At 45.9% G+C, this 57,671-nt stretch carries 51 protein-coding genes (1 of these 51 running past the window's edge); 33 read left to right on the top strand and 18 right to left on the bottom strand.

Going from position 1 to position 57,671, the window contains the following annotated elements; all coding sequences use genetic code 11:
• Together R7P80_RS10710 and R7P80_RS10705 are read left to right on the top strand one after the other, a co-directional pair.
• Positions 1 to 23, top strand: the 3' portion of a protein-coding gene (locus R7P80_RS10710; protein WP_054578600.1) for an IucA/IucC family protein. Its footprint begins 1,807 nt before the window's first position; only the last 23 of its 1,830 coding nucleotides appear in the window; the start codon falls outside the window, past its left edge; its stop codon occupies positions 21 to 23.
• Complete coding sequence (locus R7P80_RS10705) at positions 16 to 1,218, top strand: type III PLP-dependent enzyme (protein ID WP_054576551.1); 1,203 nt, start codon at positions 16 to 18, stop codon at positions 1,216 to 1,218. The genes R7P80_RS10710 and R7P80_RS10705 overlap by 8 nt, the downstream gene beginning before the upstream one ends.
• Before the next feature lie 82 nt (positions 1,219 to 1,300).
• Here the strand turns inward: R7P80_RS10705 and R7P80_RS10700 are convergent, their stop codons facing one another.
• The gene (locus R7P80_RS10700; RefSeq protein WP_225491602.1) at positions 1,301 to 1,747 is read right to left on the bottom strand and encodes a DUF302 domain-containing protein; all 447 of its coding nucleotides are present in this window, start codon (positions 1,745 to 1,747) and stop codon (positions 1,301 to 1,303) included.
• A 227-nt stretch (positions 1,748 to 1,974) separates the two neighbouring features.
• Here R7P80_RS10700 and R7P80_RS10695 point away from each other — a divergent pair, with 227 nt between their 5' ends.
• From R7P80_RS10695 to R7P80_RS10660, 8 genes are all read left to right on the top strand, one after another.
• Entirely contained in the window at positions 1,975 to 3,966 is a 1,992-nt protein-coding gene (locus R7P80_RS10695; RefSeq protein WP_005374691.1) for a U32 family peptidase, read from the top strand.
• Between the two features lie 105 nt (positions 3,967 to 4,071).
• Positions 4,072 to 4,317 carry a DUF3297 family protein gene (locus R7P80_RS10690; protein ID WP_005374689.1) on the top strand — a complete coding sequence of 82 codons (246 nt, stop codon included), beginning with the start codon at positions 4,072 to 4,074 and terminating at the stop codon, positions 4,315 to 4,317.
• Between the two features lie 225 nt (positions 4,318 to 4,542).
• On the top strand, positions 4,543 to 5,268 hold the full coding sequence (locus R7P80_RS10685; RefSeq protein WP_005374684.1) for an ABC transporter ATP-binding protein: 726 nt from the start codon (positions 4,543 to 4,545) through the stop codon (positions 5,266 to 5,268).
• On the top strand, positions 5,255 to 7,765 hold the full coding sequence (locus tag R7P80_RS10680; protein WP_225491601.1) for an ABC transporter permease: 2,511 nt from the start codon (positions 5,255 to 5,257) through the stop codon (positions 7,763 to 7,765). The genes R7P80_RS10685 and R7P80_RS10680 overlap by 14 nt, the downstream gene beginning before the upstream one ends.
• Positions 7,765 to 8,874, top strand: a complete 1,110-nt coding sequence (locus R7P80_RS10675; protein ID WP_005374680.1) for a lipocalin-like domain-containing protein — start codon at positions 7,765 to 7,767, stop codon at positions 8,872 to 8,874. The genes R7P80_RS10680 and R7P80_RS10675 overlap by 1 nt, the downstream gene beginning before the upstream one ends.
• 82 nt (positions 8,875 to 8,956) lie before the next feature.
• Positions 8,957 to 9,808, top strand: coding sequence for a helix-turn-helix domain-containing protein (locus R7P80_RS10670; protein ID WP_005374678.1), 852 nt, complete (start codon positions 8,957 to 8,959; stop codon positions 9,806 to 9,808).
• An 86-nt stretch (positions 9,809 to 9,894) separates the two neighbouring features.
• Positions 9,895 to 11,247 (top strand): MATE family efflux transporter, encoded by a 1,353-nt coding sequence (locus R7P80_RS10665; protein ID WP_031778866.1) that lies wholly within the window; start codon positions 9,895 to 9,897, stop codon positions 11,245 to 11,247.
• A gap of 66 nt (positions 11,248 to 11,313) precedes the next feature.
• Positions 11,314 to 11,580, top strand: a complete 267-nt coding sequence (locus R7P80_RS10660; protein ID WP_004746427.1) for a DUF2999 family protein — start codon at positions 11,314 to 11,316, stop codon at positions 11,578 to 11,580.
• Positions 11,581 to 11,691: 111 nt separating this feature from the next.
• Here R7P80_RS10660 and R7P80_RS10655 read toward each other — a convergent pair whose 3' ends face one another.
• Together R7P80_RS10655 and R7P80_RS10650 are read right to left on the bottom strand one after the other, a co-directional pair.
• Entirely contained in the window at positions 11,692 to 12,279 is a 588-nt protein-coding gene (locus R7P80_RS10655) for a GNAT family N-acetyltransferase (protein WP_017820080.1), read from the bottom strand.
• Positions 12,280 to 12,370: 91 nt separating this feature from the next.
• A complete protein-coding gene (locus tag R7P80_RS10650; protein WP_225491600.1) occupies positions 12,371 to 13,234 on the bottom strand; it encodes a helix-turn-helix domain-containing protein in 864 nt (287 codons plus the stop codon).
• A gap of 184 nt (positions 13,235 to 13,418) precedes the next feature.
• Here R7P80_RS10650 and R7P80_RS10645 point away from each other — a divergent pair, with 184 nt between their 5' ends.
• The gene (locus R7P80_RS10645; RefSeq protein WP_225491599.1) at positions 13,419 to 14,318 is read left to right on the top strand and encodes a GyrI-like domain-containing protein; all 900 of its coding nucleotides are present in this window, start codon (positions 13,419 to 13,421) and stop codon (positions 14,316 to 14,318) included.
• Between the two features lie 298 nt (positions 14,319 to 14,616).
• Complete coding sequence (locus R7P80_RS10640; RefSeq protein ID WP_005374642.1) at positions 14,617 to 15,714, top strand: YdcF family protein; 1,098 nt, start codon at positions 14,617 to 14,619, stop codon at positions 15,712 to 15,714.
• A 77-nt stretch (positions 15,715 to 15,791) separates the two neighbouring features.
• Here the strand turns inward: R7P80_RS10640 and R7P80_RS10635 are convergent, their stop codons facing one another.
• Entirely contained in the window at positions 15,792 to 16,214 is a 423-nt protein-coding gene (locus R7P80_RS10635; protein WP_005374640.1) for an organic hydroperoxide resistance protein, read from the bottom strand.
• Positions 16,215 to 16,351: 137 nt separating this feature from the next.
• Between R7P80_RS10635 and R7P80_RS10630 the strand changes: the two genes are divergently transcribed.
• The 4 genes from R7P80_RS10630 (at position 16,352) to R7P80_RS10615 (ending at position 21,242) form a co-directional block, all read left to right on the top strand.
• A complete protein-coding gene (locus R7P80_RS10630) occupies positions 16,352 to 16,810 on the top strand; it encodes a MarR family winged helix-turn-helix transcriptional regulator (protein ID WP_005374637.1) in 459 nt (152 codons plus the stop codon).
• Between the two features lie 305 nt (positions 16,811 to 17,115).
• Positions 17,116 to 17,673, top strand: coding sequence for an alkyl hydroperoxide reductase subunit C (gene ahpC / locus R7P80_RS10625; protein WP_005374632.1), 558 nt, complete (start codon positions 17,116 to 17,118; stop codon positions 17,671 to 17,673).
• A gap of 335 nt (positions 17,674 to 18,008) precedes the next feature.
• The gene (gene ahpF, locus R7P80_RS10620) at positions 18,009 to 19,577 is read left to right on the top strand and encodes an alkyl hydroperoxide reductase subunit F (RefSeq protein ID WP_225491598.1); all 1,569 of its coding nucleotides are present in this window, start codon (positions 18,009 to 18,011) and stop codon (positions 19,575 to 19,577) included.
• 1,245 nt (positions 19,578 to 20,822) lie between these two features.
• Positions 20,823 to 21,242 carry a VOC family protein gene (locus tag R7P80_RS10615; RefSeq protein ID WP_005374615.1) on the top strand — a complete coding sequence of 140 codons (420 nt, stop codon included), beginning with the start codon at positions 20,823 to 20,825 and terminating at the stop codon, positions 21,240 to 21,242.
• Between the two features lie 79 nt (positions 21,243 to 21,321).
• Here R7P80_RS10615 and R7P80_RS10610 read toward each other — a convergent pair whose 3' ends face one another.
• Together R7P80_RS10610 and R7P80_RS10605 are read right to left on the bottom strand one after the other, a co-directional pair.
• Complete coding sequence (locus tag R7P80_RS10610) at positions 21,322 to 21,861, bottom strand: CAP domain-containing protein (protein ID WP_031778865.1); 540 nt, start codon at positions 21,859 to 21,861, stop codon at positions 21,322 to 21,324.
• Between the two features lie 127 nt (positions 21,862 to 21,988).
• Positions 21,989 to 22,945, bottom strand: coding sequence for a LysR family transcriptional regulator (locus R7P80_RS10605; RefSeq protein ID WP_017820076.1), 957 nt, complete (start codon positions 22,943 to 22,945; stop codon positions 21,989 to 21,991).
• 125 nt (positions 22,946 to 23,070) lie between these two features.
• On the opposite strand from R7P80_RS10605, the gene R7P80_RS10600 reads away from it, so the two are divergent.
• The 3 genes from R7P80_RS10600 (at position 23,071) to R7P80_RS10590 (ending at position 25,270) form a co-directional block, all read left to right on the top strand.
• Positions 23,071 to 23,757 carry a DJ-1/PfpI family protein gene (locus R7P80_RS10600; RefSeq protein ID WP_005374612.1) on the top strand — a complete coding sequence of 229 codons (687 nt, stop codon included), beginning with the start codon at positions 23,071 to 23,073 and terminating at the stop codon, positions 23,755 to 23,757.
• Between the two features lie 120 nt (positions 23,758 to 23,877).
• Entirely contained in the window at positions 23,878 to 24,408 is a 531-nt protein-coding gene (locus tag R7P80_RS10595; protein WP_258616870.1) for a sigma-70 family RNA polymerase sigma factor, read from the top strand.
• Between the two features lie 166 nt (positions 24,409 to 24,574).
• Positions 24,575 to 25,270 carry a VC0807 family protein gene (locus R7P80_RS10590; RefSeq protein WP_005383527.1) on the top strand — a complete coding sequence of 232 codons (696 nt, stop codon included), beginning with the start codon at positions 24,575 to 24,577 and terminating at the stop codon, positions 25,268 to 25,270.
• Between the two features lie 73 nt (positions 25,271 to 25,343).
• Here R7P80_RS10590 and R7P80_RS10585 read toward each other — a convergent pair whose 3' ends face one another.
• A complete protein-coding gene (locus R7P80_RS10585) occupies positions 25,344 to 26,336 on the bottom strand; it encodes a zinc-dependent alcohol dehydrogenase family protein (RefSeq protein WP_054578591.1) in 993 nt (330 codons plus the stop codon).
• An 88-nt stretch (positions 26,337 to 26,424) separates the two neighbouring features.
• Positions 26,425 to 27,240, bottom strand: a complete 816-nt coding sequence (locus R7P80_RS10580; RefSeq protein WP_225491642.1) for an AraC family transcriptional regulator — start codon at positions 27,238 to 27,240, stop codon at positions 26,425 to 26,427.
• Positions 27,241 to 27,351: 111 nt separating this feature from the next.
• Here R7P80_RS10580 and R7P80_RS10575 point away from each other — a divergent pair, with 111 nt between their 5' ends.
• Entirely contained in the window at positions 27,352 to 28,044 is a 693-nt protein-coding gene (locus tag R7P80_RS10575) for an MOSC domain-containing protein (protein ID WP_005374601.1), read from the top strand.
• Between the two features lie 65 nt (positions 28,045 to 28,109).
• Here the strand turns inward: R7P80_RS10575 and R7P80_RS10570 are convergent, their stop codons facing one another.
• The gene (locus R7P80_RS10570; RefSeq protein WP_225491596.1) at positions 28,110 to 29,348 is read right to left on the bottom strand and encodes a DEAD/DEAH box helicase; all 1,239 of its coding nucleotides are present in this window, start codon (positions 29,346 to 29,348) and stop codon (positions 28,110 to 28,112) included.
• A gap of 273 nt (positions 29,349 to 29,621) precedes the next feature.
• Positions 29,622 to 30,623, bottom strand: coding sequence for an arginine deiminase-related protein (locus tag R7P80_RS10565; RefSeq protein ID WP_158173298.1), 1,002 nt, complete (start codon positions 30,621 to 30,623; stop codon positions 29,622 to 29,624).
• Positions 30,624 to 31,027: 404 nt separating this feature from the next.
• Here R7P80_RS10565 and R7P80_RS10560 point away from each other — a divergent pair, with 404 nt between their 5' ends.
• Positions 31,028 to 32,878, top strand: a complete 1,851-nt coding sequence (locus tag R7P80_RS10560) for an ABC transporter ATP-binding protein (RefSeq protein WP_005374597.1) — start codon at positions 31,028 to 31,030, stop codon at positions 32,876 to 32,878.
• A gap of 591 nt (positions 32,879 to 33,469) precedes the next feature.
• Complete coding sequence (locus R7P80_RS10555) at positions 33,470 to 34,177, top strand: DUF445 domain-containing protein (RefSeq protein WP_005383549.1); 708 nt, start codon at positions 33,470 to 33,472, stop codon at positions 34,175 to 34,177.
• Between the two features lie 102 nt (positions 34,178 to 34,279).
• On the opposite strand, the gene R7P80_RS10550 is transcribed toward R7P80_RS10555, so the two are convergent.
• The gene (locus R7P80_RS10550; RefSeq protein WP_005374595.1) at positions 34,280 to 34,756 is read right to left on the bottom strand and encodes an Lrp/AsnC family transcriptional regulator; all 477 of its coding nucleotides are present in this window, start codon (positions 34,754 to 34,756) and stop codon (positions 34,280 to 34,282) included.
• 292 nt (positions 34,757 to 35,048) lie between these two features.
• Entirely contained in the window at positions 35,049 to 35,297 is a 249-nt protein-coding gene (locus R7P80_RS10545; protein WP_005374593.1) for a hypothetical protein, read from the bottom strand.
• 358 nt (positions 35,298 to 35,655) lie between these two features.
• Here R7P80_RS10545 and R7P80_RS10540 point away from each other — a divergent pair, with 358 nt between their 5' ends.
• On the top strand, positions 35,656 to 36,189 hold the full coding sequence (locus tag R7P80_RS10540) for a GNAT family N-acetyltransferase (RefSeq protein ID WP_005383553.1): 534 nt from the start codon (positions 35,656 to 35,658) through the stop codon (positions 36,187 to 36,189).
• Positions 36,190 to 36,207: 18 nt separating this feature from the next.
• The gene (locus R7P80_RS10535) at positions 36,208 to 36,642 is read left to right on the top strand and encodes a hypothetical protein (protein ID WP_158155582.1); all 435 of its coding nucleotides are present in this window, start codon (positions 36,208 to 36,210) and stop codon (positions 36,640 to 36,642) included.
• Positions 36,643 to 36,733: 91 nt separating this feature from the next.
• Here the strand turns inward: R7P80_RS10535 and R7P80_RS10530 are convergent, their stop codons facing one another.
• Positions 36,734 to 36,973 (bottom strand): RNA recognition motif domain-containing protein, encoded by a 240-nt coding sequence (locus R7P80_RS10530; protein WP_005374587.1) that lies wholly within the window; start codon positions 36,971 to 36,973, stop codon positions 36,734 to 36,736.
• 148 nt (positions 36,974 to 37,121) lie between these two features.
• On the opposite strand from R7P80_RS10530, the gene R7P80_RS10525 reads away from it, so the two are divergent.
• Positions 37,122 to 37,655 (top strand): GNAT family N-acetyltransferase, encoded by a 534-nt coding sequence (locus tag R7P80_RS10525; RefSeq protein ID WP_017820066.1) that lies wholly within the window; start codon positions 37,122 to 37,124, stop codon positions 37,653 to 37,655.
• 124 nt (positions 37,656 to 37,779) lie between these two features.
• On the opposite strand, the gene putP is transcribed toward R7P80_RS10525, so the two are convergent.
• The 4 genes from putP to R7P80_RS10505 form a co-directional block, all read right to left on the bottom strand.
• The gene (gene putP / locus R7P80_RS10520) at positions 37,780 to 39,273 is read right to left on the bottom strand and encodes a sodium/proline symporter PutP (protein WP_005374582.1); all 1,494 of its coding nucleotides are present in this window, start codon (positions 39,271 to 39,273) and stop codon (positions 37,780 to 37,782) included.
• Between the two features lie 136 nt (positions 39,274 to 39,409).
• Positions 39,410 to 40,117: a delta-1-pyrroline-5-carboxylate dehydrogenase gene (locus R7P80_RS10515; RefSeq protein ID WP_005392153.1), complete on the bottom strand. Its 708-nt coding sequence runs from the start codon at positions 40,115 to 40,117 to the stop codon at positions 39,410 to 39,412.
• Positions 40,118 to 40,128: 11 nt separating this feature from the next.
• Positions 40,129 to 43,260 (bottom strand): bifunctional proline dehydrogenase/L-glutamate gamma-semialdehyde dehydrogenase PutA, encoded by a 3,132-nt coding sequence (gene putA, locus R7P80_RS10510; protein ID WP_170897392.1) that lies wholly within the window; start codon positions 43,258 to 43,260, stop codon positions 40,129 to 40,131.
• A gap of 415 nt (positions 43,261 to 43,675) precedes the next feature.
• Entirely contained in the window at positions 43,676 to 44,488 is an 813-nt protein-coding gene (locus tag R7P80_RS10505; protein WP_017634534.1) for an AraC family transcriptional regulator, read from the bottom strand.
• Between the two features lie 972 nt (positions 44,489 to 45,460).
• Between R7P80_RS10505 and R7P80_RS10500 the strand changes: the two genes are divergently transcribed.
• Positions 45,461 to 46,180, top strand: coding sequence for a PAS domain-containing protein (locus R7P80_RS10500; protein ID WP_017820063.1), 720 nt, complete (start codon positions 45,461 to 45,463; stop codon positions 46,178 to 46,180).
• A 73-nt stretch (positions 46,181 to 46,253) separates the two neighbouring features.
• On the opposite strand, the gene pdxH is transcribed toward R7P80_RS10500, so the two are convergent.
• Positions 46,254 to 46,889 (bottom strand): pyridoxamine 5'-phosphate oxidase, encoded by a 636-nt coding sequence (gene pdxH / locus R7P80_RS10495; protein WP_005374570.1) that lies wholly within the window; start codon positions 46,887 to 46,889, stop codon positions 46,254 to 46,256.
• A 115-nt stretch (positions 46,890 to 47,004) separates the two neighbouring features.
• Here pdxH and R7P80_RS10490 point away from each other — a divergent pair, with 115 nt between their 5' ends.
• The 7 genes from R7P80_RS10490 (at position 47,005) to R7P80_RS10460 (ending at position 57,594) form a co-directional block, all read left to right on the top strand.
• Positions 47,005 to 48,879, top strand: a complete 1,875-nt coding sequence (locus R7P80_RS10490; RefSeq protein ID WP_017634535.1) for a sensor histidine kinase — start codon at positions 47,005 to 47,007, stop codon at positions 48,877 to 48,879.
• Entirely contained in the window at positions 48,872 to 50,095 is a 1,224-nt protein-coding gene (locus R7P80_RS10485; RefSeq protein WP_005383565.1) for a sigma-54-dependent transcriptional regulator, read from the top strand. The genes R7P80_RS10490 and R7P80_RS10485 overlap by 8 nt, the downstream gene beginning before the upstream one ends.
• 173 nt (positions 50,096 to 50,268) lie before the next feature.
• Positions 50,269 to 51,660 carry an HlyD family type I secretion periplasmic adaptor subunit gene (locus tag R7P80_RS10480; protein ID WP_005374562.1) on the top strand — a complete coding sequence of 464 codons (1,392 nt, stop codon included), beginning with the start codon at positions 50,269 to 50,271 and terminating at the stop codon, positions 51,658 to 51,660.
• Between the two features lie 114 nt (positions 51,661 to 51,774).
• Positions 51,775 to 52,458: a transglutaminase-like cysteine peptidase gene (locus R7P80_RS10475; RefSeq protein WP_005374561.1), complete on the top strand. Its 684-nt coding sequence runs from the start codon at positions 51,775 to 51,777 to the stop codon at positions 52,456 to 52,458.
• A gap of 5 nt (positions 52,459 to 52,463) precedes the next feature.
• On the top strand, positions 52,464 to 54,377 hold the full coding sequence (locus R7P80_RS10470) for an EAL domain-containing protein (RefSeq protein ID WP_005383568.1): 1,914 nt from the start codon (positions 52,464 to 52,466) through the stop codon (positions 54,375 to 54,377).
• Between the two features lie 15 nt (positions 54,378 to 54,392).
• The gene (locus tag R7P80_RS10465; RefSeq protein ID WP_005374556.1) at positions 54,393 to 56,507 is read left to right on the top strand and encodes a type I secretion system permease/ATPase; all 2,115 of its coding nucleotides are present in this window, start codon (positions 54,393 to 54,395) and stop codon (positions 56,505 to 56,507) included.
• A 493-nt stretch (positions 56,508 to 57,000) separates the two neighbouring features.
• Positions 57,001 to 57,594: a mechanosensitive ion channel family protein gene (locus R7P80_RS10460; RefSeq protein ID WP_017820061.1), complete on the top strand. Its 594-nt coding sequence runs from the start codon at positions 57,001 to 57,003 to the stop codon at positions 57,592 to 57,594.
• Positions 57,595 to 57,671: the final 77 nt, after the last annotated feature.

Here is a 57,671-nt window from a genome sequence, read left to right as displayed (position 1 = left end):
AAAAAGGATCGCAACATGTCTAATTCACTCTCTCTACCGACACACGTTTGCCAACAAGTTCACACGCTCGCACGGCAGCAAAGTCAACCCTTGTGCGCGTACGTGTATGACCTAAGCGCCTTAGAAGAACACATCAAACAACTGCGTCACGTTTTGCCGAAAAATGTCGAGCTATTTTACGCAGCTAAAGCCAATCCATCGGGCCCGATTCTCAAAACGCTCGCGCCGTATGTCGATGGTTTTGAAGCGGCATCTGGCGGGGAGTTGGCACACCTCCACCAGCAACAACTCGATAAACCATTGATCTTCGGTGGCCCAGGAAAAATGCCAAGTGAATTGCAACAAGCGATTGAACTTGATGTCGATGCGATTCACGTCGAAAGCCTCACTGAGCTGCAACGCATTGGTGCGCTAACCGAGCGCCTCAACCGCCCTGCTTCGATCTTTTTGCGTATGAACATCGATATTGGCGACATCACGCTCAGCAAGTTGGCAATGGGCGGCAAGCCGACTCCGTTTGGCTTGGACGAGTCCGAACTGAGCAATGCTTTGATGTTGCTGCGCGATTTCCCGCAAGTGTCACTCAAAGGCTTCCATTTTCACTTGATGTCGCATCAGCTTGATGTTGAACGCCACTTAGCGTTAATGCAGCGCTATTTCCAAGTCGTGAAGGCGTGGCAGCAGGAGTTCGAACTCGGTGAGCTAATGATCAACTTGGGCGGCGGCATGGGCATTAACTACCAAAACCCTGAGCAACACTTTCCGTGGATGGAGTTTTGCGACAAGTTGGAATTCCTCATCGCCAAAGAGCAAGCGCAAGACTGGACACTGCGTTTTGAATGCGGACGTTTCATCACGGCGGCATGCGGTTATTACGTGATGGAAGTACTGGATATTAAGCAAAATCTTGGCGAAAACTTTGTCATCGCACGCGGGGGAACTCACCACTTCCGCACGCCAGCAGCGCAGAGTCATGACCATCCATTCGTCATCCTGAAAAGCGAGCAACACCATGAGATTTCTCACCCAATTCAGCATGCACAAGCGACCTTTGTCGGCCAGCTTTGTACGCCCAAAGATGTGCTGGCACGCAATCAACACGTCGCCCATGTCGATATTGGTGATTATGTTGTGTTTACCTTAGCAGGCGCCTATGCGTGGAACATCTCCCATCAAAACTTCTTGATGCATGAACCGCCGATCTTTCACTATTTTTAAACGGCATACTTCGCTTCATTCAAGCCCCAATCATTGGGGCTTTTTTATTCTTCAACATAACAAGCAGCCCTAATACTGCACCCTACTTCGCCGCCGCGTGGGTTAAATTGCCCAGCACGCCGCTGATTTTGTTCAATACCTCGTCACAGCCTTCAATATGATGGCGCTGCTTTAAATACATCGGATCGTTGTAAGCTAACCACGTTTTGCCTTCAGCATCTTCATACACCAACACTTTTTGGGGTAAATCGAGCGCCACCTCCTGCGCACAGATCATCAGTGGTGTGCCCACTTTAGGGTTTCCAAACACGATAACTTCAGTTGGTCGCAACGTCATATCGACTTTCGTGGCATTCTCTTGATGGTTAATGCGCGCAAAGACGTTCAACCCTTTTTCTTGCGCGATAGCGACAAATTTATCCGCCGTATCTTTTGCTGAATGTGCGCTCGCAACGGTTACCACGCCCTCACCAGCCAACGCACTCAATGACGTCAACGCCACGACCAACCCGATGATTACTTTTTTCATTTGTCGTCCCTTCCTCTCTCTGAGTCGAAAACTAGATATAGAAAAACCAAGTGTAGGAAAACTATAGAAGTCAGATTCCGCTATCGCGAATTGCACTCTACCCACTCAAGAGTCGACCGTGTAACACGGATAAATTGATTCAGATTAATAAAGCATTAACTAGCCGAGCATCAAAAGCGTGAAATACGTAACATTTGCAGCCTATTTTAGTGAGAAAGAGAAAAGTAGTGACACGCGATCAATTTGAGTTATTAGCACCCGGTGGTGATTTAGATTCCATCAAAGCCGCCATTGCCGCTGGCGCCGATGCAATTTACTGTGGGCTCGACCGCTTCAATGCTCGTAACCGAGCGACCAACCTCACCTTAGATAACTTAAATGGCGTGTTAACGTTGGCCCATCAGCACAGCTGTAAGATTTTCCTAACGTTGAATGTGCTGATTTTAGAAAGTGAAATTCCAGCGATTGTTCGCTTGCTCAGCCAACTGAACACCACCAAAATCGATGGCGTGATCGTACAAGATCTCGGTCTGGCCTACATTCTCAAACATCACTTTCCCGATTTGGATGTGCACGCTTCAACGCAACTGAACACGCATAACGAAGGCCAAATCCTCTTTCTCAACCAGCTCACCGCAAGCCGAGTAAACTTATCTCGCGAACTTAACATCAGTGAGATAAAACATCTGGCGCAATTTGGTCGCGAGCACAACGTAATGATGGAAGTGTTTGTCCACGGCTCATACTGCATCGGATTCTCCGGAATTTGCTACATCAGTTCCGCTCGCAATGGCGCATCAGGTAACCGTGGACGCTGTAGCCAACCTTGTCGCGAACAGTACGAAACGACCAAAACAGGCAACAACTACCCACTCAATATGAAAGACAACTCCGCCTTTGGGGACTTGGAAGCGCTTGCCGATGCTGGCGTGTATTCATTAAAAGTGGAAGGGCGAATCAAGAAATCGCACTACGTCTATACCGTGGTCGACAATTGGCGCCAGCAAATCGATCGCTTGTGCGAGGGTTTGGAACTCTCTGAAGACACCACAGAGTTATACACGGTGTTCAACCGTGATTTCTCCAACGCATTTTTGCAAGGTGATTTCGGCAAGGCGATGTACATCGACAACCCGCGCGACCATGCTGTAAAGCATTTTTCGAAGGTTTACCAATGCCAGTCTGCTGATGATGTACAAGCGGTGAAAAAGAAACTCTACGATGACAAAACCGCGATCATTGAGAAAGTGGCAGAGCAAACTAAGTCGTTCGATGTCACTTCAACACAAGTATCCGGCAGCAGCTTGAAAGGGTCGATTGATGTGCCAACTCTGCCAACGTTACCTCAACCAGAACCTCGCCAAGGTGCGCCAAAATTATCGGTTCTGATCTCGTCAGCACAAGAAGCCATGCTGTGCGAATACCACGACGTTGATGTTTACTATCAATTGCCAATGGGATTGTCTGGTGAACTGAGCGCGATGATTGAATTGTTCCAAGCCAACCCAATGCTCAAACCTTGGTTCCCAGCCATTTTGATTGGCGAAGACTACCACGCCGCGCGCGTATTTTTGGAAACCATCCAACCTGAGTTGTTGATCACCAACAACTCAGGTGTCGGCATGATCGCAAAAGAGCTCGGCTTAGGCTGGGTGGCAGGCCCACAACTGAACACGGTGAACTCATACGCGTTTAAATGCCTTCAAGACGAGTTCGCGGCAAGTGGCGCGTTTGTTTCTAACGAGCTGAATATGAAGCAGGTGCGTCACATAAAGCGTCCGAAAAACATGCGCAGCTTCTACAGCATTTATCACCCGAACACTCTACTCACGAGCCGCCAATGTTTGTTTCAACAAACCGAAGGATGCCGTAAGGTGAAGGTCAACAAAAGTTGTTTGAAACGCTGTGATAAACGCACGTCTATCATCAACTTAAAAGACAATCCTTACTTGGTGCAAAAACAAAAAGGCAGCCACAATTCAATCTACAGCGAGCACAACATCTTAAACCTGCAAGTGCTGCACGATCTGCCGCAATTGTTTACCGATGTGTTGATCGATCTGCGTGATATCCAGACCGAAACGAAAGTCTCAGCAAGCAAACCTGAGTTGATTGACGCGTTCTTAGCTCTACTTGAAGAACACAGCGAACAAACCGTCCAAACGCTGAATGCCATGATTCAACCAACAGCCAACGCGCAGTATTTAAAGGGGTTGTAGGAGTTACTTGAAAGTCAAACAACGCATCGACTCTCAACATATCTTGAACACACACAGTGCACTGACTACAATAGCGCACTTTTTACGGAATTTAGGTCACACAAAATGACAGACACAGCTAAACCAGCTCTACCAGATCGCCTAGCGGGTAACCCACGTAGCCCATTCTTCATCAAAGAATGCTTCGAGCACCAAATCGGTATTCGTATCAACGGCCAAGAGCGTACTGACGTAGAAGAATACTGCATCAGCGAAGGTTGGGTAAAAATTGCTTCTCCTAAAGCAAAAGACCGTTTCGGTAACCCAATGCTAATCAAACTTAAAGGCGAAGTTGAAGCGTACTACGTGTAAGCTGACCACGCTGAATGTATTTGAAAGCTCGAGTTTGACTCGGGCTTTTTTAATGCCTGTCATATCCCTCCTCATTTAATCTCTTCCCTCTTCTTTTCAGTACAAGTTATTAAGAAATCGATGTAAATCGCTGTTTTTATCTGATTGTTGTCTAAAGTTTCTAGAGAACTAACTGCAATAGTGATTGCCAAAAGAAACGACACCTTTTGAATACAGGGAGAGGAAATGGAAAGCCCACTTGTCACACTCAAACGAGCTAGCAAAAGCTTTGTCGATGGCAAAGAGACACATCGCGTGTTGGAAGGCGTCGACTTCACGTTGAACACAGGAGCGAGTGTTGCGCTGACGGGCGCAAGTGGCAGCGGCAAAAGTACTTTACTCAACGTCATCGCTGGCTTTGAGCCACTTTCCGAAGGTGAGTTGTGGTTAGATGGTGATAACACGGCGGCTTGGAAAGACCCACAATGGAGCCGATTTCGACACCAAAAACTCGGTGTTATCTTCCAGCAATTCAACCTATTAACGCCGCTCAACGTGCAGCAAAACATCGCCTTCCCTCTGAATTTGAATCAACAGAAATGGAATGACTGGTGCGACTATTTGGTCGAGACTCTAGGCATCAGCCAACTGCTCGATAGACATGTTTCTTCCCTATCCGGCGGCCAACAGCAACGAGTCGCTATTGCACGTGCATTAGCACACAAACCTAAACTGCTACTTGCTGATGAACCCACAGGTAACCTCGACCAAAAAGCCGGCTTGGAAGTGATGAAATTACTGAGTGAAATCACCACCCAAGGCAATACGGCGGTACTACTGGTGACACACAGCCCTGAATGTGCCGGGTTTATGCAAACCCAGTTACGCTTAAAAGATGGGCGTTTGGAAAATAGTCAGTTGCATGGCGGTCATCACCAAAACAAGCATGAGCTTCGCCATGAAGCAAGCTAAGCTCCAAAATACCAGATTCACGCATACTCGACTCGCCCTGAATCTGTTTGCGGCGCACTATCGGCAGGCACCACTGCAAGCCGCCGCGATTCTGATCGGTATCGTGTTGGCGGTGACCTTATTTGTTGCGGTGCAAGCCATCAACCTTAATGCCAAGCGCAGTTATGCGGAGTCTACCGAGCAGCTTAGCGCACAAGCTCAGAACTTAATTATTCCACCAGCAGGGCAAAACTATCTGCCCGAGTCGCTCTACTTCACCCTTAGACAAAACGGACTCAGCGCAGCGCTACCTGTAATCGAAGGGCGAGTGAGAGATGAACAAGGTCGACGTTGGTCAGTACAAGGGAGCGAGTTGATTGCCGCCATCTCTTCACGTTCGCGCTATTCATCAGAAAACCAACAAAACTTGTCTTTGTTCGACAGTGCTTTACCCTTGCCTGAACTTTTGTTCGGCAAGCCAATCGTGATGATGAGCCAATCTCAACATCAAAACTTAGGGGAGGTAGAAACCCTAACCCTAGACGACATCCCAACCCAAGTGGTGGTATTACCCGATGATTGGCAATTAGGTAGCCGAATGTTGATGGACATTGGTTTTGCCCAGCAACTGCTCAATAAACAAGGACACCTCAGTTACATTGCAGTTTTCCATTCGGGTGATAAAGGGAATAAAGACACGCAAGCAAAATGGCAGAAGCTGATTGGTGAGCAAGGACAATGGATTTCCAATAATCAAAGTACAGACCTTGGTTCGCTGACCGACAGCTTTCATCTCAATCTCACCGCAATGAGCTTACTTGCCTTTTTGGTCGGGCTGTTCATTGCCTACAACGGCGTAAAATACAGCTTGCTGAAACGCAATCGGCTGTTAGTGCAGATTCAACAGGCGGGTGTTGCGCCGAGCATTGTGTTCTCTGCACTGTTAGTTGAACTCACGATTCTCGTTACCATCGGCGCTTCCCTCGGTTTTGTATTGGGCATGCAGCTTAGCCATTGGTTGCATCCAACTGTAGCTCTGACTTTAGAACAACTTTATAGCGCGACACTGCTGCCCGGCACTTGGCAGTGGCAATGGTGGGCTCAAGCGCTGCTGCTCACGTTAGCCGCAACCCTGTTGGCGTGTTGGCAGCACTTTAAACAACGAGTGCGCCAACCGCTCTCTTCTCATGGCGGATTTTATCAAGCACCTGAAGCTTCTAACGAAAACCAATTGTTCGTGATAGGTGCTGCGTTGACAGCTCTCGCGCTTGCAGGGTTATGGCTGAGTGAGCACCACCGCTTCACCATGGCGTGGCTCGGCGTGCTTGTGGTGTCGATTCCTTTGTATCTACCCAAAACACTCAGCGTATTAGCCAATTGGTGTGAAAAACGCACCACTTCCGGTTTGATGCAGTATCTGTTTGCTGAGCTGCGCGAGCTGATTTCTCCGCTTTCTCTCGCCATGATGGCGCTGCTACTCGCCGTTACTGCCAATATGGGGATGAACACGCTAGTGGGTAGCTTCGAGTCCACCCTAAAACAGTGGTTAGAACAAAGGCTGCACGCCGATATTTACGTCAGTCCTGCGCAAGGAGAAATCGCTGATATAGAGCACGCGTTAGAGCAGTTTGACAATGTTGAGACCGTCTACAAGCAATACTATGTCGACGATAACCTGCAAGGCTTACCGATTTTGCTTGGTACCAAAGACAAAGACACCTTAGAACAAACCATAGTGTTCAAATCGCAGTTGGAAAACTTCTGGCCACGCTTTTACCAAGGTGAGTTAGTCGCTATCAGTGAGCCAACCGCGGTCAAACTGGGTTTATCACTGGGTAGCGCGCTCACGCTTGATGCCGTTCCAAATAAGAACCTACTTGTGGGTGCGGTATTCCATGATTACGGCTCACCTAACGGTGAAGTCTTATTAGCACCAAAGCTATGGCAAGAGAGCGGATTTACCGACCTGCCAACAAGCCTCGGCATTAAAGTCTCGGGTGACCCACAAATCGTCTACGAGCAACTGCGCGAGCAACTGAATCTGCATCCAAGTCAACTCTACGATCAGGCGCAAATCAAATCCATCGCGTTGGATATTTTCTCGCAGACCTTCGCCATTACGCGGGCTCTCAACGGCGTAACTTTGATGGTCGCGGTGATTGGTTTGTTCAGTGCTTGTTTTATGCTGCTCGACGCGCGCAAAGCCGCTATTGCAAGGCTGTACGCACTTGGTGTTAGTCGTCTTAAATTAATGACCATGGTGGTCGGACAGATCGTCGCTTTGGTCAGTTTTACTCTGGTTATCACCCTACCCCTCGGAGCCATGGTGGGTTATGTGCTGACAGACATCGTCACCTTGCGCGCTTTTGGTTGGAGCTTAAATTATCTGTGGAATTGGAGTGATGCCCTCAGCATTGCGGCGATCACCATCTTGGTGGCAGTGATTGCGACCTTGATTCCGCTGTGGCGATTAGTCAGTAAGCCTGTCGTATCCAGTTTGCAAAGCGAGGTGTTGTGATGGTTCGATTAGCAAGCACACTTACTCTATTCATGAGCAGTCTGTTCCTGTTCGGTTGTGAAGATCCCCAACAACAAAATATGGGCACTTTACTGGGCAGTGGAGATACGCAAAGCGAGAGCAACCTATTCACACGCGTAGAAAAAGGGGTGGAACTCACCTTCCCAGTAGACCATCAAGCGCACCCAAACTTTCGTCATGAGTGGTGGTACTTAACCGCTAACTTAATTGATGAAGACGGCAACCCACTTGGCGTCCAATGGACACAATTTCGCTTTGCTGCTGCGCCGCCAACGGGCGAAGATGACGTGAAGAAAACCGAGTGGCAAGCTCAACAAATCTACATGGCGCACAGCGCAGTCACGACCGCGGACAAACACTACGCTGATGAAAAATGGTCACGCGCTCAAGCCTCTCTAGCCGGCGTCGATACTTCACCGTTTCGTGTTTACCTCGATGATTGGCAGTGGACTTCTTCAACCAACGACCTATTCCCTGCCACGTTGAAGGCGAGCTCCGAACAGTTTGGCTATTCGCTGACGCTTACCAGCACTGCACCGTATCAAAAGCAAGGCGAGCAAGGGTACAGCACCAAAAGCGCCGATGGTCAGGTGGCTTCGTATTACTACAGCCAACCGTTTATTGAAGTCTCCGGTGAAGTCACTATCGATGGTGAGGCCCATCAAGTGTCGGGCAAAGGTTGGATAGATCGAGAGTGGAGCTCGCAATTCTTACTCGACTCACAACAAGGCTGGGACTGGTTTGCCCTAAGGTTGAGTGACGAGACCAGCATGGTGGTGTTCCAATTGCGTGATTCCAAAACCGGAGCAGCCAGTTACTCCAGTGCAAGGCTGATGCAGCAAGACGGCTCTGGCATTGCTATCCCACCAAAAGACATTCAGTTAGAGGCAACCAAGCAAACAGAAATCCAAGGGCGAAAGTATCCAACCCAGTGGCAAGTGTCGATTCCTAACCAGCAAATCGAGCTAACCGTTTCTGCACTCAACCCGAACGCGAAAATGCCGCTTTCGGTACCTTATTGGGAAGGCCCTGTACGTATTGATGGCTCTCATTCTGGGACTGGTTATATGGAACTCACCGGCTACTGAGCACAAAAATTTCCGTGCACAATCTTGATTATTCGATTCATAATGATGAAATAATAATCCCCAAGAGCTGTTGAATGCCCTCATGAGCAATATGATTTCGCCAATCCGACAAGTGCGACTCATTTTAGGTGAGCCGTGTCGAGCGCTTGAATTTTCGGACATCCAAGAAGACCCATACATCGAACCGCATCGTCACGAGTACTGGGAGATTGTCTGGTGCTTGGATAATAGCGGAACGCAGAGCGTCGACTTCGTCGAATACCAAAACCGCGTTGGTCGCTTGTTTACCATTTCACCAGGACAGGTTCACCATTCCGAGTTCATGGGTAGTAACATTCGCATGTTGATATTCCGCCCCGGCTTTGCTGAAACCAATCCACGTAGCACACAGTTGGTGAATAGCGTATTTTCTACGATTGAGCGACCGCCGTACCTCGATTGCAGCGACGAGGGTTTTCCCTACCTAGAATCGATTTACACCCTAATCAAAGAAGAATGTGAAAGAGAGGATTGTGATTGGGACCTTGTCGAATCACTCATCAACAGCTTTCTACGCTATGCATTGCGCTTTGCTAAAACACCATCCCAGAAAGGTGAACAGAAAGACGCTCGCATCGTGCAGTTGACTGAATTAATCGAACTGCACTATCGCGAACAAAAGAAATGCCAGTTCTACTCCGATACCTTAGCTCTCACCAACAAACGTCTAAACGAATTAGTGAAAGCTGCCAGAGGCAAGACGGTCACGCAACTGATTCATGATCGAATCATATTAGAAGCCAATCGAGAACTGGTGTTTTCGACGAAAACCGTCAAGACCATAGCGTTTGAATTGGGCTTTGATGACCCTGCGTATTTCAGCCGCTTCTATCGAAAACAAAAGGGAGAAACACCAGCGGAATTTCGTCACCGATGTTTAGATAGTGCAATATAATGGGCGGATAATCCCTTTTCGCCACGCTTGAATGTACTGATAATACCCGAACATAAATTCACCACATTCGGGTATTTTTCTATTCCATGGCTATCAATCTAAAAACTGATCCCATTTCAAAATCCTTTTATCAGTATCTATGGCCAGCGCTCACTGGAATGGTGATTAAATCGCTGTTCATCATGGGGGATGCGTTATTTATCGGTTTAGGCGTCGGGCCCGATGGGCTTGGCGCTATTGCCTTGGTGATTCCACCTTTTTCTATTTTTACTGCCATCGCCATGATGGTTGGTATTGGTGGCGCCGCCAAAATGTCGATAGAAATAGGCAAAGGCAACACAGAATCCAGCCAGATGTGGTTCAGTCAATCCATGTTGATTACCACTCTGTTATCCACTATCACAGTGACGCTCGCTCTCATTTGGTTGGATGAATTGATAGCCTTGATGGGCGCTTCAGGCAACTTGGCTCAGCTTGCTCATGATTACCTGATCGTGCTGCTACCCTTCTTTGTTCTTTACTCACTGGCTTGGGTGTTGTCTTGCTTTGTGCGTAACGACACCAACCCTAAATTGGCCACCTATGCGATGTCGATTGGTGCCATTACCAACCTTGCTTTTGATTACCTGTTTATCATCGAGATGAACATGGGGATGAAAGGCGCAGCTTATGGTACGGCCATTGCTCAAGCAGTCATCGCACTGATTTTGCTGACTCATTTCTTGCGCAAGAAAGGCTCATTAGAATTCAGCCTGAAAGGTATCGGTTTAAGTAAAACCAAAGAGATTTTAAGCATCGGTACTCCGACATTCTTTATCGAAGTCACATCCGCGATGACCATCGTGTTGTTCAACTACGTGTTGCTCAGCCAATTCGGTGAAAGCCACATCATTGCCTATGGCTTAACCACCAATGTCGGTGTATTCGCTCTGTTTGTGATGGTCGGTATCGCGCAAGCGTGTCAGCCAATCATCAGCTTTAACCACGGCGCAGGGCGATCAGAACGCATTGACGAGATTCTAAAACTGGGGATGAAAGCAGCCATGGGCAGCGGCACAGTCTTTCTTTTAGGAATCTGGCTGTCAGCGCCACTGATTGCCTCAGTTTACTTGGGGAACGCAAATGATTTGATCCCAATCGCTGCGAGCGCACTGACGTTCTATTTCTTCGGCGTCCCTTTGATGGGGTTAAACATGGTGATTGCCAACCTGTTCCAAGCCATTGCCAAACCAAAACAAGCCACGCTTATTTCCTTATGCCGAGGGTTTGTGTTTGTCGCGCTAGGTGTATTGCTATTGCCTAAGTTCTTCCCGCAAGACGGCATTTGGGCGAGCATAGTCTTTGCAGAAACGCTCACCGCGGTGATCAGTTTGAGCATGTTATTCAACTACCGAAAACGCGCAGTGGAGCTAACAACGTCCTTGGCGAGAAGTTCCTAGTTCAACCAAGCTCAGCCAAATGATAAACTCGGGTTCTATTTCATTCTGTGATTAAAAGGAAATGCGATGAACCCGATTATTGCGCTGCTAAAAGAGAACAACATCAGCGATGAGCAAATCAACGAGATTTTTCAGACTCTGACGCAAAACCCTCTAGCGGCAATGGCAACAATCAGCCAACTAGGTTTGCCACAAGACAAGCTACAAATGCTGATGGCGCAAGTGATGCAAAACCCTGCGCTAATCAAAGAAGCCGTAGACGAGTTGGGATTGGATTTCTCAAAGGTTGAAGAAGCAAAAGAGAAGCTTCAAAGCCAAAACCAAGGCAACTAAGTCTTAGCCATTTAGCGCTGAATATAGAAAAGGCCGTTAACCCGAGCATGTGGGTTAACGGCCTTTTTTGTTCGCTACGTTGTTGTTAGCTACTTTTTTGTCGGCTAATTATTAGCGATTTAAAGACGCGAATTGCTCTGCGGTCATACCGTAGTAGAGCTTGTCGTCAAAGCCTTGCTCTAGTTTATAGTAGTCTTTCTGACGGCCTTCTTGAGTAAAACCATTTTTCTCTAACGTCTTGTAAGAACCAGCATTAGAAGCGTAGCAATCGGCACTGACTTTATGGGCGTTTAACTCAGTAAATCCAATCTCGGTCATCATTTGGCAAGCGCGAGTCGCGACGCCTTTGCCCCATGCGCAAGTAGGTAACTGATAACCCACTTCGTAGTTGCCAGTTAAGAACATCACTGCGGTCACCGCACACATTCCCATGTACTGACCTTGCTGGTCACGAATCACGAACGTTGGGCTATCTGACCAAACACCGTCTTTAATCGCTTGTGCCGTATTTTCAATAATAGGGCCAAAGAAGCCTTCATACAGGTTGTTATCAGCAGGTGCGAAGAACAGATACTGATTGACCTTATCGTCGTTCAGCATCTCGATAATATCTTGTAGATCAGAGCCTTGAATCAGTTGGATAGTCAACGATTCATTAAATGGAATGGCTTCGCCTTGTTTTAGTTTTTGATATGACATGTGTTACCTCGTTATCTGCTGAAAATAGTAGCCCAGCGGATAAGAGAAAAATTGGATTTTTGCGACAACTTTCGGGCTGATTAGCAATGTATTACGACTCAAAATCGCCATAGATATCGATGGTTAAGTCACGTTTTTTCAGGTATTTGCTCGGCGTTTTTCTTAGCTGATGTTTGAGGGTACGAATCAAATGCGATTGGTCACTGAAACCAAATTGTTGTGAGAAACTCGCCCAATCAATCACTTCTTGTTGCTTGTAGAGAGTCAAAATCATCTGATCCAGACGCGCCATTTGTTGATACTGCTTAACGCTCAACCCCACCACTTGTTTGAAACTGCGCTCAAGCGTTCTGCGAGAACAGGCGCACTGTTTGGCTATCTCATCAATATCCATCGCTAACTCAGGTGAACGTAGCGCTTGAGCGTCCATCACGGATACCGCTTTTTGTGACGCCAAAAACGGTTTGGTACGGCAAGGTTCGATATCTAACGCATCTAAATGTTGTTTGATGTAGTTCAGCAAACATTGCGATGAACCTTGCAACTCTAACTGCCATAAGCCTTGTTGAAAGCGCTCATCAAACGCCGCGTTAAGCCTATCAAACCATTCGCATTGGTTAATTGCACTAACTTGGGATGCATCACTAAACCGTGATTCAATGGCATAAAAACCCTCTGGGCGAAAGGTGATACCAATACGCTTGATGGGAGCCGTATCTTCCAACAACAGTAAATGTTCGTTAGCCATTAACAAGTGGCAGCCTTTGCCAGCAAGCTTTGTGTGTCCCGTGTCGTAGCTGTAGCCTTGCTCTGGTGGCGTAAAGAGTAAATGAGCACGCGGGTTTGGGATAAGGTGCGGCTTGGGGTCAATGACTTCACCCTCTGGCACTTCCAAGTACCAAACTTGATGAATGAGCCATTCGTACTCTGGCAGAGACTGTTTCCAAGCTATCATGATTGTCCTAGCGGTTAGTAAAGATAATGGGCGCAACGTTTTTGCTTAAACATCTGCTCGTTGAGTGTGACTGATTGACGCTCATCTCGCCACGCATTTCTCACGCTGCTCCCTTGCAAGCTTGTTGGATTGCGGTAGGCTTTGAGCAGAGAAAACAAGCTGAACAGAACAAGGAAATCCCCCGATGCGCGTCGACTACCACCAACGACTGGTTCCTGTGATTCGTTATTTAGAACAACACTTTAATGAACCACTCAATCTGCCAGAAGTGGCCGCGCTGGCGAACCTTTCTCCTTATCACTTTCATCGCACCTTCAAAGCCGTGCAAGGCGAGACATTGGCTGATTTCATTCGACGTTTGCGTCTAGAAGCCGCCGCCGATGACTTATTCAAATCCAAGCAACCGGTATTAAACATTGCCTTAGAGTACGGATTTTCTAGCTCACAGAGCTTAGCCAAAGCCTTCAAGCAACATTATGGCGTTACACCTACGGCCTTTCGCGACTGCGAAAACTACCAGCAGTTTTCTGAATTAGCACGAAACAGCAAGATTGGACACACGTTGCGCAAGAATGGAAACGAAGTAACACCAAGCGATTCATATACTGGCTCTGAACTCACCAAATGGAGCATGACAATGGAAACGCAAAACTTTGAAAAAGCAAAACTGGCTTACATTCGCCTAAACGGCCCTTACGGCCAAGGCTATGAGGAGCCATCAGGTCGCTTGTATCAATGGGCAGGAATGAAAGGTTTGGCGGGCAATACCTGCATCTTCATCTACCACGACAATCCTGAAATCACGCCAGACGAGAAGTGCCGTACTGACATCTGCTTGATGGTGCCAGAAGATACGGAAGTTCCGAAAGGGATTGAGCTACAAGACTTCCCCGGCGGTCAATATGCGGTGATGCGCCAGCACATTACTGACCCGAGCCAATACTCAAAAGCGTGGGATGATGTCATGAGCAAGGTAATTGAATCCGGTATTGAGAACGACGACCGCCCTTGCTTTGAGCTTTACCACAGCTTCGACCCACAAACACACCATGCAGACGTTAGCTTCTGCACCGCCATCAAATAAACCAAAAGCCTGCATCGTTGCAGGCTTTTTCATTTCTTGTTCTGGTTGCTTAAATCCGTTCTTTCAAACGCTGTTTATCTTTTAATCCAATTACTTAGAACACGAACGAATACCTCATTCTTTTCGTGATCCTACTTCGCGTTTTGACCACGCGCGTTCATTCGCTCGGCTGAGTTGGGATTCATTTCACAGATTATTCATGAAGCGAACCTAGACTGAAAAAACTCCATCGACCCCGTTCGACCTACAACGCTAGGCACAATAAAAACTAGGTACTACAGCACCTCTAGGAAATTCCATGAAGAAGAACTTACTTGCCATTGCTCTTGGTAGCGTGATTGCGCTGACTGCAGCCCCATACTCTATCGCGGCTAACGACGCTGCCGTCCAATCTTCCGCCGACTACTCACAGATCGTCACTAAACGTCAGGTTGTCGACCAACTTCTCAACGACGCCGTACAGGCATTCAAATCCCCTGCGCGTATCTCGCATGCGGGTTTTACCGCCAAAATGCCGAGCAACATGGAGATTGTTACCGACCGCTTATTAGAAGCGTACAAACTTGAGCCGTACCGCACTGATCTACTGATTTCTGCAGCAAACGCGCAGATCTACAACAAGAATGCAGACCGCGCGATTGAACTGTTTGAACAAGCCCTTTCTGTTGCGCCAGACGATGTGGATTTGCACGCTTACTTAGCGGTATGGCAACGCTTTGAGGGCAACCAAGCGGAATCAGCGAAACACATGGCGACGCTCACTAAGCTCAATGCAGGTAAAGCCGCAGACATCCAACGCATCTTCGACACCGTAGACCGCGTACTTGCAACGCCGCTGAAAGAGAAAGCCGACAAAGGCAAACTGGATGACAAAGGCGCAATCGTCACTTTGGGATACGCGCTGAACCCAGATGGTTCAATGCACCAGATCTTGGTTGAGCGTTTGGAAACCACGCTAGCCATGGCAAAAGCAAACCCAGACGCATTGATCGTATTGACGGGCGGCGTACCAAAGAACCACAAAACTGAAGGCAAGTTAATGGCGGATTGGCTGATTGAAAAAGGCATCAGCAAAGATCGCATCATTGAAGAAAACTACGCCACCAGCACGGTAGGTAACGCTCTATTCAGCAGCTACGCATTGGCACGTCATAACATTAAACACGCGACCATCATCAGCTCAGCGAGCCACGTACGCCGTGGTCAAACCTTGTTTGAAATCGCAAGCTGGCAAACTGGACCACAAGACATCACTTTTGACACAGTGAGCTACCCAGACAAGCCACTGAAAGACTTAGCCAAAGCCAGCGATGGCGAACTGCTTGGTATCTACCGCGATGCTCTGCGTACCTACGGCATGTGGAGCTACCGCTCTTACCCGCTAGAGTCGCGTTAAGTATTCTCGACTCATACCAATCAAAAAAAGCCTGCGTACTTGCAGGCTTTCTTGTCTTTGTGCAGTAATAAGAACGCTTAAATTGCTTCGCCGTTTACCGTTACTGCCACATCAATGTTGCCACGAACTGCGTTTGAGTATGGGCAAACTTGGTGTGCAATGCGCGTTAGCTCTAGCGCTTGCTCTTGTGGCATGTCTAGCTCTACCGCTAGGCTCACTGTTAGTGCAAAGCCGCCGTTATCGTTCGGACCGATGCCCACTTCCGCTGTTACGGGTGCACTTTTCAGATTTACTTTACCTTCACGTGCTACGTGCAGAATCGCGTTAGAAAAACACGCCGAATAGCCCGCTGCAAAAAGCTGTTCTGGGTTAGTTGCTGCACCTGTGCCGCCCATTTCCTTCGGGTATGACAGCTCTAGATCGAGAAGACCGTCATCTGTTTTTACTTGACCATTACGACCAGCCAAAGCGGTAGCTTGAGTTTTGTATAGAGTAGTCATGCGAGTGTCCTTCTTAATTTAAGTTGTGCACAATTTAATTGCTTGCAATCTTATATCGAAGTGAAGATCGTTTGCAACTATATTGTGCACAATTTATTTTATGACTCTCTTTCTCTATGAGCAGGTAGGCAACGCCAATGAGCCAGTGTTACACCGACAACACCATGACCGACGACGATAAACTCTTACTCGAAAACCAAGTTTGCTTCCCGCTCTACAGCGCAGCAAATGCAGTGATCCGAGCGTACCGCCCGTTGTTGGACGAGCTTGATCTGACTTATTCGCAGTACTTAGTGATGATGGTGCTGTGGGAGAAAGACGGTGCCAGCGTGAAAGAGCTGGGATCACAACTGCATTTGGACTCAGGCACACTCACGCCGCTGCTTAAACGCTTAGAAGCAAAAGGCTATGTAGAGCGTGGTCGCAGTGAAACCGATGAGCGCGTTCGCGTACTCAACCTAACCAAGCAAGGTCGTGACCTTAAAGAACAAGCCAAGTCAGTGCCAAACGCCATGATGTGTAAAATCACATTAGAGCTGGATGAAATGATCATGCTGAAGAAGTTGTGCGGCAAAGTGCTCGACAATCTGAGCTAACAAGATAGAAGCATCCGCTTCCCCACTTCCGATAAGAAAGAGCCTGCCGAGATGCAGGCTCTTTCGATCTTAGCTAGACGATCTACTTCAGTACATCATCAGTATTCTCTATTGCTAATCCGCCTTCATCTTCAATAAAACCTATCAAAGCAAACCCACTTACATCGGATTTCCCTATCAAGTGAAATAGGAAATGGCTATCAATAGGATAGTTACAAGCGATTTTCCTTAAACACACTCCGATGAGAATATACTTTCCGAAAGCAACAACAGCTCAGCTTAAAACATTCAAAGGAAAGTAAATTATGATTAATACTCAAATCAAACCATTTGCAGCTACAGCGTACAAAAACGGCGAATTCGTTGAAGTAACAGAACAAGACGTTCTAGGTAAATGGGCAGTATTCTTCTTCTACCCAGCAGACTTTACGTTTGTATGTCCAACAGAACTGGGCGACCTAGCAGACCACTACGAAGAGCTACAAAAACGTGGCGTAGAAGTTTACTCAGTATCAACTGACACACACTTCACTCACAAAGCATGGCACGACAGCTCAGACACAATCGGTAAGATTCAGTACTACATGCTTGGCGACCAAACAGGCAACATCACAAACAACTTCGGTGTGATGCGTGAAGGTCAAGGTCTTGCAGACCGCGCTACGTTCCTAATCGACCCTGAAGGTACTATCCAAGCAATGGAAATCACTGCTGAAGGTATCGGTCGTGACGCAGAAGACCTACTACGCAAAGTGAAAGCAGCTCAATACGTAGCAGCGCACCCAGGCGAAGTTTGCCCAGCGAAATGGAAAGAAGGTGAAGAGACACTAGCTCCATCACTAGACCTAGTTGGCAAAATCTAAGCCACTGAAATTTAAGTTCTAATCAGTTCCCGATTTCCTTTTTCTGATTAGAACTGAATTAGAGAGCACTTCAGGTTAGATACCTTGACGACCTTCTGCCTGATTTGCTCTCTCCCCCTCAGGTTTTATCTACAGTAACCACTTTTTATTACCTATCTGAATAAGTAGGTGTGCAGTAATTGCGTAGAAAAAATCGTTTAGAACCAGGCATAGATTTTCGATAGCTAGTTACTCTAACTACAAAATCTATAACGCAGTTATCAACGATTTTAGCTAGCAAGAATGAACAAATACTTGTTTTGATTGGTAACTATTTAATTAAGGTAGTAACAACTATGTTAGACCAAGCGATCCAACAACAACTCAAACAATATCTGGCTAATGTAAAAGAAGAAGTTCGTTTAGTGGTTAGTCTAGATGAAAGCAAAGCATCAAATGACATTTTGTCTCTAGCGAACCAAATCGCAGAGATGAGCGACCTAATCACCGTTGAACGTGACGACAACGCAAGCGCACGTAAACCAGTGATGGCGGTAACTAACCCAGCAAAAGGCACAGCACTACGCTTTGCAGGCTTGCCAATGGGTCACGAATTTACCTCTCTAGTATTGGCACTGCTTCACTCTGGCGGTCACCCAATCAAACTAGAACCAGAAGTGATTGAGCAAATCGCAGCACTAGACAAAGATCTAGACGTAGAAATCTTCATTTCACTGTCGTGCCAAAACTGTCCGGACGTGGTTCAAGCGTTCAACATAATGGCGGCGATCAACCCGAAAGTAAAAGCAACCATGATCGACGGTGGCTTGTTCCAAGATGAAGTGAAACAACGCGACATCATGGCCGTACCAAGCGTATTCGTGAACGGTGAGCTATTCGGTCAAGGTCGTATGTCTCTAACTGAAATCCTAAACAAAGTGGATGACGGCGCGAGCGAGAAAGCCGCGAAGGCACTGAGCGAAAAAGACCCATACGACGTACTTGTTGTCGGCGGTGGTCCTGGCGGTAGCGCAGCTGCTCTATACGCTGCTCGTAAAGGTATTCGTACTGGCGTTGTTGCTAAGCGTTTTGGTGGTCAGGTTATGGACACCATGGCAATCGAGAACTTCATTTCAGTAAAACGTACTGAAGGTCCAAAACTAGCAACAGACCTAGCAGAACACCTAAAAGAATACGACGTAGACGTCGTGACTGAGCAACAAGCTGAGAAGCTAATGGGCGCAGCACACACAGAAGATGGTTTGATTCACATCCAACTTGAAAGCGGCGCAACGCTGAAGAGTAAGAGTGTCATCCTTAGCCCTGGTGCACGCTGGCGTGAAATGAACGTTCCGGGTGAGCAAGAGTACCGCAACAAGGGTGTCGCATACTGCCCACACTGTGACGGTCCACTGTTCAAAGGCAAGAAAACCGCAGTTATCGGTGGTGGTAATTCAGGCATCGAAGCGGCTATCGACCTTGCTGGTATCGTAGAACACGTAACGGTTCTTGAATTCGCAGACGTACTTCGCGCAGACCAAGTGCTTATCGACAAAGCGAACTCACTACCAAATGTAGACATCATCACCATGGCGCAAACTACTGAAGTAGTGGGTGACGGTACTCGCGTAACAAGCTTGAAGTACAAAGACCGCAACACAGATGAAATCAAAGAGATTGAATTGTCAGGTATCTTTGTTCAAATCGGTCTAGTACCGAACACAGAATGGCTAAAAGATTCAGAAGTAGCCCTATCTGAGCGCGGCGAAATTGAAGTCGGCAGCCGTGGCGATACTAGCCTAGAAGGTGTCTTCGCAGCCGGTGACGCAACAACCGTTCCTTACAAACAGATCATCATTGCGATGGGTGAAGGTGCAAAAGCAAGCTTAGGCGCATTTGACTACCTAATCCGTAAGCAAGGTTAATCTCCAATTTCTTGAGCACAAAGCGCACGGTGCTGTGTTTTCTTCCCCGGAAAACCAATCGGGGCACCGTGACAGCGATGAGTAACAAGAAATACAATCAAAAAACCTAGAAGCCCAAAGACTTTGCCAGCAGATATTAACTGCTGGCTTTTTTGGTTTGGGGAGAGGTGTAAGCAAATCTCTCAGCGCTCCGAGTTCAAACTGGAGGGAATGGCTCTACAATCACGGATAATTCAGTTCACTCCACCAGCATCACAACGCGCTGCGAATAGATTCTGAATACTCGCTTAGGCTCTTGCAGAATGACGCTGTTCGTTTATCGTTCTCTCCCCGTCATTCCCGCGAACCTAGGTGAGACTCGGAATCTACTCACCGTAAACTCGATCGAAAATGAGTAGCACGAACAAACAAAAGTTGAAACAAGGTTGCAAGCACCTTACCCAACATTCAACCTCAAACCAGCAACCCCACCTAACCTCCCCTTGTATCAAACTCCGAAGCTCTCAACACGCAGAGCTCAAAAGGGAGGAACTGGTTCTGTGCTCGCGGATAATTCAATTCACAACGCAACATAACAACACACTGAAAGTAGATTCTGAATACTCGCTTAGGCTCCTTCAGAATGACGCTGCTCGTTTAGCTCTCTTTCCGTCATTCCCGCGAACCTAGGTGAGACTCGGAATCTACTCACCGTAAACTCGATCGAAAATGAGTAGCACGAACAAACAAAAGTTGAAACAAGGTTGCAAGCACCTTACCCAACATTCAACCTCAAACCAGCAACCCCACCTAACCTCCCCTTGTATCAAACTCCGAAGCTCTCAACACGCAGAGCTCAAAAGGGAGGAACTGGTTCTGTGCTCGCGGATAGTTCAATTCACAACGCAACATAACAACACACTGAAAGTAGATTCTGAATACTCGCTTAGGCTCTTTCAGAATGACGCTCTTCGTTTAGCACTCTCTTTCCGTCATTCCCGCGAACCTAGGTGAGGCTGGGAATCTACTCACCACAAACTCGATCGAAAATGATTAGCAAGAACACGAACAAACAAAAGGTGAGACAAGGTTGCAAGCCCCTAACCCAGCTCTCAGATTCAAAGCACCAAACCCACCGAATCTCTCAATGTATCCAGATCCAAAGATATCAACCCTAAAAAATTTTAAAAAAGCCCTTTACCTCAACTTTACTTGAGGTTTTAGCATATTCATCGTTGGCTAGAAAATGACAAAAAGGAGCACATCATGATCCAACTAGAACATATTAACTTAGTCGTGAAAGATATCCCTGAAATGCTGAAGTTTTACCAAACTGCATTTCCACATTGGTACGTGCGTGATGAAGGTAAAGGCGAATGGAGTGGCAAGCCAAGAAACTGGCTACATTTTGGCGACGAGTATCAATACATAGCCATGAGTGACCATGGCGAAGGAGAAAACCGCGAGTTGAGCGGGCACCAAGTTGGGCTAGCGCATTTTGCTTATGTGACCAACAACGTCGATGCAATCATCAAAAGACTAACCGATGCAGGTTATCCGATTGCCCAACCTGGTGCTGATGAACCATACCGCAAGAATGTGTATTTTGTTGACCCTGCCGGTTTTGAGATTGAATTTGTTGAATACCTGGCGGATGACCCAAAACTTCGTAACCTGACAAGCTAAAAGAGATGTAAATAATAAAACGCCAGCAGATAGTGACTGCTGGCGTTTTATTTTTTATCTATCGGGCTTCTTTATCGCATTAGCGCTGTTTGGCAAAAACCTGAGTCCAGTAATACCCGTAGCGTGCAGAGTGATTTTCGACAAGCGACGCGCCCATCTGATCAAAATCCGCACTCATGATATTAAGGCAGTGGCCTTCACTCGATAACCAAGCATTAACGACGGCGTTAATGCTGCTTTGCCCTACTGCGACATTCTCACCAATGGCGCTCCAAGCATAGCCCGTTGCGTTAACTCGATCTGACATTTTGCTGCTATCAGAGCCTGTGTGGCTCATGAAATCGCTGTTCGCCATATCGCTTGAATGTCGATAAGCGGCGCTTTCCAAATCGTAGCTCCAAGTCAGGGCCCCAACAGGTGGCATGGTGGTTGCGCCACACTGTTGTGTAGTAGAGCGGGCGCTGTTGACCGCTGCAAGCATCTGCTCGGCAAATGTGCCTTGTGACGATGTGGAACCTGTGTTTTGTGAGCCGCTTTCTGCTGGGGCTGACGACTCCCCATCGCCGCCACATGCGCTGAGAAGTAGGGCCAAAGCAGGCACTAAGATCTTAGTTGGCATTGTCTTTCCTTTATGAGTGACGAAGAGCAAACTGCGCTTTTCGATAATAACGCCCAATAAACTAACAAAAACCAATAAAAGCACCATATAGCTTAGGGTTTTTTAACCAAAGACTCACATGAAGTTTTCAATCGCCTTGGTTCGGTCGATAAATCGGCAACGTTTCAGCCCAAGTATGGAATGGCGTTTCATCCATATCCTGTATTGCTTGAGTGATAAAATCGATGAACACCCTCACTCGGGCAGGCACATATTCCCGGTTGGCATAGAGAAGATACACGCCATTTCCTGCTTGGCGCATGCTCGGAAATATCGGCACTAAACGCCCCGCTTTAAGCCAGTCTCTCGCGATAAAATGAGGGATCTGAGTTAATCCTAAGCCTTCTGCGCAAAGCTCTGCCATGGATTCACCGTCATTTACAATGTAGTTTCTTTCGGGGTCATATTCACTCGCACCGTCTGGTTCTGGCATCCGAATCGGCAACAGTTTCCCCGTTTGTTTAAAACGAAAACGAACCCAAGAATGGTCATTGAATACATCCGGGCCACTCGGAACACCATGGCGCGCTAAGTAATCCTGACTGGCACAAATGATAAAATCGATAGGGCTGAGCTGACGCACAATCAATTGACTATCGTGAACGACACCAGAGCGAATCGACACATCAATACCTTGCTCAATAATATCAACGTAGGCGTCATCGTAATGAATATCGATAGTGATGTTAGGGTAGCGGCGACAAAACTCTTTTAATAAAGGACGAATATAGAGGCGACCGTACGAGACTGGCACATTAATCTTAAGCTGCCCTGAAAGCGCATCATTGTGACTTTTTAATGAATCCTCACATGCCGCCAGCTCCTCCAGTACAAACCTAGCAGTATTTGCGTACCTACGACCAGCTTCTGTCAGGCGGCTCTGTCGCGTAGAACGTTGAAAAAGCTGTATACCCAAATCGCTTTCAAGACGATGTATGGCTTTGCTCACGGTCGAAGGGTCAGTGCCATACACTTTGGCAGCCGCAGCAAAACTACCGCCATCTAAAGTGGCAATAAAAAATCGTAGGGACCGTATCTTATCCATATAACCAATGAACTCTATTCATGAATTTTATTCACTTTAGTAAAGACCAAGTGGCTCTTCAATCACTAATTAGCCTAAATATAATGAACCTCAATAACTTGATGCTCTGTTAGCGAGGAAAAACCATGGGTAAAAACGGATTGAAGAATGCACTACAACTATTGATAGCGACACTAGTCCTATTCTTTGGGGTGCTTCAAACAGCACATGCCGCAGATAAACGAATTGGTATTCTGGTTTACGATGGCGTACTGACCTCTGATGTTACTGCGCCTTTAGAGGTTTTTGGCGTCGCAAGTCGTCTCACTTGGTTTAGTGATTATGACGTGCTCACCATTTCCGTCTCAGATCAGAAAACCATCACCACTGAAGAAGGATTAAAAATTGGTGTGGATGCTTGGATTGGTGATCTGCCGGAACTCGACGTATTGGTTTTAACATCCAGCTATGACATGGATGCACTAATCGAAAATAAAGATCTCATTCACTTTATTAAAACTACCTCAAAGGCGGCAGATTGGATGGCAAGTAATTGCTCTGGCGCGTATTTGTTAGCCGAAGCTGGCCTTTTAAACGGCAAAAAAGCAACAACTTGGGCCGGAGGTGAAAACGGCTTTCAAAGAGATTACCCAGCAGTCAAAGTACAAGTCGACCAGAATTTTGTCATTGATGATGGCGTTATCACTTCGAACGGTAGCCTAGTTAGCTATCAAGCTGCTCTTAAGCTACTTCACCTTATGACTTCAGAGTCTAAAGCTCAGGAAGTCGCAGATGCCATCCAGTACTCACGCTTTTCCAACCAACCATTTTAAGCGTGTAAGAAAGAAATCAGAGTCACCCTTCGATATTTGGAAGGTTAACTCTTCGAATTTGTCTTCCTAATCGAACAACCCTTTTTATCACTGTAAAAGCGATAAAAAGGGTTGTCGTTCATCTGGCAGACACAACGTGCTCTCCAAACTTTTTATCTTAATGCTATGGAAAAACATAAACGTTACGAAGCACTGACGAGAGATCGATACCAAGAGATTTACCGTCTCGCGTATTGGTTATGCAAAGATCACCACCTTGCTCAAGATTTAGCGCAAGAAACCTTTCTGAAAGCGTGGCGATTCTTTGATAAATTAAATGACCCCAACGCCGCGAAGTCTTGGCTCATTACTATTTTGCGTCGTGAGAATGCTCGGCGCTTTGATAGAAAACAGTACGATTTTGTCGACATTGATGAGTGTGCAATACAGACAAAAACCTACCCTGGCAGTGACTACGACATGGCCCAAGATTGGCTTCAAAAACAAATGATGATTCTCGAACCCAAATACCGAGAGCCGTTGCTCTTGAGCTTAGTGGCTGGGTTGAATCATGATGAAATTGCCCAAGCCTTGAGGCTCAACCACAACACAGTGGCGACTCGATTATTCAGAGCGCGTAATCAGATCATCGCACAGAAGGAGAGTCATTAAGACACAAAAAGTAGTCAATCATGTAAACTAACTGGCTATGCTCCGGTCTATTTCATAAGTCGTTACACAACTCGACGCTTTAACGCTTTACATCAAGCGCGACTAGATGAACACTTCTTGTCAAAGTACAATAACAGCCGACATAGAGTAGAGTCAGTAAAACATTATGAGTAACACGACGGCGAAAAAGCCGAATCCCTTATTTGAAATCCTTTTCAACGTATTTATCCCTTCCTTCATTTTGATGAAGTTTAGTGGCGATGAGCATCTAGGGACAGCAATGGCGCTGGTTGTCGCTTTGCTATTTCCTATCATTTATGGCGGTATGGACCTTGTCCGTAACAAGAAATTTAACTTTATTTCTGCTCTGGGCTTTATCAGTGTTCTACTAACTGGTGGCATCGGCTTGTTAGAGCTTGATACACGCTGGTTAGCACTAAAAGAAGCCCTGATTCCTGGCCTGATCGGATTAGCGGTTTTGGGTTCAACGTTTACCCGCTACCCGCTGATGCAGAAGTTAGTACTGAATGACACTGTGTTGAACCTCGCGTTGATTAACCAACGTTTAAAAGAAAATGGTAAAACCGATGCGTTCGAACGTTGCCTTATGTCTTCTAACTACCTGTTTGCAAGTACTTTTGCGTTTTCATCTGCAATGAACTACTTCCTTGCGACTTGGATTGTGACTAGCCCTTCTGGTACTGCTGCCTTTAACGAAGAGTTAGGAAAAATGACGCTGTACAGTTACCCAATGATTGCCATCCCAAGTATGTTGATGATGTTCGGTATTTTTTATTACATTTGGCGTCAAGTACGTGCGATGACATCGCTCGAAACAGAGCAAATCTTCCATCTAAAATAGCCCTATCATTACAAATAAACCCATAAAAAAGGGAGGATTTTATCCTCCCTTTTCTCAACAGGCCCACTGTAATTCACAGCGTCAAAATGATTTTTCCTGACACTGCTGACGAGCGTCGCTCAACCATTTCAATCGCTGTTTGAAAGTCCTCTAACGACAGATCATATGCAACGTTTAACTTTATGTCGCTGCTAATAAAGTGTTCTAACATTTCAGCGAACACCGTCTTTCTCCCGCCTTTACCTACCGATTCTTCCCAATACCGCAAAAAGAATGTACTAAAGTCGATGTTGTTGGCCTTCATCGATTCAAAAAACTCAGGCGTATAAGGCGTTAACGACAATGTTCCGTAGTTGATGTATTGGCCGTTTTCTTTCAAGGTACGAATGAGATCCGTGCCAGCCTCACCACCTATCGCGTCCAGAGCGACCGTTGGTTGTGGCAGTTGGCGCGTTTGCAGCTGCGCTTGTAAGTCTTTCTTTGCGTCCAACACTGGAATGGTATCGTACGGATACTCGTCTCGCTTTGAGGTCACAGCAATCAGTGCAAAACCCAGTGAATGGGCGAGCTGGGCAAATATCTTACCGATCGCTGACCCTGCTGCATTGATGATCACCACATCGTCTTTGTTCAACTTAGCTACTTTAGTGGTGATCACCCACGCGGTTAACGCGTTGATGTACAACTGACAGGCATAGCCGTTCTCCAAACTCTCAGGTAGCGGAAAAAGATTCTCAGGCGAGGCATCTATGTAGTATTGCCAAGTACCACTCATCGCCACCAACACCTTTTGCCCAACTTGAAGGTCAGTTTGACCAACTGCACTGACTTCCACCACACGCCCAACCGCTTCAAACCCCGGCACGCGAGGTGGTACGTGAACGCGGCGGTATTGCCCAACACCATGAATGGAAAGCAAGTCACTTGGGTTAATGTTTGTAGCTTCCAGTCTCACCCGAACCTTGCCCTGAGCAAGCGGATTGAGGGGCTCTTTTTCCAACGACAGCGATGTTTTGGGTTGACCAAAACAGAATTGATTCACTCGAGTATTTATCGTTGGTGCCATTGTTATTCATACCATGTAATTGAAATTCAAAAAGAAAGTTTCGTAACTTCTACTCAAAAACATTAAGTGAAGTCGAAGCTCTGTATTTCTACCTGCGCGATACGCCGTTCACTCTAAACTGTTGTGGCGTCATATCAAAATAGGCTTTAAATGCTTTGATGTAGGATGAGTCGTTTTGATAACCCACTAGGTCTGCAATGGCTTGGATTGACAACGATTCATCTAACAAAGAAAGCGAGTAAATTAGCCGAATTTGTTGCCGCCAAAGCAGAAATGAAGTGTTGAATTCCTTGGCGAACAACCGTGATAAAGTACGCTCAGACGCCCCAATTTTCTCCCCCCACTCTTTTAGCGAACAGCTCAACGCGGGCTCGTCGGTCAACTGCTCGAAAATCAGTTTTAGTCGTCTGTCTTGTGGCAGCAATAACTGAAATGTCTGCACGTTGCGTTTCAAAATTTGATCATGCAGCACCGCCAGCAAATGCAGCACTTCTTCGTGGCTTGTCTCACCTTCACACTGTCTGCGGATCTCTTGTAAAAGCTCATTTAAAAACGACGTTAAAGCAATGGTTCTCACTTGTGGCTCGTACGTTGCGCCAAACTCAGGGTTGAGGTAAATACCAACAAATATCGTGTTGCTTAGAGCAATCGACTCGTGTTGAACACCCGCAGGAACAAATAACGCAGAGGTGTGCGGAACCAAATGCTGATAATGCTCCGTTTGTGTTTGCAATAACCCTTTGATAGGAAAGATGATTTGATGCCAAGTGTGTTGATGCAGCGCATCAATGTAACCTTTTGGCATGTCGATGGTTTTCACTAAAACAGGAGAATGGGAATTCGCGGCCATCATCTCATTGGAGGTGACGACGCCTGACTTCGAATCAATTTGGCGAGTTAGCATTGTTAGTTGTCTTTTCACCCCTACACCGACACAAGTTTACTAGGCTATCATGCTCCGCATCGCGAATGAAGGTAAACACTTTATCTCTCATTCAAATAATAAGGAGGTTACATGAAGAAAATCGGCGTCGTAAAAGCTGTGCTAGCAGGGAAAACCGTCCCTTATGCTCATGGTGCGCAAAGCGCAATCAACAAACAAGTGCTGCCTGAGCGCCAGCATGCAACAGAGCTCGGTTTTATCAGTGATGAGCAAGGTGATCCGCGCTTTCATGGTGGCATTCAAAAAGCGCTTCATATTTACCCAAGCGAGCACTACCCAATCTGGCAACAAGAATTAGGCGAAAGAACCATTTTCCAATCCGCCGGCGGCTTTGGCGAAAACATCAGCTCCGAAGGCGTCACCGAATCCACGATTTGCTTGAAAGATAAAATTCGCATCGGCTCAACACTACTGGAAGTGTCGCAAGGTCGCATGCCTTGTTGGAAACTTAACGTACGCTTTGACCAACACGATATGGCGAGAAGACTGCAAGATACGCTTCGAACAGGCTGGTATTTCCGAGTGTTGGAAGAAGGCGATATCGGTGCAGGCGACGAGATTATTCTGTGCGAAAGACCTTATCCAGAATGGCCACTGGCTCGCATCATGGGCGCGGTTTTCACTGGCTGTTTAGATAGAAAAGAACTCACTCAGCTGTCTGAGCTGCCGTTAGTCGAGTCTTGGGGCAAGTTGGTCGAGCGCCGCCTAGAAACTGGCGAAGTTGAAGATTGGGAAATGCGCTTGGTTGGCCCAACTGTGGGTTAACACCCCAAAGTAAAATTTAAGCCACGCTCTGAACCGACTATGCCGTCAGAGCGTGTTTTTTTGGTTTACTTCGCACTCGGGGCTGGGCGTTTCGACTTACCTTGGAACTGCTTAATGCTCTTCTTAGCATTAGTTCGGCGGTTGGCTTTTTTATCGCGTGGCGCGCGTTTGCTCTCGCCAGTTGATGGCTTATCCGTTACTGGAAAACCTGCCAGATCTTGCACTGGTAATGCACGTTGAGTCAGGTGACGAATCGCGCTTAGTGCGTCCATTTCACCATGACAAACCAATGACACCGCCACACCTTGCTCGCCAGCGCGAGCGGTACGCCCTACTCGGTGAACGTAAGTTTCTGCATGCATTGGCAGTTCAAAGTTGATCACTACAGGCAATTGCTCAATGTGAATGCCGCGCGCTAGTAGATCGGTGGCAATCAACACCTGAATTTGCCCAGATTTAAACTGCGCCAGAGCTTCTTCTCGCTCATCTTGACTCTTATTGCCATGCAGCGCATTGGTTGAGATGCCCGCTTTATTCAGCTTCTTCGCTAAGCCATCGGCGTTCTCTTTCGCACCAATAAAGACTAATGCCTGAGTCCACGCGTTTTTTTGAATCAGTTCAATCAATGCCTTGGTTTTACTGCCTTTGTTAACGAGGTACAGCGTTTCAGCAATATCTTGGTTGGTGCTGTTTTCTTGATGCGCTGCAACTTGCTTTGGTGCCTGCATAAGCAGCTTCGCTTTACCCTTCAACTCATCTGAAAACGTTGCGGAGAACATTGCGGTTTGGCGCTGGTTTGAAATCAGCCCCGCAATATTTTGCACGTCAGGCCAAAAGCCCATATCCAACAAACGATCCGCCTCATCCAGCACTAGGTAGTGGATATTGCTTAAGTCTAAACCGTCTTTTGCCAGATCAACCAAACGACCTGTCGTCGCGACAAGGATATGAGGATTTGTCGCTAGCGCCTGCTGTTGTTGCTCTTTATCAACGCCGCCACACAAACACACTGCGTTGAGTTCAAGAACTTGACCAACTTGGTTAATTGCTTCACTCACTTGCATTGCCAGCTCACGAGTTGGCACAAGAATCAGCGCTTTTTGCTCTGGATTGACACCCAGCTTTTCCAACAAAGGCAAACCATAAGCAAGGGTTTTGCCGCTGCCTGTATTTGCCAAAGCCAATAGATCTTGACCAGCCAACAGCTCAGGAATGGCCAACGCTTGAATATCGGTCGGTTTCTTGAAGTCTTTTGGCAGTGCGTGAATCAGCTCAGAACTCAATGAGAGAGTAGAAAATGGCATTAGCGAAACCTTGTACTTTTGGTTGAAGAGGCAATAAAAACATTGAAGATGCGGTAAAACGCAGGCGCGGACTTTACCACAATTACCACAATCTGTTAGGTGAACCATCCTATTTTAGGCGCTTAAACCAAGCGGCGCCGATGCAAATCGTCAGAAAACAAAAAAGCGCAAAAAAGCCGTTAGTCTGTACTGCCACAGAGCTAACGGCTAAAAACCCTTGAAGAGAACGCTTCGTCAGCCTTTCACTGCGGCTGAAAAGAAATGTGCAGTTTATTAAAGCACAGCTTTACGATTCGGTAAGAACACTTCACCCAACATGCAACGAACCGAACCACCACCAATAGATTCTATGGTAGAAACGTCGAATGGCAGCAATTTACCGTGCGTTGCCAATTGCTTTCTTTGTGCTGGTGAGAATGCATCGTACGCCGATTGCGACATCGCAATCACCTTATCGCCGTTGATCGTTTCCAGTTGCAGAATGTTACCGCAGAACTGGTTCATCTGCTCCAGCGAAATTGAGATGACTTGCTTGTCTTTGGCGAGTGACTTCATTACAAAACGACGCTCAAATTCTGGGATCACTTCGTCACAAATCACGCAAAACTGTTCGCCAACCGCCATCATCACATTGGTGTGATAAATCGGCGCACCAGACGGCAAACGAGTTTGGAAAGAAATCACTCGTTCATAGCCAATACGATCGGCGTAATCTTCTAAAACCAGACGATCACAACGTTGTGAGAGTGCGGCGTAGACCGTTTTATTTAGGTGGTCAAACACCATCACACCCGTGCTTTCTAAATACGCTTGCTCATCAAGATATTCAGTTAGACTGCTGCGTCGATGAACTTCTCGCCCTGCTTGCGCTAGTGCTGCCACAAGCGCATCGGGACGTACTTCTTTTTGACGGTTTTCACAGGCCATTGGAAAGGTGTACAACGTGCCATCTGGCGTAGTGCTAAACCAATTGTTTGGAAATACCGCGTCTGGCGTCGCAACATCTGAAGTTGGATAATCAAACTCAACAACTTGAACGCCCTCTTGACGCAGCGTTGCAACCATACTCGCGAACTCGGCCATTACTCGACGTGAGACTTCTTCTTGGCTGAGTGACACTTTATGTTGGAACTCATTATCTTGTGCGGTTTCTTCATTAAAACGAAACTCTTTCGGTGGCACCATCACTACGCAGTTTGCGGTTTGGCGCTGAGCACTTTGCGTGCTTTCTTCTTTCCCATTAGCAAATTGGGTCACTGATTCGTGTAATAGCATCCAATACATTCCTTATCACTAGAATGAGGAGATTGTAAATTTATTGTTAACTTCAGTTTTGCTGTTTTGACAATTAATTTAATTGCACAAAAGTAATTTTTGCTGCATTAAGTTCATTTTCCCTTAAATTTTATTGTCACTTTGCAGGTTTAAGCTTTTATGGCACCACGATGAACATGATAAGAATTCATCATAAGAATCAGAACCATAGACAATCACACTCATAACCAACTAGTTACATTTAAGACACAATCGGTTAGACTATTTTTTCGCCCCTCTCGTCAATCGGTCTGCTTTATCGAGGAGCAGGCAAGAAACTCTCATACACGCGGTTTCGTCCAAAGCAGCGTGAATCGATGGATTTAGCCACCCCAAATGGCACTGTTTTAACTTTAGGATGAGTTATGTTTAAACGATTTGAAGGCTTTACAGAGCCGTTCCCCAAATCTACACCGGATCAGCCTCCTTCAGGGATGTTCGCTTTTCTGCGTTATTACACTCGTGGTTATGAAAAGCCTTTGATCATCATGTCTTTGATGGCCACAATTGTGGCTGTTGTTGAGGTAATGTTGTTTGGCGCCATGGGACAACTGGTTGATTGGTTGTCTACCAGCAATCCAGAAACGTTCTTACAAGACAATAAATCGGATTTGATTTTCTACGGAGCCTTATTGCTGGTTGTCATGCCTATATTGGTGATCTTGTACTCGTTGCTCGTTCATCAAACGTTATTGGGCAACTACCCAATGTCTATCCGCTGGCTTGCACACCGGTATTTGCTCAATCAAAGCTTGAACTTCTATCAAGATGATTTTGCAGGTCGAGTCGCAACGAAAGTCATGCAAACCTCATTAGCTGTGCGCGAAACCGTGATGAAAGCTATGGATGTGTTTGTTTACGTTACGGTTTACTTCACCAGCATGATCATTATGTTAGCGACGGCAGACTGGCGTTTGATGATCCCAATGATCGTCTGGCTACTCGCTTACATCGCTATCCAAATCTATTTTGTCCCTAAGCTCAAAGACGTCGCTTCAGCGCAGGCCGATGCACGTTCGACAATGACAGGGCGTATCGTCGACAGTTATACCAATATTCAAACCGTCAAACTGTTTTCTCATAGCCAGCGCGAAACCCAATATGCCGAGCAAGGCATGAAAGGATTTTTGAATACGGTCTATCGTCAAATGCGCCTAGTGACCGGCTTCGACGTCGCTGTAGAGATCTCAAACTATATTTTGGTATTTTCCGTTGCTGCTTTATCGATTTACCTGTGGTTGGATAGTGCCATTAGCGTTGGCGCGATTGCGATTGCTGTTAGTCTTGCATTGCGCGTAAACGGTATGTCTATGTGGATAATGTGGGAAGTTGGCGCCCTCTTTGAAAACATGGGAACCGTTGTCGATGGAATGAAAACGCTCTCTAAGCCTATTGATATTAAAGATAAACCAGGCGCAAAAGACTTGGTTGTCACTGAAGGAGGCATTCACTTTGATAACGTCAGCTTCCATTACGGTGAGAACAAAGGCGTGATTAGCCATCTCGACCTCAACATCAAACCAGGAGAGAAAGTAGGCTTGGTTGGGCGCTCCGGCGCCGGGAAATCGACTTTGGTGAACTTGTTACTTCGTTTCCACGATGTCGAAGACGGCAGCATTAAGATCGATGGACAGAACATCTCAGAAGTCACACAAGACTCTTTGCGCTCAAAGATCGGTATGGTGACCCAAGATACTTCTCTGTTACACCGTTCAATTCGAGACAATATTTTGTATGGCAATCCAGATGCGACAGAAGAAGATTTGCTGAAAGCCACTAAGCAAGCGCATGCCCATGAGTTTATCGAAACTCTGACCGACCCATTTGGTAATGTCGGATACGATGCGCAAGTTGGTGAACGTGGTGTGAAACTGTCTGGCGGCCAACGTCAGCGTATCGCAATATCTCGTGTGCTACTCAAAGATGCACCATTGCTGGTATTGGATGAAGCCACATCGGCCCTGGATTCAGAAGTCGAAGCAGCGATTCAGGAAAGCTTGAATGAGTTAATGCAAGGGAAAACGGTTATTGCTATCGCTCACCGATTATCGACCATCGCACAAATGGATCGCCTCATCGTGCTAGATAAAGGCAGCATCGTTGAACAAGGTTCTCATCAAGAACTCATTGCGAATAACGGCATTTACGCCCAGCTTTGGGCGCATCAAACTGGCGGATTTATCGCTGAAGAGCTAGACAATCAACACGCTTCTTAACGAGTGATAAGCTCAATAAAAACGGCGCTTTAAGCGCCGTTTTTTATTTTAATCCATGGCTAGACGCTCATATAGCCATTGTGGTTTCTCATATATGAAACACTCTCCATGATAAAGCTCACACTTTTTCTGCTAATATACCGCCTCGTTGCGTATCCATTGCAATGAACACAATACAGAGTATTGAGCCGTCTTCATTTGTCATTTCACTTTTTGAGAAACAGCTATACTCAATAGATGGCTTAGTTATTATATTAACAATAAGGTAATTAGCTTATGTGTAAATGTGGTTCAATGCAGATCGTACAACTCAAACCAAGTTGGGCTGACAAGCTATTTGGCTACTCAGAAAGATGGAAATGCCAACTTTGTTGTAAGATCTACCGCATCTAAAATTAAAAATAGAATCTTAGTTTTTCTAAGAAAAAGCAGTGGCCCGACAATGATTGTCGGGTTTTGTTTTTCTGTACATCCATTTTTATCCCTTCGCAACACGGTCACTCATCACGGCAAAACCTAGCATCTCAATGTGACTTAGGTATAGAATCAGGCCCACTTATTTATTCCGATATTCACATATAACTGGTCACTATGAACAAAAGTTTGCTAACGAATGTCCTTGCTATCGCTTTGATGGCTGGAGGTCATCAATTACAAAACGACTATCTTTGGTATGCAGGGCTGTTTGCGTTCTCAGGCGCCATCACCAACTGGCTTGCCATCCATATGCTGTTTGAGAAAGTGCCTGGATTATACGGTTCTGGCGTGATCCCCGCACGATTTGAAGAGTTTAAACTGGCTATCAAAAACCTGATGATGGAACAGTTTTTTACTGAAGCGAACATTGACCGATTCTTGAATAAAGAAATGGCGGGCGGTGTGAACATCGATCTTCAACCAGTAATTGAGAAAGTAGATTTAAATCCAGCATTTGATTCCCTAGTGGAAGTAATTGAAGGCTCTCAGTTTGGTGGCATGCTAGCGATGTTTGGCGGCTCGGAAGCGCTACAACCCATGCGCCAACCTTTCGTCGAAAAGATGCAAGAATCCATCATTGAGTTGAGCAAGAGCGATAACATCAAAGAAGCACTGAAAGAGCAATTCGAATCTCCTGCAATGATGGATGAGATAAAGCAGAACATTGAAGGTATCATCGATCAACGTTTAAGCGAATTAACACCGGCATTAGTTAAAGAAATGGTGCAAAAAATGATTAAACAACACCTTGGATGGCTAGTCGTTTGGGGCGGTGTTTTTGGTGGTTTAATTGGCGTTATCAGCACCTTTATCGGGGCATAATCGCTCACCGATTTATTAAAAAGGAGCTTCGGCTCCTTTTTTAATCGTGAAAAAGTAATATACCAAGCCACGCTAAATAAGGAGGCTCAACACATGCCTCGCCTAACCAAGGAGCTCGGGATTAACACCAAATCCCGTTTTATGTTCTTCTATGACCACTTCACTACGAGTTTGAATCACGCCCGGAAGCGTGCCTAACTTGCTCGACATAAACTCCTGATACGCTTTCATGCTCTTAACACGAACTTTTATCATGGTATCGAAATCTCCAGAGAGCGAGTAGCACTCTTCAATTTCAGGCATCAATTCCACCGCTTTCGCAAACTTTTCAAAAATAGAAAAACTGGTTTGGTCTAAACGAATATGGATGAATACTTGCACATCCAGCCCCAACTTTTCCGCATTCAACTCCGCATGATAACCATTGATATACCCTTCTTTTTCTAGCCGCTTTACACGATCAGAACATGGAGAAGTCGTTAAGTTAATCAGCTTTGCTAGTTCTACAACTGGAATTCTGCCTCTCGAATGAAGCACTCTCAAAATATGTAAATCAATCCGGTCCAATTGATAACTCATTAACCCACTTCCTTGTAACCACTTAGAAAGCATCACATTAATCGTTGCTCAAAAAATTGCAAACCATCAAATGCACAGCATGTGAAATTCAGCAGAGAATAACCAGAAAACAACGAAGGAGGGAAAGAGCTATGATTATTGCCGCTCACTTAGTAACCGTGATATGAAGAGAAAAAGCAACCTAGCGGCTCCCGCGGAGTCGCAAATTTGAAAGCGCATGACACGCCTGTATAGATATGTCGTTCGGGCAACGCCGCCCTATTTAGCCATTAATCATGGCTATCACTCAGAGTTAGAGTGCGGCCGATGTATGCCGTGTAGGATGTGGAACAACCTCTCCAATTGCACGATGATTACAACAACGGCAGTAGTATTGAGGCTCCATCTCGTAATAATGTTCACCTGATACAAATTTCGCCATCAGCTGTGTAAAACTCACCATTTTGCCTGTTAACGAGTCAACAGACTGAGGCTCGCAACGCTTCATAATCACTTTATGTTGCGTTGATTTTCTACAAGCTGCGCAATATATATCCGGCATTTCTCTTCTCCCTACTTTTTCGTCCTACTGACAATTGACATATTTTGTTCAAAATAATTCCACAATTAAAAAGCTCCTTTAATTTTTTGTGCCCTATCTTCAAAAAATTGAACGAAAGTATCAAAAAACTGAGACATTGGTCAGACCTCAACTTTTGTACCATCAATATGAGCAAACGTGCTTATGTGTGTAATAATACGACACATTACACATAAGCAATTGTTCGGGCTTATTATTTAGTAAGGCGCATGACAACTTTACAGCTGGCTAGATCGAGCTTTCGAGACGCCTTGTTATCTTGATTTACCCCGCAAACCAGTTGCTAGCAGCTATAGCCGTCTCATCAAGGAAGAAATGCATGACGATACAACCGATTCTCACTACCGAAAGACTCGTCCTCCGGCCATTCAATATCGATGACTGCCAACAAGTGGCTTTACTCGCTGGAGATAAGCGAATTGCCGACATGACAGCAAACATCCCACATCCTTATGAGCTACCGATGGCGCAAGCATGGATAGATAGGCACTATCCGATGTATCAGCAGCATCAAGGCGTGGCGTACGCTATTACCTTGCGAAACACTGGGGAGTTACTTGGTGCGGTAAGTTTACCGCGTATCGAAGAGGGGTACGGAACATTAGGCTACTGGGTTGGCGTGCCACATTGGGGGAAAGGCTATGCATTCGAGGCCTCCAAAGCCTTACTCGAATTTGCTCGAATGCACTTTGAGTTAAACGGAATAACCGTGATGCATTTGGTGGACAATCTGCGTTCTAAATCGGTGATCCAAAAACTAAAGATCCCTTACGTCGGTGACAAAACATTGCGCATGCAAGGCAAAGAACGAAAGGTTTGTGTCTACCAACTCACGTTCGTCGCTTCTGAATAAAGTCGAGGGATATGTCGGATGATCATACATGAAACTTCACAAAATCTGCCCAAGAACAACCCTTTATTGCTGGGAACGGTATCGTTGTCGCTGTTCTATTTTTCCGACCTAGCAGACAAGCTCGTCGAGTTTGGACTCGTAGCACTCACAATAATAGGATTGAAACTGCTCTCAACGTACTTCACGCGCCGCGCGTTCAATCCTAAAACGCTAGATATCGATGCAAGCACCAACACCTTGAAGTACCGCCAGGGCTCAACGGTTTACTTCCGTCTACCTCTTGATGACATTGTCAAAGTCCAAATACAGAAAGAGTTCTTCTCTAGCAAAAGTTTGATGCTCTACACAGTCAACGACGCTTACCAAGTGCCGAATTCAGACAATTTCGATTCTCTACAGTTAAAGGATTTAATGAAACAACTTGAAGAGAGAATTGATGATCAATCTCGCTAAAACGAAAAGAGAAGACATTCTAGAATGTTGCCAATTTGGTCTCTAAATAGAAAGACAAAAAAGCCAGCAATAACGCTGGCTTTTCTCTGTGTTAGTCTTGTGCGACTTTCACGCGAATTTTGCTTTTTTCTACGTTCGTCAAATTCAGTGCTTCAAGAGCAGAAATGGCTTCTGCTTCGTCCGGCATGATGACAAAACCGAAGCCTTTCGACAAACCCGTGTCTTGATCAAGCACTAGCGAACACAGTTCTACTTTGCCGTACGCTGAGAATAATTTGCGGATATCTTGCTCGGTCATGTGACGAGCCAAGTTTCTTACTAAAAGTTTCATAATGAACCTAGTTGGTTTGATAACGGTTCGATTCTCTCAGTTTCTCTCTGGCAAACCAAGTGAATAATATGACGGCGTTGACTAGATCATTCTAAGTACATCTGTTTAAATGATTTTCCGTTCATTTTTCACCCATAGGAGAGTCGGCATGGAAACGAAACGTCTCAAACTCATCCCTGCTTGTTTAGAACGAGCCGAAGAGGCGCATCAAGCTGTCGTTCGCAGCCAAAAAACTCTCGAAGTCTATCTGCCGTGGGTGCCTCATGTGCTGACATTAGAAGCGATGATAGAAGGGACAGAGAAAGCCATCGCAAACTTTGAAAACTTCGAAGAAGAGCTGCGTTACTACATCATTGAAAAGGAAAGCGATCGCTTACTGGGTGCGGTCGGCTTGATGATTCGAGATCCCGACGTACCATCCTTTGAGATAGGTTATTGGTTAGATAATGCTGCCGTTGGCAATGGTTATGTTGCCGAGGCTGTGCTCGAAGTTGAGCGCTATGCGTTTGATGACTTGGGCGCCAAGAGAATCGCAATTCATGCTGATAGCACCAACCAAAAGAGCCGGGCTGTAGCCGAGCGCTGTGGTTATGAGTTCGAAGGAGAGCTCAGAAACGAACGTCTGACTACATCGGGAGAGTTGAGTAACACCGTTATTTACGCCAAAATTCGTCGCGACTAACACTCCAATCTAACCGAGCAATGCTAAGCTTTGATCTCAAGCTACCACCATTAACGTTAATTAAGTTTCAGATAAAACAAAGCCCGCTAAAATAGCGGGCTTTGTGTTCATATACGGGAAGTTACTAGTCTAGTTCAACCAGTTTTTTCTCGAACGACTGGTGTTGGTCTAACACGTCTTGCGCAGCACCGCCCGTTGCTTTACTTACCACAATGATAGCAAGCGTAGAGAAGATGATGCCCGGTACGATTTCGTACACATCAAACCAACCGCCAGTTAGCTGCTTCCAAACCACGATAGTGATACCACCAACAAGAATACCTGCTAACGCACCGTTACGGTTCATACCGCTCCAGTAAAGGCTAAGTACAACCGCAGGACCAAATGCCGCACCAAAACCAGCCCAAGCGTAAGATACAAGACCAAGTACTGAGCTATCAGGCGTCATCGCTAGGAATAGCGCAACAAGCGAAATAACGATAACACCGATACGACCAATCATTACGATTTCTTCAGAAGACGCTTCTGGCTTGAATACTTGCTTGTAGAAATCTTCTGCAAGCGCTGAAGATGAAACAAGGAGCTGTGAGTCAGCGGTACTCATTACCGCCGCTAGGATTGCTGCTAACAACATACCCGCAACGACAGGGTGGAATACTGCGTTAACCAATAGCATGAAGATCTTCTCACCGTCTTCTAGTTGAGTACCCGGATGACCCGTAACCCAAACCAGACCAACAAGACCAACAAGCATTGCACCAACCATAGATAGTGCCGTCCAAATCACTGCGATACGACGTGCAGTCGTTAGATCTTTGTTTGAACGAGACGCTTTAAAACGCGCTAGGATGTGTGGCTGACCAAAGTAACCAAGGCCCCACGCCGCTAGAGAGATAATGGCAATCGCAGACAATGGTTCGCCTTTCGCGTCATTCCATAGCGTTGCAAGTTCTGGGTTGATGTCATGTAGATCAGAACTTAGCTGACCTAAACCACCGTCCATTACCGCTATAGGAACAATCATTAGCGCAGCCGCCATTAGAAGACCTTGCACTAAGTCAGTCCAAGATACCGCTAGGAAACCACCGAATAGTGTGTAAGAAACGACACACACCGTGCCGATGATAACAGCGTAGGTATAATCTAGACCGAATACCGTCTCAAACAGTTTGCCCCCTGCGACCAAACCTGAGCTGGTGTAGAAAAGGAAAAATAGAAGAATGAAAAACGCAGAGATTGTCTGAATCAGTTTCGACTTATCGTTGAAGCGACGTGACAGGAACTCTGGCAACGTTAGCGCGTCAGTTTGGATACTGTAGGTACGAAGGCGTTTTGCACTGATGAGCCAGTTTGCCCATGTACCAAGAAGTAGACCGCCGGCTAACCAGAAGGCCTCGATACCCGCAGCGTACGCATAGCCAGGCAAGCCTAGCAGCAGCCAACCACTCATGTCTGAAGCACCTGCAGATAATGCAGCAGGCCACGGACCTAGGCTACGGCCACCTAGGAAGTAGTCAGATGAATTGGAAGTCCTCTTATACGCGTAAACGCCAATAGCAACCATAATCAGTAAATACGCCACAAAAGTGGACGTGATAGCAAAGCTATTTTCTATCATTAGATAGTCCTCGTTATAATTATTTCCTTCCTTGCCTGCCCTGATATTTTACCGTCTCAGCAATACATCAGAGTATAAAAAACCAATCTGGACCGGCTCTCAGTCCAGTTACTCCAGATTGGCATTACAAGTCAGGTTAGTGAGTTTCGTTCCCCAACTCGAGTAGAGTTGCGTTACCACCCACCGCGGTAATATTTATCGTTCGAGTGCGCTCAGTAATGAAGCGCAACGAGAGATGAGGATCATGAGCCAATTTCGGTGACTCTAAATCCGTTTCAGAAACTAAGCCGACGATTGCACCGTCACGCTTAGCTAGTTGAAGATTGAGCGCATGCTCAATCTGTGAACGCCCAACATAACCCACACTACGTACATCGCTCTCAAGCAACGGGGCAGACGCATCGTACGCAACAACCTGGACTAAGTTAGATGGGAAGTTTGCCAACGCTACAGCTTGCTTAACCAATTGGTTTAGCTCTGCATTGTCACTGCAAACGACCACACTGTTGCCTGCAATTAAGGCACAGGTGATCATCGCAAAAGCACTGTATAACGCATTATCAGCAGGCTCGATGTTGTTTTCACAAATCACCAAAGCCACACCGCGTCCTGCGGCATACAGTTCGTTAGTTTCCCCTGTAGGGCCAACTAACTGGTGAGTTTCTGCAAGAAGAGCTGATGCTTGTTGCAAGTGGTAAGAAACCACCTTGGCAACGGTAGACTGCTGCCCTTCTAGTGCAGATTTAAATGCCAGAACATGCTCGCATTTGTAATCAAAATCAGTCAGATTCCACTGCTCCCACGCAGAGAATGCATCTTTAAAATAGGTGATCTGATGAACCATAATGCGACTCCTTATGCGTTTTCTGCTTGAGCAAGAAGATGTTGAGTAAAGCGGAATAGGTAGTGTGGACCACCAGCTTTCGGGCCAGTACCCGACAAGCCTTGACCACCAAACGGCTGTACACCAACCACAGCGCCAACTTGGTCTCGGTTGATGTAGCAGTTACCTACTCGAGCATGTTTCTCAATCCAACGGTACGTGGTTTCGTTACGGCTATGGATACCCATCGTCAATCCAAAACCCGTTTTGTTGATCTGCGCAACCACGTTCGGTAATTCAGACGCTTTAAAGCGAACAATGTGCAAGATTGGACCAAATTGTTCTTCTTTCAGCACATCGATGCCCGAGATTTCAAACGCACTTGGTGAGACAAAGTCACCATGCTGGCACGACTCATCCAGCTGTAGCTGAGCGACTTTAGTCTGTGTTTTGCTCATTTGCTCAAGGTGAGCGAGGAGTTTTTGTTTTGCATTGCTGTCGATAACCGGACCAACATCTGTTTTGTGTAGGTAAGGTAAACCAACATGCAGTTCATTCATCGCACCTTGAATCAGGTTGATCATACGGTCTGCTACATCTTCTTGTACAAATAGAACACGAAGGGCAGAACAACGCTGACCAGCAGATGCAAACGCCGAACGAATCACATCACGCACCACCTGCTCTGGCAATGCAGTACTGTCCACAATCATTGCGTTTTGACCACCTGTTTCCGCAATAAACGGAACCGGTTTCGCGCTGCGCTCCGCGAGCGTGACGTTAATGCGTTGCGCCGTTGCCGTTGAGCCAGTGAATGCCACACCAGCAATAGCATCATGAGAAGTCAGTGCATGACCAATCTCAGCGCCGCGACCAGTAAGTAACTGAATCACACCTGCAGGGAAGCCAGCATCAAGCATTAGTTCAATAGCGCGAGCGGCAATTAAGCTTGTTTGCTCAGCAGGTTTTGCAACCACAGTGTTACCTGCAATCAGTGCTGCCGTTACCTGACCAAGGAAGATAGCCAACGGGAAGTTCCAAGGGCTGATACACACAAACACACCAAGACCTTCACGGCTAGAAATGCGTTTCACACCGTCAAAACCTTCTAGCTCAAATGGCTGTAGGTTTTGCGCTTGTTTCGCGTAATAACGACAGAAATCCACTGCTTCACGAACTTCATCAATACTATCGTGAATCGTCTTGCCCGCTTCTTTGTGACAAATCGCCACCAGCTCAGCCAGATTTTCTTCCATTAAGTCAGCAAGCTTTTCTAAACAAGCCGCTTTTTGCTCAACAGGAACACCTTTCCAATCAGAGAAAGCAGTTTGCGCCGCATCAATTGCAGCGGAAACATGATCAAGTGTTGCAAATGCCACTTTGCCGACTTCAATTCGGCGATCGTACGGTGCGGTGATGATCTCAGCCGCATTTTCCTTGATCATGCTTTCGGCAAAACACTCACCATTGATCATCGGGCCTGCAACCCACTGATTGTCCATGAAGCTTTCTACCTGCGCTTCAAATGGCTTCGCTTCACTGTCGATGTCAATGTTGACGCCATATGAGTTCTTACGCTCAGGGAAAATATCGGCAGGCAATGGAATTTTGTCGTTGTGTAGCGTGTCAAAACCCGTCAACACATCCACAGGGTGATGGGTCAACTCATAAATCGGACAACGCGCATCAACTAGACGGTGTACAAACGAGCTGTTCGCACCATTTTCAAGCAGACGACGAACCAAGTACGGAAGAAGATCAGCATGGCTACCGACAGGAGCATAAATACGTACTGGCTGACCGTACATTTTCATAACATGGTTATACAGTGAATCACCCATACCATGCAGGCGCTGGAACTCGTATTCTTTGTGCTCCGCCATGACAGCAATTGCCGTAACTGTGTGAGCATTGTGGCTTGCAAATTGTGGGTAGATATTACCGCGAACACCTTCGCTAAGTAGGAAACGAGCACAAGCTAGGTATGCAACGTCCGTCGCTTCTTTGCGAGTGTATACTGGGTAGTTTGCATAACCCGCTTGTTGAGACCACTTGATTTCGCTGTCCCAGTACGCGCCTTTAACCAAACGCAGAGGAATAACGTCACCTTGCTCTTTTGCGAGTGCATTTAGCCACACCAAGACTGGTAGCGCACGTTTTGAGTAGGCTTGAATAACCAAACCAAACTTGCCCCAACCTTTCACAAGATCGCTACGGTACACTTTCTCAAATAGCTTCAGGGAAAGCTCAAGGCGATCCGCTTCTTCTGCATCGATTGTGATTGCAACGTCGACTTCAATTGCACGTTTCAATAGCTGCATTAGTGAGTCATACAACTCTGTCATTACACGTTCTTCATTTGCGACTTCGTAGCGCGGGTGTAATGCAGAAAGCTTGATGGAAATCGAAGGCGCTGGACTAGTGTCGCTACCGTAAGTCTCGCGACCCACCGCTTCGATCGCCATTAGGTAATCTTTGAAGTACTTGTTCGCGTCCGCTGTAGTTAACGCCGCCTCACCCAACATATCAAACGAGTAGGTGAAACCTTTGTCGCGCATTGGGCGACCGTTCTTCTGCGCTTCTTCGATCGTACGACCACGAACAAACTGGTGACCCATGATCTTCATTGCCTGATACATGGCTTTACGAATCACGGGCTCAGAGAATTTATTTACCAGACGGTTTACAGCCTGACCTGGGCTCTGGGTGCCTTGCTCACCAAGACCAACCACTTTACCTGTTAGCATAAGGCCCCATGTTGATGCGTTAACAAACACAGAGTCAGAGTTTTTCAGGTGAGATTTCCAGTCTGCGACACTCAACTTATCTTTAATCAAAGAATCTGCTGTCGCGGCATCTGGGATGCGCATTAATGCTTCTGCAAGACACATCAGCAAGATACCTTCTTGAGTATCTAAGCTGTATTCCAGCAATAAAGCATCAATCATCTGGATTGACTTCTTATCGGCACGAATGGCTTCGATAAGGTGGGTCGTTTGGGTAGTGATCGCCGATTTTTCATCCTCTGTCGGCGTCGCTAGTGGCAATAGTTGCTCTAGCCATTGAGACTCGTCCACCATATATAATGGCGAGATCAGTGACCACAACTTATCAAGCGGCTGCCCGATAAATTCCGGTGTCAACACGTTCGTAGCTGTAAACATGTGTGTTCCTCAATCTCACTCCTCGAAAACCGCTTCGAGGATTATCAATGGCTGGCAGTGTATTTTGAGGCCGATAAGAATACTTGTCAAAAACTACGACATTTTTGCCAAAAACTCGCTTTTATAACAAAACATCCACATAGTCACATTCAAATAGGTAATATTTTGTGTTGTAAATTTTAATTTTTTCATTGCATTCACAACAAAATATCAAGAATATCAAGAATATCAATAAGATTTTTGTGAAGAGCTCGTTCTAAGAGAAAATGTAGGATCAAGTGGCATATCAGCTACTGTAAAGAACAGAGAATTTAAAAAAACGAGAGATAGATCACATGAATAAAACATAAAAAAACCATGCATAGTGCATGGCTTTATTCTAATTTGATGATTATTTGACCTAAAAAACGCGTTGTTATCCAACTTGTTTTTTATAACGGGAAGGTGATATTCCCTGTAAGCGAGTAAAAGTATGAGTAAAAGTACTCTGGCTTGAGAAGCCAGTAAACTCGGCAATTTGCCCTAAAGAAAGGTGACCTTGCTCGATTAATTCACGAGCCATGTCGATTCGCTTTCCGAGAACATATTGATGAGGTGTAATCCCCATCTGCTCTTTAAACAAGCAATGGAACTGACTTTCCCCAAGAAACACTCGCCCGGCCAATTGAGCCACACTAATCTTATGACTCAGGTGCTGCTCAATGTAACGATCAATCGCCTCCAAATCAAAGCGCGACTCTTTTCGACTGGTCTCAAATGCCGAGATATGGCGCTGCATTAACGCAATCACAGTGTCGTTACACGCACGACTTAACAGCAGGTCATCCGGATGGTTTCGCATTTCCTGAACCAACATCTGTATCAGCTTCTGAATTTGACTATCTAACTGGAAGTAGACATGGTCTCTCTCCAGGTTATTGATTTTTTGAAGCATTTCAGGATCATCATTTGTCGGTTTGGGCATATTCAGCACCAAAATATCCGATTGATTGATGACGCCACCGAAAGCATGATCAGAGCATGCGGTGACCACACAACCTTGACCAGGGCCGACAAGATTACCTCGCCCGCGCACTTCAAATTCGGCTTGCCCTTTTAAACCAATCACGATCTGCGTATAAGAATGATCGTGGCAATCCATATAAGACGGAAGTGTGATCAGCTCCGCCGGCTTTGGCGGCATAATCTCTTGATATGAAAGGATTTTTTGGTTATCTGAGTCACTCATTTTAAACAATCGTCTTTACACGGTCAGCTTACGTCTTCGCATCATATACCTTCTTTGTTGGGTTGCAACTTTTACCCAACTCAATCGACAAGATCAAATCAGCATGATCAAGTTCATTTACATGATCATAGTTCCGGAACGATGATCATGCGAGGTTAATTTACGGTCAGTGAGCAACCAATTTTATTAACAAAAACGGATAGATAGGCAACACCTTACGTATACATAATCAATCAATGTAAAGATCCTTATTACCGAACAATCTGTTATTTTGTAAAACACCGTGCTCCATATTAGATAACTCGTCCCTGAAACGGATCGAAACCCACTCTTAAACTCAACATAGAGGGATTTCCCCCCTTACTAATATGCCTCTGATTCAATACATTAGTTATCGAGCTTTAAGATGCATACGATCTAAAGCTCTCGGTATCTCATTGATACCTCTAACTTACTTAGCAGACCCTCGCTAGGTAATTTAGAACCTCTTCTACACGTCGACAAGATTATATCTTGTGTTGCCAGCCCGTCTTCAGGCTGGCTTTTTTTTCGCTTCTCAACAATGAAAACAATGGCATAAGCTGATATCATAGCTTTTGTCTCACTGTCCCTCTCATATGCTTAGGTGCTGCTCTTTCACTCACAAGTGATATGAACGTCAACCACATTACAACTGAGTTGTAGGAAGCATGATCAAGGACGATACGAGTTGTAAGCCGAACATTAGGCGGACATCCGTGAGCGCACATATCTGTAATGAAACAGACCATTTTCCCAATTAAACTCTTCGTTCCATTTCGTCGTTGTCAATGACTACCTGACGAAAACATCGAACACCACGAATTTAATTGGATTGAGCGCCAATCAACGAACGTGTTCTAGCAACGTAACTGCCTACTTGGCAACATCAATACGAGCCATGTAACACGGACGTCTATGTATTGGTAAAAGCAGTATGTAGTGAGTCCTTTTGTGAATATTTCAGTCGATACCATAGAACAATCCCTCCTTAAACAGCTACCAGGTTGTTGGGGATGCAAAGATAAAGATTCGGTATTCCTATACGTAAACCAGGAATACGCAGAACTGTTAGGGCACACGTCGCCCGAGGAGTGCTTGGGTAAAACTGATTTTGATATGGCCAGCCCAACCACTGAATGCGCGCAAGAATTTCAACGCCAAGATAAACACGTTCTCGAAACTGGCGAGTCACTAAAAATTCTGGATATCCACCCTTATCCAGATGGCCGCTGGCGAGCACATATATTTACTAAAACACCGTGGCGAGATGACAAAGGCGACATCGTAGGCACCATTTTCTACGGAAGGGAACTCACCGACACCGCCGTGATTGAAGTCGGGTATTGGGTTTGTCGTGCAATCAGTACCAACCCAAATCAACAATCCATCTTTCGTTTCTCTGACTTACAACCAAAACCAGAGAAGCTCACATGCCGCGAGCAAGAAACGCTTTTCCTCTTGCTCTATGGCAAAAAGCCTCAATTTATCTCTCAGGTCATGGGCATATCAACAAAAACCGTTGAAGGTCACGTCGCACGCTTACGTAATAAGTTTGCAGCGAACAGCAAGAACGAGCTAATAGATAAAGCAATGGAAGCAGGCTACGGCTCTGTTGTACCCAAAACGCTGCTTAAGCATCAATTATCGGTTGTGTTGAATGGAGAGCGATAATTCGCATCGCTTCTACCTACAAAAACACCGCCCCAATTCGGCGGTGTTTGTTTATTCATGAGGGACCATAAGCCTATGGCGCTAGACGATCAATGTCCCAACTTCCATCATGTTGGGAGAAAAGAAAACGATCGTGAAGGCGATGTTCGCCACCTTGCCAAAATTCGATGCTCTTTGGTTTTACGCGAAAGCCACCCCAAAAGGTTGGTACTGGTATTTCACCCTTAGCAAACTTCTGTTTTAGCTCTAAAAACTTACCTTCCAACACACCTCTGGCAGAAATACGGCTACTTTGTTTGCTCGCGATTGCGGCCAACTGGCTCTCTTTAGGACGAGAAGTAAAGTATTTCATATTCTCTACGGCGGTAAGCTTTTCAGCCACACCAGTAATATGAACTTGGCGCTCTAACGGATGCCAAGGGAAGTGCAAACTAATATTGCTGTTATGCTCTAGCTGCTGGGCCTTGCGACTGCCTAGGTTGGTGTAAAACACAAAACCATCTTTGTCGACGTTTTTCAATAGAACAATGCGTTGAAACGGCATGCCATTTTCATCAACCGTTGCAACTGTCATCGCAGTCGGGTCCGTTAAACCCGCTTCAACTGCTTGCTCTAGCCACAGATTAAATTGATCAATAGGATCAGCTTTCAAATCTTTACGACGCAGCCCACCTTTGGTGTACTCACGACGAATATCAGCAAGTTCCATCTTTACTCCTTCACTCGTTTTTGTCGATTGTGCTCCCGATACTGAGGAAATACAAGGACATCATTGTGCTTGTTATCGTTGCCGCTCACAGCATCACAGTGCGTCATTTGATACCATGACACAAAAAACCAGTGAGCCGATCGTGAACTTACTCAACCCCAAAGCCCTACGTCATTTTTTACTGCTACTGTGTGCCGTCGGCATTTCAGGGCTTGCGCTTACTCATCATTACGCAACTCAATACCAACATGATCAATGGCAACAAAAGCTAGAGAGACAAGCCGCGCAAGTGTCACAAGAAGTGGACTACGAACTGGCAAAGTTTGAACAGATACCAAACCTATTAAGTCACGACCCAAGACTACTCAAAGCAGTAGAGCGCGGAACGCCCTCTCAAGAGCTCAACCTACTGTTATCAGATTGGTTGAAGCAAAGTTTGGCCGATACGATTTACGTTCATGACCGCACCGGGTTAGTCATAGCCTCAAGTAACTTTCAGCAAGAAGATACGTTTGTTGGCTCTAGCTTTAGCTATCGCCCCTATTTTAAAAATGCGCGACGCGGTGAGCCCGCTCAATATGTTGGATTAGGCGTGCGCTCGAATAAACGTGGGTACTTCTTCTCATCTCCGCTGTGGGTAAATGAGGAAGTCGTTGGCGTGATCACAGTAAAAGTGAACTTGGAGCAATTAGAACAGCGCCTTTCGCAAACCACGACTGACGTACTCATTACAGATAAACACAATGTCGTGTTTATGAGCAATTTACCAGACTGGCGCTATCGTGCACTTTTCCCACTGTCATCGAGTGCAATAAATGAACTTACCGAAACGCGTCAATATGGCGATACCTTACCCGAATATTTTGGTGAGTTAACGGCACACAGTGGTGTCACGGAGTTTGATGACAATCAATTGCTTCTATCACCGAATTACCTCGCATACGCAACACACTTATTGGATAAAGGGTTTCGCGTCGTTGCCTTAATTAACCACAACAGCGTTCTTGCCGCCGTTTTACAGGCCGATATCGTCTTCCTGATCTTATATGCGCTCATTGCTCTAATTGCGTTAGCGTGGTTCCAAACCCTAGTTAACAAAGCACGCCTTGCCCATCTCAATGTGAGCCTAGAAGAAAAAGTAGTGCAACGGACACTAGTTCTGAGTGAAGCCAACCAAAAACTACAACAGACCATCCGCCAATATGAGCAAAGCCAACAAGAGCTTAAACAAACACAACAAGAACTGACGCAAGCCGCGAAATTGGCATTGTTGGGCGAGCTATCAGCCAGTATTAATCATGAGATAAATCAGCCACTTTCCGCACTAAGAACCTATACCGAAAACTCGCAGCGTTTGTTGGCAATGGAAAAATACCCAATGGTCGCCGACAATTTGGGCAAAATGCTGACACTTAATGACACCATTTCGGAAGTCATTGCCCGCTTAAAAGTCTTTACTCGGAAAGCCACGCACGATTCACACAATGAAATCTCAGTACTGCACGACGCGGTACATACTGCCACCAGCATTTTGAGCAACAAGCTTATTAAGCAAGGAGTAACACTAAAAGTTCCGGCCATCGACTATGATGTGAAGCTGGCCATTCACAGCGTTGAATTAGAACAAGTGCTGATCAATCTCTTCCACAACGCGGCACAAGCGATGGAAAACCACTGTATCGATCCGCAAATATCCATTGCTGTTCAGTGTCATGATGACAGTTGCGACATTCTTGTTTCCGATAACGGGCCAGGGATGTCAGACGAAGCCCTAGCAAAAGTGTTCGACCCATTTTTTACGACTAAGCCGGAGGGTCTTGGATTAGGTTTAACAATCTCCAAGCGGATTATAGAGAGCTATCACGGCTCCCTCTGTGCCTATAAACATCAGAACACAGAACAACAAGCAGGAGGCATGACCTTTATCGTGACGCTACCAATAGTCAATCAGAATAAACGTACCCCAGAAGTGGAAAACGACCATGAATAACCCAGTTTTCTTTGTTGATGACGAACCACACATTCGTGATGCCGTGTCTCAAGCCCTGCTGATTGAAGGGATAGACGTCACCTGCTTACCAAACGCAGTAGAAGCCTTACGCGTAATCGACTCAAATACACCTGCGATTATCATTACCGATATCCATATGCCCGTGATGGATGGCTTGGAGTTTATGCGAACTTTGCGAAGCAAAAACGATCACTTTCAATTCATCGTACTTACTGGACATGGAGATGTGAAAACCGCGGTAGATGCGATGAAAAGCGGCGCGTACGACTTTCTAGAAAAACCGTTTTCAACGGAACAGCTCATGAAATCGCTCAACAATGCCAGCGATAAACTGAACTTGTTGCAAGAAAACATCTGGCTTAAGAAAGAGCTCGACATGCAAACTCATGTTGGTCCGAAAATGATTGGTCACAGTAAGGCCATGGTTAGTATTCGTCGCGCCTTGATCAGTGCGCCTACAAGCCAGCCGCTCATTTTTGTAGGTCAAGATGGTACAGGTCGCCGGCTCGCCGCACAATTTGCCCACGACATACATGCAACACCGGATAGTGAGCTAATCGCCGCTTCTGGTGAAGACCTCTATGAGCTTTCATTAGAAGCGCTCGACAAAGCCATACACCGCTTAAGTGAAGGAAAACGCCACTGCAGTTTGTACTTACATAGCGCAGAGCATGTATCATTTGAGCAATGGGAATACTTGTTCAAGCACCCAAAACTTGAACGTGTTTTTGGCGCGACCACCCAAGCCGAGCCACCTCTAAAATCCCTGGCGACTCTAATTCACTTACCGACGCTCGATGAAAGAAAGGAAGATATAGGGCCTTTATACAAGCACTTTGTGCGCCACACAGCGAGTCGATATCAGTTACAGCCGCCACATATCAGCCTAGAAGAGGTCAAACACCTCACCAGTCTCGAGTGGCCAGAAAACGTTAAGCAGCTACGCCAATTTGCTGAACTTCGTGCCCTCAAGCCAGATACTTTTAGAATGGAAGATTGGAACAGTGAGAAAAGTCTTGAAATTCAGAGTATGACTCAGCGCACAGAATACTTTGAATATTGCTTGTTATTCGATGCATTGCAAAGACATCGCGGCAGACTCAAAGAGGTTCAACTAGAATTACAGGTATCACGCAAAACCTTGTACGACAAACTAAAAAAACATCAGTTGGATAAAGCCAAGTTCAAGGCGTAATAGCTATACTCCGGCGCTAATTATGCTTTTGTTTGATTTAGAAAGTGTAAGAAAGCTCATTTGAAGAGAGAATAACCCTCTTCTCATATTTTATTAGCCGAGCATGCTGACATGATCGGTTAATAATAATAAGATCAAAAAGATAATCCGTAATTATATAAGCAGGGACTGTGATGAGCCGAGATAACTACAACAAACTCAACGATGAAGAGTTGGATTTTGTTGATGACAAAACTGCAGCATTGCTCCTCAATACCCCCAACAGCGCGCGTTTTATGCTCTGGGTTATGGTGCTATTTTTCATTGCAGCAATAGGTTGGGCATCTTGGGCTGAAATCGACAAAGTCACGGTTGGTCAAGGCAAAGTGATTCCCTCCTCACAGATACAAGTAGTCCAAAACTTAGAAGGTGGCTTAGTCAAAGAAATCTTGGTCAAAGAAGGTCAGTTGGTTGAAAAAGGCCAACAGTTACTGCTTATCGATGACACCCGCTTTCGCTCAGATTTTCGTGAACGTGAGCAACAAGTTGCCAACCTTACCGCATCTGTGCTGCAACTATCCGCTTCTATTAACAGTGTTGCCGTTAATCGTGATTTTGAAACGGAAAACTGGCGTCAAAGTGTACTACTTGATTACGGTAAACTGACCTTCCCACCAACCTTGGAAGAGACTCGACCTCAACTCACACAGCGTCAAAAAGCAGAATATCGCGAAGATCTAGATAATTTGCGCAACCAACTTTCTGTTATTGACCAACAAGTGCAGCAAAAGCAGCAGGACTTGGTAGAGATCCAAGCGCGAGTAAGGAACTTGCGTCAAAGCTACCAATACGCGAAAAAAGAACTCGATATCACCAAACCTTTGGCAGACGAGGGCGTTGTTCCTCGTATTGAACTGCTCAAATTACAGCGCCAAGTCAACGATACCCGTCGTGAAATGACGTCCAGTGAGCTCAAGATTCCCGTATTGCAATCAGCGATTCGAGAATCCATGCTCAACCGTATTGATGTTGCACTCAAATTCCGCTCTGAACAGCAAGAGAAACTCAACAGCGCCCAAGACCAGTTATCTGCTTTGGTTGAATCAGCGGTGGGCTTGGAAGATAGAGTAAACCGAACGGTTGTGAATTCGCCAGTAACAGGCAAAATCAAAACACTGAACATCAATACTGTCGGTGGTGTTATCCAACCTGGTATGGATATCGTCGAGATCGTACCAACAGAAGACACACTATTGGTAGAGGCGAAAATTGCGCCAAAAGACATCGCATTTTTACGCCCAGATCTTCATGCTATCGTGAAATTTACAGCTTACGACTTCACAAAGTACGGCGGTTTAGAGGGAGAGTTGGAACATATCAGCGCGGATACCACTCAAGATGAAGAAGGCAACAGCTTCTACATTGTTCGTGTACGCACCGAAAAAACAAACTTTGGTCAAGATGCAGATTTACCAATCATTCCAGGAATGACAGCATCGGTCGATATCATCACAGGGAAGCGAACCGTTTTGGAATATCTACTTAAACCGATTTTAAGTGCCAAAACGAACGCCTTGAAGGAGTAAACCACATTAAGGTACTCGCGATAGGGAGTATTGAGCGATAAGTGATTAAATAAAAAGCACTTATTTCTCACTGACGAACTCTCTAGAAGAGTATACTTGTGATACGAGTCGAATATGCGATCCAATTTGCAGCGTAAAGTTACATTATTAATCAGCTTAAGTTGTTTGTCGTTCCAACTTGGTGCGCTGAACAGTAAAGAACAACGATGGGTCAATACGGTCACAGCGGTGTACGGCGAACGTGCGGGATTGCGCGTAAATACATGGCGAAAGAACCTCGACTTATTTAAACAATTAGAGACTCATGAACAGCTCGCTGGCGTTAACGACTTTTTTAATCAGCTGTATTTCGTTGACGACATAAAACTGTGGGGAAAGACAGATTATTGGGCTACGCCACTCGAATTTTTAGGGAGTAACGCAGGAGACTGTGAAGATTTCACTATTGCTAAGTACTTCTCTTTACTCGAGCTAGGAATACCAGATTCAAAGATGCGGTTAATATACGTAAAAGCCATCGAACTGAATCAGTTTCACATGGTATTAGCTTACTACCCTACCCCAAGTTCTGAGCCGCTCATTCTCGATAATATCAATCCTGACATTGTCCGAGCCTCTAAGCGTAGCGACTTGCTACCGATATACAGTTTTAATGGTACAAACCTGTGGTTGATGAAGTCATCTGCTAGCACTGGAGAGCTGGCAGGGAAAGCATCACGGTTGAGCCTTTGGAATGACTTACGCTCGCGCGAACGTAAGTTGCAGTTAAATAAACCTAAAATTAACTATGACGAGTGAGAAACATGACCCTATATAAGAAGCTTGTGGTGGGGATGGTTACGGTCTTTATACTCTTGTTGGCATCAGTATTCGTAATCCAATTCAACACGACTCGAGACAGCTTGGAGCAACAGCAACGTTCAGAGGTCAACAACACTATTAACACCGTAGGTTTGGCATTGGCTCCTTACCTAAAGGACAAAGATAAAGTCGCGGTTGAGTCCGTGATTAATGCTCTATTTGACGGCAGCACCTACTCAGTTGTTCGTCTTACAGCATTAGATTCTGACTACCAGATCGTGCGTACTTACCCAGTTAAACCAAGTACGGTGCCACAATGGTTTATCGACATGAATCTATTTAAAGCGATTCACGATAAGCGTGTTGTGACCAGTGGTTGGATGCAGCTCGCCGAAGTAGAAATCATTAGCCACCCAGGCGCAGCTTACGAGCAGCTCTGGCAAGGTTTTATTGGCTTGCTGTCTGTATTCAGTGTCATTTTTCTAGCTGGTTTAGTGGCAATTTCATACATCCTACGTCGCTCGCTAAAACCATTAACGGCCATCGTAAATAAAATGCATGAAATCGCGAATAACCAATTTGGTGAACCGCTTGCTCGTCCAAGAACCAAAGATCTTATCGCGGTGGTAGATGGCATTAACATGATGTCTGCTCAAATCGAGCTATCATTCAAAGAGCAAGCCAAAGAGGCGCAACGTCTGCGTGCTCAGGCTTACCTCGACCCTATATCTAAATTGGGTAACCGCTCATTCTACATCAACCAAATTGACCAATGGCTTGCAGAGCAAACGCAAGGGGGTATCGCGCTACTCCATGCTGAATACATTGGGGACATTTACGAGACCAAAGATTACCAACGCGCAGATGCCCACGTTAAAGAACTGTCTCAACGTTTGAAAAACACCATTGATGTACCGGGTGCCACTATTGCTCGCTTGTCTAGTGATGAGTTCGGCTTGCTTTTCCCTCATATGGATGAGAGCGAGTTACGCATTTTATCGGACAGCATCGTCAATTGTGTGAACGGCCTAAATACTGACCCAACAGGCTTAGCAAAACCTAAAGCGTCACTAGGGGTTGCACACAGCAAAGATCAGAAAACGCGCTCTGAAATCCTCTCGATGGTGGACAACGCACTATCGAAAGCCAAAGCGCAACCAGACAAGCCATACGGCTTCATTGGCAGTGATACACCTTCTAGTTTGATGGGTAAACAGCAATGGAAAGCGTTGGTTGAAGAAGCCATTCACAGTGATTGGGTTAAATTCCGTTTCCAAGCTGCGAAAAACACATGGGGTAAAGTATTCCACAACGAAGTATTTTCAAGCATCGAAAAAGATGGTGAAACGTATCGTGCGAATCAATACCTATTCGCACTAGAACAGTTAGACGCCACCAACATCTTTGACCAGTATGTCATTGAATCAATGATTAAGATGCTAGAAAGTGGTGAACTTAATGACCCAGTCGCGATTAACATCGCGCAAAGCAGCTTATCTCAACCATCGTTTATTCGCTGGACAACTAGCATGCTAGAGAAACACGCCAAAGTGGCCTCTAAGCTACATTTTGAAATTCCAGAGGAATGCTTTATCGATCAGCCTCACCACACAGCACTGTTATGTAATGCCATTCGCCAATCAGGTGCTGAGTTCGGCGTAGATAACTACGGACGTAACTTCCAATCTTTGGAATACATCCAAGAGTTCCGCCCGAACTATGTGAAGCTCGATTACCTATTCACACACAACTTGCACGACGAAAAACAGAAATTCACGCTAACGTCGATCTCTCGTACTGCCCACAACCTTGGTATTACGACTATCGCATCGCGTATCGAAACTCAAATCCAGTTGGATTTCCTCACTGAACACTTTGTTGAGGTATTCCAAGGATTCATCGTCGACAAGGAATAAAAAGGTTTATCAACGATGAAAGACCCTTTACTGAATTCGCTCATCTACGTTAGCCGTTACTATGGGTTAGCTAACTCGCCAGAAGCGCTAGTCAACGGACTACCGCTATCTGACGGTAAACTGACCCCATTTTTGCTACCAAGAGCAGCGGAAAGGGCCGGATTGGTTGCCAAGGAAAACCGCGCAGAGCTGGAGAGCATCTCCAGCCTAATTCTGCCGGCAATCTTAGTTCTTAAAGGCGGTGACTCTTGCGTTCTCAACAGCATCAATATGGAGAAACGCGAGGCCGAAGTCACCACCCTAGAAAGTGGAATGGTGCCGATCTCTATTCCATTAGAAGACCTACTTGAGCAATACACTGGTCGGTACTTTTTAGTTAAAAAGCAATTCCGTTTCGATGAGCGCTCTCCCGAAGTGCTCAAAACCAACGAAGGCCACTGGTTCTGGTCCACCTTGTGGCAGTCAAAACGCATCTACCGTGATGTTTTAATCGCATCACTTCTCATCAACCTCTTTGCGGTTGCCGCTCCGCTATTCACTCGCTTGGTGTACGACAAAGTGGTTCCGAATCTTGCGTTTGAAACCCTATGGGTACTAGCAAGTGGCATCTTTGTCGTGTTCCTGTTCGACTTCATTCTCAAGTCGCTGAGAAATTACTTCATTGATGTGGCGGGCAAGAAGTCTGACATTCTGATTTCATCCAAACTGTTCAGCAAAGTGATGGGGATTAGAATGGAATCGAAGCCGCCTTCGGTCGGTGCCTTCGCTCGCCATTTACAAGAATTCGAATCTATTCGAGAGTTTTTTACTTCAGCGACCGTCAGTGCTCTCATTGATTTGCCTTTTGCCATTTTGTTCTTAGTGATTATATGGCTAATGGCTGGCGATCTTGTGTATGTACCGATGGTGGGCGTGGTCATTTTGATTATTCACTCGCTACTGATACAAGGGCCGCTGCGCCGCTCCATTGAGGAGGGTTCACGCCTAGCATCGCAAAAATATGCCAATTTGATAGAGAGCTTGGCTGGGTTAGAAACCGTAAAAATGCTCAGTGCGCAAAGCCAATTCCAATACCGCTGGGAAGAGGCAGTTGCGCACATGGCGAACTGGAATATAAAAAGCCGCCGAATTACGGATAGCATTCAAAACGCAGCAGGTTTTGTGCAGCAAAGTAGTAACGTAGGGATGATCATCCTAGGCGTTTACTTGATTGCAGAGGGCGACTTAACCATGGGTGGTTTGATTGCCGCAACCATGCTTAGCGGCCGCGCGATAGGTCCTTTGGTTCAGTTATCCTTACTCTCTACGCGCTACAACCAAGCGAAGTCTTCTATGACAATTATCAATCAAGTCATGGAAATGCCGGATGAACAAGAAGAAGGTAAACGTTACATTCACCGTCCAATAGTACAAGGCAAAATTGAACTTGAACGCGTGACCTTCCACTACCCAGATTCACCGGTGGCGTCGATTCGAGATTTGAGCTTGACCATTAACCCAGGCGAAAAAGTAGCGATCATAGGCCGTATCGGTTCGGGTAAAACCACGTTAGAGCGTCTCATCATGGGCTTGTATCAGCCGACGGAAGGTCATGTTCGCATTGATGATACCGACATCGCACAACTGCATCATGTCGACATTCGCCGTAATATTGGTTGTGTGCCGCAAGATTCGAATCTGTTCTTTGGTTCTATCCGCGACAACATTACGCTAGGTCGCCCATTAACCGATGACCGTGACGTACTAGACGCAGCGAATCGTGCCGGTGTTACTGCGTTTACGCAATCTGACCCAGCGGGCTTAGAACGCCAAGTTGGTGAAGGTGGTGCAATGCTTTCGGGTGGTCAACGTCAAGCAGTCACGATCGCTCGTGCATTTTTGGGTCGTCCTCCTGTTCTACTCATGGATGAACCAACCAGTGCGATGGATAACCGCTCAGAGATGCACATTAAGCATCAATTAGCACAGTTGAAACCTAGTGAAACGCTGATTCTGATTACGCATAAAACGTCTATGCTCGACATCGTTGATCGCGTAATTGTGATGGAAAAAGGCAGCATCATTGCAGATGGTCCTAAAGCGCAAGTGCTGAACGATTTGAAACAAGGCAAAGTGCGTGCGGTTAGCTAGCCTGAATTCACATTGATAAAAGACAAGGGCCCCGTTTAACTTGTGTTTAACGGGGCTTATTTTATTGGGAGCCCAAGATAATTAAGTTCTTCAAGCGCGACCCAAACGAGTACAAGGCCAACAATCACGAATAAAATCATAATCGCCTTTTCATCTTCTTCCATTTTTCAACGCCCTAAAAGCTATTTCAATTAATACACCTTAGGTTATCAGGACAAAAGTCATATTCAGCTCGTTTATAAGGAACTAGCGTCATAGAATGTCGGATATGGGATACAGCTCAAAGATTGCTCTTTTCAAAATCACGTCAGCTTTGGTTGAATATAAGTAGTAAAGCCAAAGAGTTCGCAATGCTCACTAAGTCTTTGATTAACCAATATAGTACTCTGTGGTACCTCAACACAGAGACAAATGGTGTAAAGAAAAATTGTGATTACTTACAGCAAAAAATCAGCTATAAAAGCCGCTTTCTAGATATCGTCGAGATGAAGAAATGAATGATTGGATCCAATTAGAGCAAGTGAGCCAGTATTTCACTACGGGCTCCCTCGGTTACAAACTATTGATGGGCATTTTTGTCCTGATCGCGTATCGCATCCTGAAGAGGATTGTAAATAGAGCCATTCTAAATTTGGCAACAACGAAAGGTGTAAAAAAGGCTCGTTTGAGTTTTATTCAGCGCTGTTTCAATGTCGCGCTGCTATTTTTGACCGCCTCTATTTTTGCCATTATCACAGGTATTGGCTATGGCGATGTGTCTTTGTTCCTATCGTCCATTTTTGCCGTATTAGGTGTGGCGTTTATTGCGCAGTGGTCAATTCTGAGCAACATCACTGCCAGCTTTTTGATCTTTTTTGTCTTCCCGTACCGAGTGGGTGACCGAATTAAAGTCGTAGACAAAGATGAAGACATCTGCGGTGAGATTCAAGAAATCAGCATGTTTCACGTGTTAATTAAGCACGACAACGGAAACTTGATCACTTACCCAAACAACCAGATTTTGCAAAAAGCGGTACTAAAGCTGGCGAAAAACAAGCCAGAGCCAAGTAAAGCCAAATCTCGAATTTATACTCGCAGAAAGAAATAATGACCCGTCCTGATATGGGTTGACACTTTTTAACTAAAACGCTCGATGTACTTCATCGGGCGTTTTGTATTTTAAAG

The sequence above is a fragment of the Vibrio sp. 2092 genome, from assembly GCF_033339635.1.
Taxonomy (GTDB): Bacteria; Pseudomonadota; Gammaproteobacteria; order Enterobacterales; family Vibrionaceae; genus Vibrio; species Vibrio alginolyticus.
The sequence above is the reverse complement of the archived record's forward strand: the minus strand, read 5'-3'. Positions and strand labels throughout refer to the sequence as shown.

What these genes read in the sequence shown, in the direction of transcription:
- R7P80_RS10705 (WP_054576551.1), top strand. Translation starts at nt 16, where the DNA reads ATGTCTAATTCACTCTCTCTACCGACACACGTTTGCCAACAAGTTCAC.
- R7P80_RS10700 (WP_225491602.1), bottom strand. Translation starts at nt 1,747, where the DNA reads ATGAAAAAAGTAATCATCGGGTTGGTCGTGGCGTTGACGTCATTGAGT.
- R7P80_RS10690 (WP_005374689.1), top strand. Translation starts at nt 4,072, where the DNA reads ATGACAGACACAGCTAAACCAGCTCTACCAGATCGCCTAGCGGGTAAC.
- R7P80_RS10685 (WP_005374684.1), top strand. Translation starts at nt 4,543, where the DNA reads ATGGAAAGCCCACTTGTCACACTCAAACGAGCTAGCAAAAGCTTTGTC.
- R7P80_RS10680 (WP_225491601.1), top strand. Translation starts at nt 5,255, where the DNA reads ATGAAGCAAGCTAAGCTCCAAAATACCAGATTCACGCATACTCGACTC.
- R7P80_RS10675 (WP_005374680.1), top strand. Translation starts at nt 7,765, where the DNA reads ATGGTTCGATTAGCAAGCACACTTACTCTATTCATGAGCAGTCTGTTC.
- R7P80_RS10670 (WP_005374678.1), top strand. Translation starts at nt 8,957, where the DNA reads ATGAGCAATATGATTTCGCCAATCCGACAAGTGCGACTCATTTTAGGT.
- R7P80_RS10665 (WP_031778866.1), top strand. Translation starts at nt 9,895, where the DNA reads ATGGCTATCAATCTAAAAACTGATCCCATTTCAAAATCCTTTTATCAG.
- R7P80_RS10660 (WP_004746427.1), top strand. Translation starts at nt 11,314, where the DNA reads ATGAACCCGATTATTGCGCTGCTAAAAGAGAACAACATCAGCGATGAG.
- R7P80_RS10655 (WP_017820080.1), bottom strand. Translation starts at nt 12,279, where the DNA reads ATGTCATATCAAAAACTAAAACAAGGCGAAGCCATTCCATTTAATGAA.
- R7P80_RS10650 (WP_225491600.1), bottom strand. Translation starts at nt 13,234, where the DNA reads ATGATAGCTTGGAAACAGTCTCTGCCAGAGTACGAATGGCTCATTCAT.
- R7P80_RS10645 (WP_225491599.1), top strand. Translation starts at nt 13,419, where the DNA reads ATGCGCGTCGACTACCACCAACGACTGGTTCCTGTGATTCGTTATTTA.
- R7P80_RS10640 (WP_005374642.1), top strand. Translation starts at nt 14,617, where the DNA reads ATGAAGAAGAACTTACTTGCCATTGCTCTTGGTAGCGTGATTGCGCTG.
- R7P80_RS10635 (WP_005374640.1), bottom strand. Translation starts at nt 16,214, where the DNA reads ATGACTACTCTATACAAAACTCAAGCTACCGCTTTGGCTGGTCGTAAT.
- R7P80_RS10630 (WP_005374637.1), top strand. Translation starts at nt 16,352, where the DNA reads ATGAGCCAGTGTTACACCGACAACACCATGACCGACGACGATAAACTC.
- ahpC (WP_005374632.1), top strand. Translation starts at nt 17,116, where the DNA reads ATGATTAATACTCAAATCAAACCATTTGCAGCTACAGCGTACAAAAAC.
- ahpF (WP_225491598.1), top strand. Translation starts at nt 18,009, where the DNA reads ATGTTAGACCAAGCGATCCAACAACAACTCAAACAATATCTGGCTAAT.
- R7P80_RS10615 (WP_005374615.1), top strand. Translation starts at nt 20,823, where the DNA reads ATGATCCAACTAGAACATATTAACTTAGTCGTGAAAGATATCCCTGAA.
- R7P80_RS10610 (WP_031778865.1), bottom strand. Translation starts at nt 21,861, where the DNA reads ATGCCAACTAAGATCTTAGTGCCTGCTTTGGCCCTACTTCTCAGCGCA.
- R7P80_RS10605 (WP_017820076.1), bottom strand. Translation starts at nt 22,945, where the DNA reads ATGGATAAGATACGGTCCCTACGATTTTTTATTGCCACTTTAGATGGC.
- R7P80_RS10600 (WP_005374612.1), top strand. Translation starts at nt 23,071, where the DNA reads ATGGGTAAAAACGGATTGAAGAATGCACTACAACTATTGATAGCGACA.
- R7P80_RS10590 (WP_005383527.1), top strand. Translation starts at nt 24,575, where the DNA reads ATGAGTAACACGACGGCGAAAAAGCCGAATCCCTTATTTGAAATCCTT.
- R7P80_RS10585 (WP_054578591.1), bottom strand. Translation starts at nt 26,336, where the DNA reads ATGGCACCAACGATAAATACTCGAGTGAATCAATTCTGTTTTGGTCAA.
- R7P80_RS10580 (WP_225491642.1), bottom strand. Translation starts at nt 27,240, where the DNA reads ATGCTAACTCGCCAAATTGATTCGAAGTCAGGCGTCGTCACCTCCAAT.
- R7P80_RS10575 (WP_005374601.1), top strand. Translation starts at nt 27,352, where the DNA reads ATGAAGAAAATCGGCGTCGTAAAAGCTGTGCTAGCAGGGAAAACCGTC.
- R7P80_RS10570 (WP_225491596.1), bottom strand. Translation starts at nt 29,348, where the DNA reads ATGCCATTTTCTACTCTCTCATTGAGTTCTGAGCTGATTCACGCACTG.
- R7P80_RS10565 (WP_158173298.1), bottom strand. Translation starts at nt 30,623, where the DNA reads ATGCTATTACACGAATCAGTGACCCAATTTGCTAATGGGAAAGAAGAA.
- R7P80_RS10560 (WP_005374597.1), top strand. Translation starts at nt 31,028, where the DNA reads ATGTTTAAACGATTTGAAGGCTTTACAGAGCCGTTCCCCAAATCTACA.
- R7P80_RS10555 (WP_005383549.1), top strand. Translation starts at nt 33,470, where the DNA reads ATGAACAAAAGTTTGCTAACGAATGTCCTTGCTATCGCTTTGATGGCT.
- R7P80_RS10550 (WP_005374595.1), bottom strand. Translation starts at nt 34,756, where the DNA reads ATGAGTTATCAATTGGACCGGATTGATTTACATATTTTGAGAGTGCTT.
- R7P80_RS10545 (WP_005374593.1), bottom strand. Translation starts at nt 35,297, where the DNA reads ATGCCGGATATATATTGCGCAGCTTGTAGAAAATCAACGCAACATAAA.
- R7P80_RS10540 (WP_005383553.1), top strand. Translation starts at nt 35,656, where the DNA reads ATGACGATACAACCGATTCTCACTACCGAAAGACTCGTCCTCCGGCCA.
- R7P80_RS10535 (WP_158155582.1), top strand. Translation starts at nt 36,208, where the DNA reads ATGATCATACATGAAACTTCACAAAATCTGCCCAAGAACAACCCTTTA.
- R7P80_RS10530 (WP_005374587.1), bottom strand. Translation starts at nt 36,973, where the DNA reads ATGAAACTTTTAGTAAGAAACTTGGCTCGTCACATGACCGAGCAAGAT.
- R7P80_RS10525 (WP_017820066.1), top strand. Translation starts at nt 37,122, where the DNA reads ATGGAAACGAAACGTCTCAAACTCATCCCTGCTTGTTTAGAACGAGCC.
- putP (WP_005374582.1), bottom strand. Translation starts at nt 39,273, where the DNA reads ATGATAGAAAATAGCTTTGCTATCACGTCCACTTTTGTGGCGTATTTA.
- R7P80_RS10515 (WP_005392153.1), bottom strand. Translation starts at nt 40,117, where the DNA reads ATGGTTCATCAGATCACCTATTTTAAAGATGCATTCTCTGCGTGGGAG.
- putA (WP_170897392.1), bottom strand. Translation starts at nt 43,260, where the DNA reads ATGTTTACAGCTACGAACGTGTTGACACCGGAATTTATCGGGCAGCCG.
- R7P80_RS10505 (WP_017634534.1), bottom strand. Translation starts at nt 44,488, where the DNA reads ATGAGTGACTCAGATAACCAAAAAATCCTTTCATATCAAGAGATTATG.
- pdxH (WP_005374570.1), bottom strand. Translation starts at nt 46,889, where the DNA reads ATGGAACTTGCTGATATTCGTCGTGAGTACACCAAAGGTGGGCTGCGT.
- R7P80_RS10490 (WP_017634535.1), top strand. Translation starts at nt 47,005, where the DNA reads ATGACACAAAAAACCAGTGAGCCGATCGTGAACTTACTCAACCCCAAA.
- R7P80_RS10485 (WP_005383565.1), top strand. Translation starts at nt 48,872, where the DNA reads ATGAATAACCCAGTTTTCTTTGTTGATGACGAACCACACATTCGTGAT.
- R7P80_RS10480 (WP_005374562.1), top strand. Translation starts at nt 50,269, where the DNA reads ATGAGCCGAGATAACTACAACAAACTCAACGATGAAGAGTTGGATTTT.
- R7P80_RS10475 (WP_005374561.1), top strand. Translation starts at nt 51,775, where the DNA reads ATGCGATCCAATTTGCAGCGTAAAGTTACATTATTAATCAGCTTAAGT.
- R7P80_RS10470 (WP_005383568.1), top strand. Translation starts at nt 52,464, where the DNA reads ATGACCCTATATAAGAAGCTTGTGGTGGGGATGGTTACGGTCTTTATA.
- R7P80_RS10465 (WP_005374556.1), top strand. Translation starts at nt 54,393, where the DNA reads ATGAAAGACCCTTTACTGAATTCGCTCATCTACGTTAGCCGTTACTAT.
- R7P80_RS10460 (WP_017820061.1), top strand. Translation starts at nt 57,001, where the DNA reads ATGAATGATTGGATCCAATTAGAGCAAGTGAGCCAGTATTTCACTACG.